Annotated in this window: 56 protein-coding genes and 1 pseudogene (2 of these 57 cut by a window edge); 24 read left to right on the plus strand and 33 right to left on the minus strand. The window is 66.5% G+C overall.

Annotated features, from left to right (window positions below):
* The 5 genes in view from ACQY78_RS20995 to ACQY78_RS21015 are tightly spaced (at most 48 nt apart) and all read left to right on the plus strand, a layout consistent with a single transcriptional unit that may run on beyond the window.
* Positions 1-614: the 3' portion of a chromate resistance protein ChrB domain-containing protein gene (locus ACQY78_RS20995; RefSeq protein WP_428678270.1), read on the plus strand. Its footprint begins 217 nt before the window's first position; the window shows 614 of its 831 coding nt (coding positions 218-831); its start codon lies beyond the left edge, outside the window; its stop codon occupies positions 612-614.
* Positions 611-1975, plus strand: a complete 1365-nt coding sequence (gene chrA / locus ACQY78_RS21000) for a chromate efflux transporter (RefSeq protein ID WP_428678272.1) — start codon at positions 611-613, stop codon at positions 1973-1975. Before ACQY78_RS20995 ends, chrA begins: the two co-directional genes overlap by 4 nt.
* 7 nt (positions 1976-1982) lie before the next feature.
* The gene (locus tag ACQY78_RS21005) at positions 1983-2228 is read left to right on the plus strand and encodes a DUF3297 family protein (protein ID WP_428678274.1); all 246 of its coding nucleotides are present in this window, start codon (positions 1983-1985) and stop codon (positions 2226-2228) included.
* 8 nt (positions 2229-2236) lie between these two features.
* The gene (locus tag ACQY78_RS21010) at positions 2237-3235 is read left to right on the plus strand and encodes a TAXI family TRAP transporter solute-binding subunit (protein ID WP_428678276.1); all 999 of its coding nucleotides are present in this window, start codon (positions 2237-2239) and stop codon (positions 3233-3235) included.
* Between the two features lie 48 nt (positions 3236-3283).
* Positions 3284-3505, plus strand: coding sequence for a hypothetical protein (locus ACQY78_RS21015; protein ID WP_428678277.1), 222 nt, complete (start codon positions 3284-3286; stop codon positions 3503-3505).
* Between the two features lie 6 nt (positions 3506-3511).
* On the opposite strand, the gene ACQY78_RS21020 is transcribed toward ACQY78_RS21015, so the two are convergent.
* The 4 genes from ACQY78_RS21020 to ACQY78_RS21035 all read right to left on the minus strand — a co-directional run bounded on the left by ACQY78_RS21020 (position 3512) and on the right by ACQY78_RS21035 (position 7132).
* The gene (locus tag ACQY78_RS21020) at positions 3512-4486 is read right to left on the minus strand and encodes a Bug family tripartite tricarboxylate transporter substrate binding protein (RefSeq protein ID WP_428678279.1); all 975 of its coding nucleotides are present in this window, start codon (positions 4484-4486) and stop codon (positions 3512-3514) included.
* 206 nt (positions 4487-4692) lie between these two features.
* On the minus strand, positions 4693-5067 hold the full coding sequence (locus tag ACQY78_RS21025; protein ID WP_428678281.1) for a copper-binding protein: 375 nt from the start codon (positions 5065-5067) through the stop codon (positions 4693-4695).
* Between the two features lie 118 nt (positions 5068-5185).
* Positions 5186-6160: a Bug family tripartite tricarboxylate transporter substrate binding protein gene (locus ACQY78_RS21030; protein WP_428678283.1), complete on the minus strand. Its 975-nt coding sequence runs from the start codon at positions 6158-6160 to the stop codon at positions 5186-5188.
* Positions 6161-6214: 54 nt separating this feature from the next.
* A complete protein-coding gene (locus tag ACQY78_RS21035) occupies positions 6215-7132 on the minus strand; it encodes a TauD/TfdA dioxygenase family protein (RefSeq protein ID WP_428678284.1) in 918 nt (305 codons plus the stop codon).
* A gap of 91 nt (positions 7133-7223) precedes the next feature.
* On the opposite strand from ACQY78_RS21035, the gene ACQY78_RS21040 reads away from it, so the two are divergent.
* Positions 7224-7952, plus strand: coding sequence for a GntR family transcriptional regulator (locus ACQY78_RS21040; protein WP_428678286.1), 729 nt, complete (start codon positions 7224-7226; stop codon positions 7950-7952).
* Positions 7953-7973: 21 nt separating this feature from the next.
* On the opposite strand, the gene ACQY78_RS21045 is transcribed toward ACQY78_RS21040, so the two are convergent.
* A complete protein-coding gene (locus tag ACQY78_RS21045) occupies positions 7974-9503 on the minus strand; it encodes a cyclic nucleotide-binding domain-containing protein (protein ID WP_428686454.1) in 1530 nt (509 codons plus the stop codon).
* Between the two features lie 281 nt (positions 9504-9784).
* Entirely contained in the window at positions 9785-10117 is a 333-nt protein-coding gene (locus tag ACQY78_RS21050; RefSeq protein WP_428686456.1) for a 4a-hydroxytetrahydrobiopterin dehydratase, read from the minus strand.
* 35 nt (positions 10118-10152) lie between these two features.
* Here ACQY78_RS21050 and ACQY78_RS21055 point away from each other — a divergent pair, with 35 nt between their 5' ends.
* Positions 10153-11691: an ABC transporter substrate-binding protein gene (locus ACQY78_RS21055; protein ID WP_428678287.1), complete on the plus strand. Its 1539-nt coding sequence runs from the start codon at positions 10153-10155 to the stop codon at positions 11689-11691.
* A gap of 99 nt (positions 11692-11790) precedes the next feature.
* Here ACQY78_RS21055 and ACQY78_RS21060 read toward each other — a convergent pair whose 3' ends face one another.
* Genes ACQY78_RS21060 through ACQY78_RS21075 form a run of 4 tightly spaced genes read right to left on the minus strand, consistent with a single transcriptional unit; the run spans position 11791 to position 15477 of the window.
* Positions 11791-12753 carry an ABC transporter ATP-binding protein gene (locus ACQY78_RS21060; protein WP_428678288.1) on the minus strand — a complete coding sequence of 321 codons (963 nt, stop codon included), beginning with the start codon at positions 12751-12753 and terminating at the stop codon, positions 11791-11793.
* Positions 12750-13703 carry an ABC transporter ATP-binding protein gene (locus ACQY78_RS21065; RefSeq protein ID WP_428678290.1) on the minus strand — a complete coding sequence of 318 codons (954 nt, stop codon included), beginning with the start codon at positions 13701-13703 and terminating at the stop codon, positions 12750-12752. Before ACQY78_RS21065 ends, ACQY78_RS21060 begins: the two co-directional genes overlap by 4 nt.
* Complete coding sequence (locus ACQY78_RS21070; RefSeq protein ID WP_428678291.1) at positions 13700-14566, minus strand: ABC transporter permease; 867 nt, start codon at positions 14564-14566, stop codon at positions 13700-13702. The genes ACQY78_RS21065 and ACQY78_RS21070 overlap by 4 nt, the downstream gene beginning before the upstream one ends.
* The gene (locus ACQY78_RS21075) at positions 14563-15477 is read right to left on the minus strand and encodes an ABC transporter permease (RefSeq protein ID WP_425069660.1); all 915 of its coding nucleotides are present in this window, start codon (positions 15475-15477) and stop codon (positions 14563-14565) included. The genes ACQY78_RS21070 and ACQY78_RS21075 overlap by 4 nt, the downstream gene beginning before the upstream one ends.
* 130 nt (positions 15478-15607) lie before the next feature.
* Between ACQY78_RS21075 and ACQY78_RS21080 the strand changes: the two genes are divergently transcribed.
* The gene (locus ACQY78_RS21080; RefSeq protein WP_425069661.1) at positions 15608-16051 is read left to right on the plus strand and encodes a metallopeptidase family protein; all 444 of its coding nucleotides are present in this window, start codon (positions 15608-15610) and stop codon (positions 16049-16051) included.
* Positions 16052-16075: 24 nt separating this feature from the next.
* Here the strand turns inward: ACQY78_RS21080 and ACQY78_RS21085 are convergent, their stop codons facing one another.
* From ACQY78_RS21085 to ACQY78_RS21100, 4 genes are read right to left on the minus strand one after another with little or no spacing between them, the layout of a single operon-like run.
* Positions 16076-16789: a superoxide dismutase gene (locus ACQY78_RS21085; protein WP_428678293.1), complete on the minus strand. Its 714-nt coding sequence runs from the start codon at positions 16787-16789 to the stop codon at positions 16076-16078.
* Positions 16790-16824: 35 nt separating this feature from the next.
* A complete protein-coding gene (locus ACQY78_RS21090) occupies positions 16825-18237 on the minus strand; it encodes a DUF1254 domain-containing protein (RefSeq protein ID WP_428678295.1) in 1413 nt (470 codons plus the stop codon).
* Positions 18234-18776, minus strand: coding sequence for a mismatch-specific DNA-glycosylase (locus ACQY78_RS21095; protein ID WP_428678296.1), 543 nt, complete (start codon positions 18774-18776; stop codon positions 18234-18236). The genes ACQY78_RS21090 and ACQY78_RS21095 overlap by 4 nt, the downstream gene beginning before the upstream one ends.
* On the minus strand, positions 18751-19725 hold the full coding sequence (locus ACQY78_RS21100) for a Bug family tripartite tricarboxylate transporter substrate binding protein (RefSeq protein WP_428678297.1): 975 nt from the start codon (positions 19723-19725) through the stop codon (positions 18751-18753). Before ACQY78_RS21100 ends, ACQY78_RS21095 begins: the two co-directional genes overlap by 26 nt.
* Positions 19726-19879: 154 nt before the next feature.
* On the opposite strand from ACQY78_RS21100, the gene ACQY78_RS21105 reads away from it, so the two are divergent.
* Genes ACQY78_RS21105 through ACQY78_RS21115 form a run of 3 tightly spaced genes read left to right on the plus strand, consistent with a single transcriptional unit; the run spans position 19880 to position 23285 of the window.
* Positions 19880-21040 carry an acyl-CoA dehydrogenase family protein gene (locus ACQY78_RS21105; protein WP_428678299.1) on the plus strand — a complete coding sequence of 387 codons (1161 nt, stop codon included), beginning with the start codon at positions 19880-19882 and terminating at the stop codon, positions 21038-21040.
* Positions 21037-22182 carry a CaiB/BaiF CoA transferase family protein gene (locus tag ACQY78_RS21110; protein WP_428678301.1) on the plus strand — a complete coding sequence of 382 codons (1146 nt, stop codon included), beginning with the start codon at positions 21037-21039 and terminating at the stop codon, positions 22180-22182. Before ACQY78_RS21105 ends, ACQY78_RS21110 begins: the two co-directional genes overlap by 4 nt.
* Positions 22179-23285 (plus strand): CaiB/BaiF CoA transferase family protein, encoded by a 1107-nt coding sequence (locus ACQY78_RS21115; protein ID WP_428678303.1) that lies wholly within the window; start codon positions 22179-22181, stop codon positions 23283-23285. Before ACQY78_RS21110 ends, ACQY78_RS21115 begins: the two co-directional genes overlap by 4 nt.
* Before the next feature lie 38 nt (positions 23286-23323).
* Here ACQY78_RS21115 and ACQY78_RS21120 read toward each other — a convergent pair whose 3' ends face one another.
* The 4 genes and pseudogenes from ACQY78_RS21120 to ACQY78_RS21135 all read right to left on the minus strand — a co-directional run bounded on the left by ACQY78_RS21120 (position 23324) and on the right by ACQY78_RS21135 (position 26317).
* Positions 23324-23503 carry a hypothetical protein gene (locus ACQY78_RS21120; protein ID WP_428686547.1) on the minus strand — a complete coding sequence of 60 codons (180 nt, stop codon included), beginning with the start codon at positions 23501-23503 and terminating at the stop codon, positions 23324-23326.
* A gap of 68 nt (positions 23504-23571) precedes the next feature.
* Positions 23572-23637, minus strand: a pseudogene (locus tag ACQY78_RS21125) (hypothetical protein); the annotation flags it as partial.
* Between the two features lie 110 nt (positions 23638-23747).
* On the minus strand, positions 23748-25556 hold the full coding sequence (locus tag ACQY78_RS21130; protein WP_428678305.1) for an acyl-CoA dehydrogenase family protein: 1809 nt from the start codon (positions 25554-25556) through the stop codon (positions 23748-23750).
* Between the two features lie 26 nt (positions 25557-25582).
* Complete coding sequence (locus ACQY78_RS21135) at positions 25583-26317, minus strand: NAD-dependent deacylase (RefSeq protein WP_428678307.1); 735 nt, start codon at positions 26315-26317, stop codon at positions 25583-25585.
* A gap of 35 nt (positions 26318-26352) precedes the next feature.
* On the opposite strand from ACQY78_RS21135, the gene ACQY78_RS21140 reads away from it, so the two are divergent.
* Positions 26353-26838 carry a low molecular weight protein-tyrosine-phosphatase gene (locus ACQY78_RS21140; protein ID WP_428678309.1) on the plus strand — a complete coding sequence of 162 codons (486 nt, stop codon included), beginning with the start codon at positions 26353-26355 and terminating at the stop codon, positions 26836-26838.
* On the opposite strand, the gene ACQY78_RS21145 is transcribed toward ACQY78_RS21140, so the two are convergent.
* Positions 26822-28972 (minus strand): N,N-dimethylformamidase beta subunit family domain-containing protein, encoded by a 2151-nt coding sequence (locus tag ACQY78_RS21145; RefSeq protein ID WP_428678310.1) that lies wholly within the window; start codon positions 28970-28972, stop codon positions 26822-26824. The genes ACQY78_RS21140 and ACQY78_RS21145 overlap by 17 nt on opposite strands.
* Positions 28973-29026: 54 nt before the next feature.
* Here ACQY78_RS21145 and ACQY78_RS21150 point away from each other — a divergent pair, with 54 nt between their 5' ends.
* Together ACQY78_RS21150 and ACQY78_RS21155 are read left to right on the plus strand one after the other, a co-directional pair.
* Positions 29027-30040, plus strand: coding sequence for a Bug family tripartite tricarboxylate transporter substrate binding protein (locus ACQY78_RS21150; RefSeq protein WP_428678311.1), 1014 nt, complete (start codon positions 29027-29029; stop codon positions 30038-30040).
* Complete coding sequence (locus ACQY78_RS21155) at positions 30037-31080, plus strand: phosphotriesterase family protein (RefSeq protein ID WP_428678313.1); 1044 nt, start codon at positions 30037-30039, stop codon at positions 31078-31080. The genes ACQY78_RS21150 and ACQY78_RS21155 overlap by 4 nt, the downstream gene beginning before the upstream one ends.
* 135 nt (positions 31081-31215) lie before the next feature.
* Here the strand turns inward: ACQY78_RS21155 and thpR are convergent, their stop codons facing one another.
* Positions 31216-31761: an RNA 2',3'-cyclic phosphodiesterase gene (gene thpR, locus ACQY78_RS21160; protein ID WP_425069675.1), complete on the minus strand. Its 546-nt coding sequence runs from the start codon at positions 31759-31761 to the stop codon at positions 31216-31218.
* A complete protein-coding gene (locus tag ACQY78_RS21165) occupies positions 31727-32446 on the minus strand; it encodes an arylesterase (RefSeq protein WP_428678314.1) in 720 nt (239 codons plus the stop codon). Before ACQY78_RS21165 ends, thpR begins: the two co-directional genes overlap by 35 nt.
* Positions 32447-32533: 87 nt before the next feature.
* Here ACQY78_RS21165 and ACQY78_RS21170 point away from each other — a divergent pair, with 87 nt between their 5' ends.
* The gene (locus ACQY78_RS21170) at positions 32534-33193 is read left to right on the plus strand and encodes an ABC transporter ATP-binding protein (protein ID WP_422036614.1); all 660 of its coding nucleotides are present in this window, start codon (positions 32534-32536) and stop codon (positions 33191-33193) included.
* Positions 33194-33203: 10 nt separating this feature from the next.
* On the plus strand, positions 33204-35723 hold the full coding sequence (locus tag ACQY78_RS21175; protein WP_428678316.1) for an ABC transporter permease: 2520 nt from the start codon (positions 33204-33206) through the stop codon (positions 35721-35723).
* 45 nt (positions 35724-35768) lie between these two features.
* On the opposite strand, the gene ACQY78_RS21180 is transcribed toward ACQY78_RS21175, so the two are convergent.
* From ACQY78_RS21180 to ACQY78_RS21215, 8 genes are all read right to left on the minus strand, one after another.
* Positions 35769-36224 (minus strand): YbhB/YbcL family Raf kinase inhibitor-like protein, encoded by a 456-nt coding sequence (locus ACQY78_RS21180; protein WP_428678319.1) that lies wholly within the window; start codon positions 36222-36224, stop codon positions 35769-35771.
* 36 nt (positions 36225-36260) lie between these two features.
* Positions 36261-36845, minus strand: a complete 585-nt coding sequence (locus ACQY78_RS21185; protein WP_428678321.1) for an amino acid synthesis family protein — start codon at positions 36843-36845, stop codon at positions 36261-36263.
* 109 nt (positions 36846-36954) lie between these two features.
* Positions 36955-38271 carry an FAD-dependent oxidoreductase gene (locus ACQY78_RS21190; protein ID WP_428678324.1) on the minus strand — a complete coding sequence of 439 codons (1317 nt, stop codon included), beginning with the start codon at positions 38269-38271 and terminating at the stop codon, positions 36955-36957.
* Positions 38157-39014, minus strand: a complete 858-nt coding sequence (locus ACQY78_RS21195) for an ABC transporter substrate-binding protein (RefSeq protein ID WP_428678326.1) — start codon at positions 39012-39014, stop codon at positions 38157-38159. The genes ACQY78_RS21190 and ACQY78_RS21195 overlap by 115 nt, the downstream gene beginning before the upstream one ends.
* A gap of 111 nt (positions 39015-39125) precedes the next feature.
* A complete protein-coding gene (locus ACQY78_RS21200) occupies positions 39126-39902 on the minus strand; it encodes an ABC transporter ATP-binding protein (RefSeq protein WP_428678329.1) in 777 nt (258 codons plus the stop codon).
* Between the two features lie 10 nt (positions 39903-39912).
* Complete coding sequence (locus ACQY78_RS21205) at positions 39913-40704, minus strand: ABC transporter permease (protein WP_428678332.1); 792 nt, start codon at positions 40702-40704, stop codon at positions 39913-39915.
* Positions 40694-41554 (minus strand): ABC transporter permease, encoded by an 861-nt coding sequence (locus ACQY78_RS21210; protein WP_428678334.1) that lies wholly within the window; start codon positions 41552-41554, stop codon positions 40694-40696. Before ACQY78_RS21210 ends, ACQY78_RS21205 begins: the two co-directional genes overlap by 11 nt.
* Before the next feature lie 24 nt (positions 41555-41578).
* Complete coding sequence (locus ACQY78_RS21215) at positions 41579-42487, minus strand: alpha/beta fold hydrolase (protein ID WP_428678336.1); 909 nt, start codon at positions 42485-42487, stop codon at positions 41579-41581.
* A 258-nt stretch (positions 42488-42745) separates the two neighbouring features.
* On the opposite strand from ACQY78_RS21215, the gene ACQY78_RS21220 reads away from it, so the two are divergent.
* The 3 genes from ACQY78_RS21220 to ACQY78_RS21230 all read left to right on the plus strand — a co-directional run bounded on the left by ACQY78_RS21220 (position 42746) and on the right by ACQY78_RS21230 (position 45046).
* The gene (locus ACQY78_RS21220) at positions 42746-43423 is read left to right on the plus strand and encodes a GntR family transcriptional regulator (protein ID WP_428678339.1); all 678 of its coding nucleotides are present in this window, start codon (positions 42746-42748) and stop codon (positions 43421-43423) included.
* A gap of 244 nt (positions 43424-43667) precedes the next feature.
* On the plus strand, positions 43668-44417 hold the full coding sequence (locus ACQY78_RS21225) for a Bax inhibitor-1/YccA family protein (protein WP_428678342.1): 750 nt from the start codon (positions 43668-43670) through the stop codon (positions 44415-44417).
* A 71-nt stretch (positions 44418-44488) separates the two neighbouring features.
* A complete protein-coding gene (locus tag ACQY78_RS21230; RefSeq protein ID WP_428678344.1) occupies positions 44489-45046 on the plus strand; it encodes a winged helix-turn-helix transcriptional regulator in 558 nt (185 codons plus the stop codon).
* Positions 45047-45185: 139 nt separating this feature from the next.
* On the opposite strand, the gene ACQY78_RS21235 is transcribed toward ACQY78_RS21230, so the two are convergent.
* On the minus strand, positions 45186-45374 hold the full coding sequence (locus tag ACQY78_RS21235; protein ID WP_428678347.1) for a DUF4169 family protein: 189 nt from the start codon (positions 45372-45374) through the stop codon (positions 45186-45188).
* Between the two features lie 67 nt (positions 45375-45441).
* On the opposite strand from ACQY78_RS21235, the gene ACQY78_RS21240 reads away from it, so the two are divergent.
* Both ACQY78_RS21240 and ACQY78_RS21245 read left to right on the plus strand, forming a co-directional pair.
* Complete coding sequence (locus tag ACQY78_RS21240; protein ID WP_428678349.1) at positions 45442-48645, plus strand: AsmA family protein; 3204 nt, start codon at positions 45442-45444, stop codon at positions 48643-48645.
* 8 nt (positions 48646-48653) lie between these two features.
* Entirely contained in the window at positions 48654-49484 is an 831-nt protein-coding gene (locus tag ACQY78_RS21245) for a nitroreductase family protein (protein ID WP_428678352.1), read from the plus strand.
* Here the strand turns inward: ACQY78_RS21245 and ACQY78_RS21250 are convergent.
* A complete protein-coding gene (locus ACQY78_RS21250) occupies positions 49471-49695 on the minus strand; it encodes a ribbon-helix-helix domain-containing protein (protein ID WP_428678355.1) in 225 nt (74 codons plus the stop codon). The genes ACQY78_RS21245 and ACQY78_RS21250 overlap by 14 nt on opposite strands.
* A gap of 114 nt (positions 49696-49809) precedes the next feature.
* Here ACQY78_RS21250 and typA point away from each other — a divergent pair, with 114 nt between their 5' ends.
* Both typA and ACQY78_RS21260 read left to right on the plus strand, forming a co-directional pair.
* Positions 49810-51639, plus strand: coding sequence for a translational GTPase TypA (gene typA, locus ACQY78_RS21255; protein WP_428678357.1), 1830 nt, complete (start codon positions 49810-49812; stop codon positions 51637-51639).
* Between the two features lie 10 nt (positions 51640-51649).
* Positions 51650-52075 (plus strand): DUF6481 family protein, encoded by a 426-nt coding sequence (locus ACQY78_RS21260; protein WP_428678359.1) that lies wholly within the window; start codon positions 51650-51652, stop codon positions 52073-52075.
* A gap of 21 nt (positions 52076-52096) precedes the next feature.
* Here ACQY78_RS21260 and ACQY78_RS21265 read toward each other — a convergent pair whose 3' ends face one another.
* Positions 52097-52777, minus strand: a complete 681-nt coding sequence (locus ACQY78_RS21265) for a VOC family protein (protein WP_428678362.1) — start codon at positions 52775-52777, stop codon at positions 52097-52099.
* Positions 52778-52911: 134 nt separating this feature from the next.
* On the opposite strand from ACQY78_RS21265, the gene ACQY78_RS21270 reads away from it, so the two are divergent.
* A complete protein-coding gene (locus ACQY78_RS21270) occupies positions 52912-53382 on the plus strand; it encodes a hypothetical protein (protein ID WP_428678365.1) in 471 nt (156 codons plus the stop codon).
* A gap of 21 nt (positions 53383-53403) precedes the next feature.
* Here ACQY78_RS21270 and ACQY78_RS21275 read toward each other — a convergent pair whose 3' ends face one another.
* On the minus strand, positions 53404-54986 hold the 3' portion of the coding sequence (locus ACQY78_RS21275) for a fumarate hydratase (RefSeq protein WP_428678368.1). The gene runs 34 nt beyond the window's last position; only the last 1583 of its 1617 coding nucleotides appear in the window; the start codon falls outside the window, past its right edge — the gene reads right to left on this strand; its stop codon occupies positions 53404-53406.

Raw genomic sequence — 54986 nt, forward strand, 5'->3', positions numbered from 1 at the left:
TGAAACTCAGCCAGGGCGTCGCCGCGTGGTTGCGCCACGAGGGCGTACCGGCCGACGTGCTCGAGGGCGGACTCCTCGCCTGGCAGGCGGCCCGGCTGCCGACCGTGCCGGTCGACCGCCTACCGCGGCGCGACGCCGGCGGCCGCACCGTCTGGGTGACCCGCAGCCGTCCCAAGGTCGACCGGATCGCCTGCCCGTGGCTGATCCGGCGCTTCATCGATACGCAGGCGGTCTTCCTCTTCGTCGCTCCCTCCGAGGTGCTCGACGTCGCCGACCGGTTCGGCGCCACCCCGTTCGATGTCGATCACAAGGACGTGCACTGGAGTCATCGCGGCGAACGCTGCACGTTCGATCTCATGATCGAGGAGTTCGGCCTCGAGACCGCGCCGCTGAAGCGGCTGGCCACGATCGTGCGGGGGGCTGACACCGGACGACCCGAACTCGCCCCCGAATCGGCGGGCCTGCTCGCGGCCTCGCTCGGCCTGTCCCGCATGTATGCCGACGACCTCGCTCAGCTCGAGGCAGGGCTTGCCCTCTACGACGCCTTCTATCGCTGGTGCCGCGATGCCGTCGACGAGGGCCACGACTGGCCGCCAGCCGCGAGAAAATCATGAAGCCCACGCCCTTCCATGGCGTTCCGCTCTCCGAGGCCGTGAAGGTCTGGCTGCGGGTCGCCGCCCTGTCGTTCGGCGGTCCGGCGGGCCAGATCGCGGTGATGCATCGCATCATCGTCGACGAGAAGAAATGGATCGGCGAGCAGCGCTTCCTGCAGGCGCTGAACTACTGCACCCTGCTGCCCGGCCCCGAGGCGCAGCAGCTCGCGACCTATATCGGCTGGCTGATGCACCGCACCGCGGGCGGGCTGATCGCCGGCACGCTGTTCGTCCTGCCGGGTCTGCTCGCCATCATGGCGCTGTCCTGGGTCTATGTGCTGCTGGGCAAGGTCACCCTGGTCCAGGGTCTGTTCTTCGGTCTGAAGGCCGCCGTGCTGGTGATCGTGGCCGAGGCGGTGCTGAGGGTCGGCGGGCGGGCTCTGCGCAACAACGCGATGCGCCTGCTGGCGGTCGCGTCCTTCGTCGCCATCTTCTTCTATGGCGTACCGTTTCCGCTGATCGTCGTCGCGGCGGGGTTGATCGGCTTCACGGCCACCAAGCTCGGCCGGACGGACTTCCAGGCCGGTGGCCACGGCGCCGGTGGCCGCCCCGGCTTGAGCGATGCGGAGTCGCTCCTGGGCGAGGACACGCCCGCGCATGCGAGGCCCAACCTGGTCTGGTCGCTGTCGATCGGCGCGCTCTTTCTCGCGCTCTGGCTGGTGCCGGTGGCGCTGCTGTGGGTCGTGCGCGGGCCCGACGATGTGTTCACCCAGATCTCGGTCTTCTTCAGCAAGATGGCCGTGGTTACCTTCGGCGGCGCCTATGCCGTGCTCGCCTATGTCGCGCAGGAGGCGGTCGACAAATACGGCTGGGTGACGGCCGGCGAGATGCTGGACGGGCTCGGTCTCGCGGAATCGACGCCGGGCCCGCTGATCATGGTGACGCAGTTCGTGGGCTTCCTCGGTGCGTGGCGCGATCACGGGGGCCTCAATCCGCTCCTCGCGGGGACCCTGGGCGGTCTGCTCACGACCTGGGTGACCTTCACGCCCTGCTTCCTCTGGATCTTCGTCGGTGCGCCCTATGTCGAGGCGCTGCGCTCGAACAAGGCTTTGTCGGGAGCGCTGGCGGCCATCACCGCGGCGGTGGTGGGCGTCATCCTCAATCTGGCGGTCTGGTTCGGGCTGCAGGTCCTGTTCGGCGAGTTGCGACCGGTCCAGCTGCTCGGCGCCACTGTCGACCTGCCGGTGCTGGCATCGGCCAACATCGCGGCCGTGGCGCTGGCGGTCGCCTGTGCCGTTGCTGTATTCCGCTTCCGCTTCGGGATGATCCCGGTCCTGCTGGCCAGTTCGATGGCCGGCATCGTCTACTCATTGATGTTATAGGAAATCCATGACCGACACGCTCCCCGACCGACTGTCCACCAACCCGAAGAGCCCGCACTATGACGAGGCGCTGCTCCAGCGCGGCATCGGGATCCGCTTCGATGGCCAGGAGAAGACCAACGTCGAGGAGTATTGCGTGAGCGAGGGCTGGATCCGCGTCGCCGTCGGCAAGACGGTGGATCGCAAGGGCAATCCGCTGACCATCAAGCTCAAGGGCGCGGTCGAGCCGTTCTTCGAGCCAAAGAAGTCCTAGGAGACTGAATGGGACTGCCGCCCGCGCATGGAGACGCACCGAAATCGCGCCCGCGCCGGCGTGACGTCCTGGGAGTGGCAGCCTCCGTCGGCAGTCTGCTGCTCGCGCCCGGACCGGCCCGAGCGCAGCCCGTGAAAGTCCGTCTCGGTACGGCGACGCCGGGCGGCGGCTTCCCGGTCTATGGCGCGGCCTTCGTCGAGTTCGTGCGCCGCTTCGATCCCGCGCTCGAGATCGAGGCGATCAATACCAGGGGCAGCACCGAGAACGTGCCCCTGCTCGAGGCCGGCACGCTCGACATCGCGCTGGTCCAGGGCGAGGTCGTGCACGAGGTGCTGCAGGGTGTGGGCCGCGCGCCGGCCGATCTTCGGGTGCTGACGGCCATGTATCCCACCGCCGGCATGTTCGTCGTGCGGGCCGACTCTCCCTATCGCACCATCGCCGACCTCAAGGGCAAGCCGGTTGCCTGGGGCGCCGGCGGCTCGGGGCTGGTGATCCTCGGCCGATACGCGATGGACGGTCTCGGCCTCGATGCCGCCCGGGATTTCCAGCCGATCTATCTCGAACGCGCCGGCGACGGTCCGGCGATGGTGCTTGACGGGCGTGCCGCTGCTCTGTGGGGTGGCGGCAACGGCTGGCCGGGCTTCGTTGCCATGGCCAACAGCAAGGAGGGCGCACGCTTCATCGCGCCCGATGGCGGCGAGATCCAGCGCATCCTGGCCAAATATACCTTCCTGAAGCCGGTGACGCAGGCGGCCGGCAGCTTTGTCGGCCAGCCCGCGGCGATCCCTTCGGTCGGCTCCTGGAGTTTCGTGCTGGCGCGGCCCGGCCTCGACGAGACGGTCGCCTACCGCACAGTCAAGGCGCTCTACGCCGTTCAGCAGGCCGGCAATCCGCCCCCGCAACTCGCCGAAACGACGGCCGCCAATACGGTCGCGGTCGTGCCCGGGCGCGAAAAACTGCACCCCGGCGTCGTGCGCTTCTACCGGGAGATCGGGCTTCTCACGTAACCAACGCCGTGCTGCCGCGTTTCACCTCCGGAAACGAAGGAGCAGGCGATGGACAAGTCCAAGGACAAGATCGAGGGCGAAGGCAGCTACACTGCCACCGCCGATTACAACAAGCGCACCGCCGAATTCCTGAAGAAGGGCAAGGTCGACGGGGCCGCGCACGAGGCCGCAAAGGCGCTCGATTCCGACGAAGCCGCCTCTCTCAAGGCTGCCGAGGCCAAGGGAAAGGCGGGCGATCCCAAGGGCCAGGGCGCGGCCAAGACGAAGTAGGTCCTTCTACTCCGGCTTCAGCAATCCCTTCTTCGCGAGTTCGCCGATCCCGGCGTCTTCGGTCTTCAGAAAGGCCTCGAAGGCAGCCGGCGTCGACGGACGCGCGGTCGCGCCCAGGTCGACGAACTTCTGTTTGATCGCCGGCTCGTCGAGCGCCGCGACGGCAGCCGCATTGAGTGCTGCGACGATCGCCGCAGGCGTTTCCTTTTTGACGAAGAGACCCAGCGTTGTGCCACCGTCGAACGGCATACAGCCGGTTTCGGCCAGGGTCGGCACGTTGGGCAGTTCCGGCGCGCGCTTCTCGCCGACGACGACCAGGGCGCGCAGCTTGCCCGACTGGATGTGCGGCAGCGAGCTGCTCAGCTGGTCGCAGTAACTGTCGATCTGGCCGGCGAGCGCGTCGTTCAGCCCGACGCCCGAGCCGCGATAAGGCACGATCGCGAAGCTCACCTTCTCGTTCTCCTGGATGCGCAGGATATCCGTGTGGTTCGGTGTCCCGTTGCCGGCATGACCCATGCTGATCGTGCCTGGCTTGGCCTTGGCGGCGGCCAGCAGCGACTGCCAATCCGTGAAGCGGCTGTTGGCCGGCACCACGACGATCATGGGGACCGTGCTCAACATGCTGACCGGTGCGAAGGACGGAACCATCGACGGCTTGCCTGCCATCAGCGGGGAAACATAGAGCGTCCCGAAGGCGGCGATCACCATCGTGTACCCGTCCGCCGGCGCCTGCAGCACCAGCTCCTGACCAACGACTCCGCCGGCGCCGGGCCGGTTGTCGATCAGCACCGGCTGTCCCAGTTTTCGCGACATGCCTTCGCCGGCCAAGCGCGCCGTCACGTCGGCATTGCCGCCTGCCGCGAAGGGGACGATGAAGCGAAGGGGCTTGGTCGGAAAGGACTGGGCCCGTGTGCCGAAACCGGTGGCCAAGGCTGTTGTCGCCGCCAATCCGCCGAGCAGGAATTTCCGTCTCTGAGCCACGATGCATTTCCCCCTTTATCGATTGGGGGAAGCATCCGCCCCGGCTCCGCGTCCGGCCACTGAATTCGCCGAGACCTTTCGCGTCCCGAAAAGTGAACCAGCCGCACGGCCCTGCCGACCAGCCTGCCTGCAAGCTGGCCGGCGTCGAGGCGATGGACAAACCGAGCAATGGCGAACTGCTTCGCCATGCTCGAGCGCTTGGTGGCCTAGTTGCTGTTCTCCAGATGCGTCACGACATAGCTTCGGCCATCGCGTTCGAGCTCGAAGCGGACGCGGTCGCCTGCGCTCAATCCTTTGAGGGCCGTGGGATCCTCGACGCTGAAGACCCTCACGCCGCCTTCGGGCAGGAGGGGAAGCGGGCGATAATCGAGGGTGATCTTGCCTGCCGCGGGGTCGATCGCGACGACGCGGCCGCTCGCGCGCTGGCCATCGTTCGTCGGCGCTTCGACCGAACAGTTCTCGAGATCGTGATCGTGCTCGCTATACGCGTCGTAGATGCTTGGCAGGCCCGCAGCGCAAGCGGACTGGGCACCGATAGGGGCAAACGCAACTGCGGCCACGGCCGCAGCAAGCGTGAACATACTCTTAGACATTTGGGCTGACTTCCGATGGTGAACCTTATTCAGGTCCCTCCATCTGGGAAGGCGCCGTCCAAATTCCAGTGGTTACAGGACAGTGACGGTCGATTGTCACATCCCCTCACTCAGGTTTGATGTTGCCCTCGCGGATCACCTTGCCCCAGCGGTCGCGGTCGTTGCTCACGAGGGCGACGACGTCCTGCGGCGGCCCGGCCAGGGGCTCCGCACCGAGCGTCGCCAGGCGCTCCGCGGTGGCGGGCGCCGCGAGCACCTTGTTCACCGCCTCGTTGAGACGCTTCACGACGGGCTCCGGGATGCCCGCCGGTCCGAGGACGACGAACCAGCCCTCGATCTCGGCCGCGGCGAGGTTCAGTTCGCGCAACGTCGGCAGATCGGGCACGAGCGTGCTGCGCCTGGGTCCTGTCACGGCAAGTGCGCGCATCTCGCCCCGCTGCACGTAGGGCAGCATCACCGCGACATTGTCGAACATGGTCTGGATACGACCGGCCAGGATGTCGGCACGCACCGCACCGCTGCCGCGATAGGGCACGTGCAGGATCTCGACCCCGGCGGTGCGTTGCAGGATCTCGCCGGCCAGGTGCTGCGCGGTACCCATGCCCGTGGACGCATAGGCGACCCCGTTCGGCTTGGCCTTTGCCAGCGCGATCAGCTCCGCCACGGTCTTCACGCCCAGATCCGGATGCACGACGAGCAGATAGGGGGTGCGCGCCACCGTGGCGACCGGCGTGAAGTCCTTGATCGGATCGAAGGAGAGGTTGGGATAGAGCGCGCCCAGGGTTGCATGCGAGCTGGGGGCGAACAGCAGCGTGTAGCCGTCGGGGGGCGACTTCACGATCATCTCCGACGCGATGATGCCGCTCGCGCCGCCCTTGTTCTCGACCAGGACGTTCTGGCCGAGCTCGGTGGTCAGGCCCTGCGCCAGCAGGCGCGCGATGACGTCGGTCGCGCCGCCCGGTGGGAAACCCACGACCAGCCGAATGGACTTGTCGGGAAAGGCCGGGGTCTGCGCGGCGGCAGGCATGGCGAGGCCGAGGAGGCTGCCGGCAAGCAGCCCCAGTAACGTCGAGCGCAACATTTTCAATCCTCCCGAAACGTCTTCTTGTCTTGTGGCGAGCCTTTGCGGCTCGCTTCAGGAAACCGCGGCGACCGCCTGCAACATCGATTCGCGATCGGAGCCTGCGGCGTTGTCGGCGAAGCGTCCCGTCTCGATCTCGCCTTCGAGCGAGCAGCGGAACATCACGCGCGGTTTGGTCTGGTCGAAGTCGCCCAGCGCCACGTGGCAGCTGCAGCGATTGTCCCACATCACCACGTCGCCCAGGCTCCAGCGGTGGCGGTAGACGAATTCCGGCGAGGTCGCGTGCGTGTTCAACATCGCCAGCAGGCTCTGGCTCTCCTCGTCGGACATGCCGAGGAAGCGGCGGATGCGCTGGTTCACCAGCAGCGACTTGCGGGCGGTCTCGGGATGCGTGCGCACCACCGGATGGATGACCGGCGGGTTGCGCCGCTTCATCTCGGCGACGTCGGCGGGATCGCGCTGCTCGATGCCGCGGATCATCGACACGTCGTGCAACGCCTCGAGATTTTCGATCAGGCCGCGGATCGGCGGCGTCAGCGTCTCGAGCGCGAGATAGAGGTTGGACCACATCGTGTCGCCGCCGACCGGCGGCTTTTCCTTGCAATGCAGGACCGCGCCCTTGGCGGGACGGGACGTGTAGCTGAGGTCGGTGTGCCAGTTGCGGCCGGAATTGTAGGTGCCTGACTTCTTGCCCCCGACCATCTTGTTGGTCAGGACCAGGATCTCGCGATGATCCGGATGCAGCGTCGACGGCGCCTGCGACTCGTGAGCGTCGAGCACGCCGAACCGGCGCGAGAATTCGATCTGCTGCTCCGGCGTCAGATCCTGTTCCGGGAAGACGAGCACGATGTGCTCCAGCCAGGCCTCGTGGATCCGGCTGTGGTCTTCGTTGCTGAGGGGCTTGCGAAGATCGACGCCGGTGACCTGGGCGCCGGCCGCAAAGCCCAGCGGCCTGATGTTGATTGCACTCATATTGTTTTCTCCCGAGGCCCAACTCTATCCAGCAGAGTGATTATCGGTCAATATACTGTTTATTGTCAGACAAGATTACGGATCGTCGATCATGGACGCCAGCCCCGCCGCAATGCCTCCGCTGGTCGAAACCCCGCTGGGACGGCTCGTGAAGTCGCTGCCGGAACGACTTGCCGAGCGCATCCTCGAGGACGTGATGACGGGACGGCTGCGGCCGGGCGAGCGGCTGAAGGAGGAACTGCTCGCCGAAACCCATGCGGTGAGCCGCGCCACCGTGCGCGAGGCGCTGATCGCCCTGGCGCGGCAAGGCTATGTCGTGCGCATCCCGCGCTCCGGCGCCCGGATCGCCGAATTCTCGCGCAACGATCTCGACGATCTGTTCGAGCTTCGCGCGGCCCTGCTGGCGATGGCGGCCGGTCGCTACACGCGACAGGCCGGCCCGGCGGAACGGGCGGCGATCGAGGCCGAGATCGCGAGGCTCGAGGCCATGGCCGCAAGCCCCGACATGTCACCGCAGGACTTCGCGACCCAGTCCATCCGGATTCAGACCCTGCTGATCGAGCGGTGCGGCAACAATCACCTGCCCGACATGTACAAGCGGCTGGCGGGCATGGGCATGTGGCAGCTCATCCGCGGCCAGGCGAGCAGCTTCCTCACCCTGGCGGGGCGCCGGGAATCGGCGGCGGACTGGCGCCGCCTCGCCGACTGCGTCGCGAGAAAGGATGACGCGAGCGCCGAGCATGCGGCCAGACTTCTGCTGGAGCATTCCGCCGCTCGCGTCCGGCTGCACTTCGACGAGATCGTCCGGGGAGGCGGCTGACGCGAGCGTCGCGGCGCGATTCTAGCCGTGCGGCACGTCGAAGAGATGGCGGATCCGGCCGACGAGGCGTGAAATGGAGGTTTCTCGGGTCTCCGCGCCGGGCTCGCCGGCCCGCATCGCGGCGCCGGCCCGTCGCGAAAGCGTCACACTGATCTCGTCGGCGATACCCGGCCGTTCCTTCATGAGCTTCGAAAGCGCCGCCTGCCCGACCTCGTAGATCACGGTGAAGGTCAGCGCCCGCACCGTCGCGGTCTCGCCGGCTCCGGTGAACAGCCCGGCCTCACCGAAATAGTCGCCCGGTGCCAGCCGGCTCTGCTCGATCTCGCGGCCGTCTTCTTCGCGCGAAAGCGCGACCACGCCCGTCCCGATGATCATCAGCACGTCGAGCCGGGTGCCTCGTGCCGCCAGGACCTCGCCTCTTTGATAGGTCTTGCGTGTGAGGGTCTCTGCAAGCGCGGTCCTTTCCGCCCCGGTGAGCGTGACGAACAGCGGCACCGCATCGACCAGCCGCTGAGCTGTGGTCTGCTGAGCCGTGGTCTGCGCTTCGAGAGGAGCAGGTGCGACCTGGTTCGCGAACACCGTGATGGCCTCGGCCGGCTCTGCAAGCGACAACCCCGCCGCCTTGGCATGGCGGTAGATCAGATCGTAGACCTCGTGGCGGGCTGCGGAAGACGCCGCATAGTCGGTGACGCGGAAAGAAAGTTCCAGCTCGATCGCCCGGGCGTCGAGCGACTTGATCTCGACCGAGGGCGAAGGCGGATTGAGGATGGAGTTGCTGCTGAGAAGGACCGTGCGCATCACGTCCGAAATGACAGAGGGCGCCATGGTGGGCGTGAAGCGCACGCGCAGCTTCACGCCGTGATTGCGGTTCGGACTGCTGAGATTGGTGAGTTGCGCCTTCGCGAGGACGCTGTTGGGAAGAACAACGAGGTCGTTCGACCCATTGAGAAGATGGGTTGCGCGCCAGTTTGTCTCCACGACGCGGCCTTCGATGTCGCCGCCCAGGTCGATCCAGTCGCCGACTTCGTAGACCTTGCTGAAGTTGAGCGCGATCCCCGAGAAGACGTCGGCCAGCGTGCTCTGGAGGGCGAGGCCCAGGATGATGGCGAAGACGCCGGACGTCGCGATCAGCGTGCCGACGGGCGCCTTGAAGACATAGGCCCCGATCGACAGCGCAGCGCTGAGATAGACCAGGCCGGCCACGAGGTCCTGGACCAGGCGCCCTTCATGCGGCAGCCGCTCGAAGACCAGGAAGACCCGGGCGCAGCCGATCAGGACCCAGGCGCCGTTGATCCACCAGATGATCTTGGCCAGCGCGGCGAAGGTCCGTTCGTAGATCGACGTCGTGTCGGGCGAGACCTCGTAGGGGACGACCTGATGCTTGTAGAGCAGGGCCGTCAGCGCCACGAAGAAGACGAGCTGAAAGGCGAGGCGACGCGCCGGATAACGGCGGAGCAGGAGGCGGGTGATCGCGGCGCCCGCCAACGCCAGGAGCCCGGTCTGGACGAACGGATTGGCCGCGAGCTCGGACAGGCTGAATTCTTCCATCAGCGGCGCCACACCGTCATGCGCGGGTGCAGCCCGTCCACGGCCCCGCGCGCATCGTCGATCCTCACAAGCACCTGGCCGGCCGCCGCGATGCTCTCGCCGTGATGGACCAGGGGGTGAGACAGCCCTCCATCGCCACTTCGTCGGAACTCACGCGTCTCAGGTCGTCGGTCATCAATCAGACGATAGCGCGGCGATCCCCGACGACGGTATTAGACTTTTGCCCAAAGCGGCTGCCACGCTCTGCATTCGACATGCAAGCGTCGGTCCATGCTGCGGTTTCGTCAGGCGACGGAGTCGATCACTTTCGCCAGCGCCACGTCCTTCTCCGACAGGCCGCCGGCATCGTGCGTGCTGAGAACGATCTCGACCTTATTGTAGACGTTGGACCATTCCGGATGGTGGTCGGCCTTCTCCGCGGCCATCGCGACGCGGGTCATGAAGCCCCAGGCTTCGTTGAAATCGGCGAACTTGAAGCTCTTCTGGAGGGCGTCGCGTCCGCGCACCTTTTTCCAGCCCTTGATCGAGGCGAGGGCCTGGGTGCGGGATTTGCCGGCGAGTTTGGCGGTCATATGTCTCTCCTCATTTGGCGTGAAGCTTGCCTCATCGCGGGGCAGCAGCCTAGGCTCGCCCCAACAAACCGGAGGCTTTCTTGAAAATCACTCGTCGTACTGCCCTGCTTTCCAGCACGGCCGCCATGCTCGGCGCGGTCGTTGCCGCGCCCGCCTCGGCGCAGAAGGCCGCCGATACGCTGCGCATCCTGTTCAACGACGCCGTGCCCAACGTCGACATGTATTTCAACAGCCAGCGCACCGGGCTGATCCTGGCGCACCAGGCCTGGGACATGCTGGTGCACCGCGATCCCGCGACCTTCGAGATCAAGCCGTCGCTCGCCACCGACTGGAAGTTCACCGACGACAATACGCTCGATCTCACGATTCGCCAGGGCGTGAAATTCCACGATGGCAGCACGCTTTCTCCCGACGACGTCGTCTACACCATCAACATGGCGATCGATCCAGCCTCTAAGGTCGCGACTCCCTCGAACTACGCCTGGATCGACAAGGCCGAGAAGACCGGCGACTGGACCGTGCGCATCAAGATGAAGCGGCCGACTCCGGCGGCGCTCGAATATCTCGCCATGGTGACGCCGATCCATCCCAAGGCCTATCGCGAGAAGGTCGGGCCCGAGGGCTTCTCGGCCAAGCCGGTCGGCGCCGGTCCCTACAAGATCGTCAAGAACGACCAGGGCAAGGAGATCTTCTTCGAGCGCTTCGACGATTACTGGAAGGGTTCGCCCAAGGGCGTGCCGGCGATCAAGAAGCTGCATGTCCGCTTCGTGCCCGATCTGGCCACTGCGGTGACGGAACTGCTGGCCCAGCGCGCCGACTGGATCTGGAACATCAATCCCGACCAGGCGAACGACATCAACAAGATGCCGTTCCTGCAGGCCGTGCGACAGGAATCGATGCGCGTCGGCTACCTCTCGATCGATGCGGCCGGCCGCACCGGCGCCGACAATCCGCTGACCAAGCTCAAGGTGCGTCAGGCCATCTGGCATGCCGTCGACCGCAAGCAGTTCGCCGAGAAGCTGGTCGGCGGCGGCAGCCGCGTGCCGCCGGCGCCATGCTTCCCGAGCCAGTTCGGCTGCGATGCCGACGCCGCCGTGAAGTACGACTACGATCCGGCCAAGGCCAAGGCACTGATGGCGGAAGCCGGCTTTCCCAACGGCTTCGATGTGGAGATGGTGAGCTACGTCCAGCCGACTTCGTGGGGCGCGGCCATCCAGAACTATCTCACCGCCGTCGGCATCCGCGTGAAGATCACACAGCTCCAGGTCGCGCCGGCCATCCAGAAGGCCCAGAAGGGCGAGGCGCCGCTCTACATGGGAAGCTGGGGCAGCTACTCGATCAACGACGTCTCGGCGATCCTGCCGGTGATGTTCGGCGCGGGCGCACTCGACAATTATTCGAAGGATCCCGAGCTTGAAAAGCTGATCGCCGAGGGCGGCGCCACTTCCAATGCCGAGGCGCGCAAGAAGGCCTATTCGGCCGCGATCAAGATTGCGACCGAGAAGGCCTATTGGCTGCCGATCAACACCTACGTGAACACCTACGCCTTCTCGAAGGGCCTGGAGTTCAAGACCTTCCCCGACGAACTGCCGCGCTTCTACTTTGCCAAGTGGAAGTGACACGCCAAAGGCGTGTCATCGCGAGCGTAGCCGAGGGATCTTGCCTGTAGCAGGCAAGGTCTCTCCACTTCGCTTCGCTCCGGTCGAGATGACAAAGACTTAAGGAACGAGCAGACACTCGACGCCGCCGCCGGGCCGAGGCCTGAGCGGCGGCGTTTCCGTCGAGCAGCGTGGTTCGGCGATCGGACAGCGCGGATGGAAGCGGCAGCCCGGCGGGATGTTGGCCGGATCGGGCATGACGTCGCCCAGGCCGACATCGGGCACGCCGAGCCCGGGCTCGGGCGTCAGCACCGAAGCCAGCAACGCCCGGGTGTAGGGATGCTCGGGCGCGTGGAACAGCGCCTCAGTCGGCTTCTTCTCGACGATGCGGCCGAGATACATGACCGCCACTTCGCTCGCGACATGCTCGACGACCGCGAGGTTGTGGCTGATGAACAGGTAGGTGAGGCCGAGGTCGCGGCGCAGTTCGGCCAGCAGGTTCAGGATCTGCGCCTGCACCGAGACGTCGAGCGCCGAGGTCGGCTCGTCGCACACGACGATACGAGGCCGCAGCACCAGGGCGCGCGCGATGGCGACCCGCTGGCGCTGGCCGCCGGACAGTTCGGACGGCAGGCGGGTGCCCATCTCGCCGGGCAGGCCGACACGTTCCAGCATCTCGTCGACGCGCCTGGCAATCTCGGCACGCGAGAAGCTGCCCTGCGCCTGCAGCGGCATTGCCACGATGTCGCGAATACGGGTCAGCGGATTGAGAGAGGAGAAGGGGTCCTGGAACACCGGCTGGATCAGCCGTGCGCGCGCCTTGCGGTCCATGTCGACGACGCGCTGGCCTTCGACCGCGATGTCGCCGGAATCGGGCGTGAGCAGGCCGAGGATGAGGCGGGCGAGGGTGGACTTGCCGCAGCCCGACTCACCCACCACGCCCAGCACGCCGCCCGGCGGCACGGCGAAGGAAACGCCGTCGACGGCCACGACTTTGCGGTCCTTGCCCAGGAGGCCGCCGGAGACACGGAAGGTCTTGCCGACCGACTTGAGTTCGATTGCAGCTTGGGTCGTCGCGTTCATGGGGCCAGCCGGCAGAGATAATCGTGACCCGGCGCCGCGGTCTGGTGCGGGACGGTATGGGCGCAGCTCGCGTCGGCGAAGCTGCAGCGATCGCGGAAGCCGCAGCCCTGGAAGCCCGGACCGATGCGCGGCACCGTGCCGGGGATCGAGCCCAGAGGCTCATCCTGGCGCTGCTTGCCGGGTACCGGCACGCAGCGCAGCAGGCCCTGCGTATAGGGATGTTTGGGATCGGCGAAGAGCTGCGCGGTGGCGGCGCTCTCGACCACTTCGCCCGCGTACATGACGGAAACCCGATGGGCGACGCGCGCCACGATGCCGAGATCGTGGGTGATCAGCAGCATGCCGAGACCGAGGTCGCGCTGGAGCTGCGCCAGCAGGCGCAGGATCTGCGCCTGTACCGTGACGTCGAGCGCGGTCGTCGGCTCGTCGGCGATCAGGAGCTGCGGCTCGCACATCAGCGCCATGGCGATCATCACGCGCTGGCGCAGGCCGCCCGAGAGTTGGTGCGGGAACTGGCCGAGGCGCAGGCCCGGTGCGGTGATGCCGACCCGGCCCAAGAGGTCGGCCGCGCGATCGGTGGCGACCCGCTGGCTCACCTTCTTGTGGCGGCGCATCACCTCGGTCATCTGCGAGCCGATCGTGTAGGCCGGGTTGAGGCTGGTCATGGGCTCCTGGAAGATCATGGCCATGGCATTGCCGCGCAGCCGCGCCATGCCCCGGTCGTCGAGCTTCAGCAGGTCGTCGCCCTGGAAGGTGAGGCGCTGCGCCGTGCGGTGCCCGCCGCGCGCCAGCAGGTTCATGATCGCGAGCGAGGTCACCGACTTGCCGCAGCCCGATTCGCCCACCAGGCAGTGGGTCTCGCCGCGCTCGACCGTGAGCGAGGCGCCGCGCACCGCCGCGGTGCCTCGGAAACCCACTTCAAGCTTTTCGACTTCGAGAAGGGCGCTCATGTGCGGGACCTCGTGGCGAAGGCGTCGCGCAGCCCGTCGCCCAGCAGGTTGATTCCGAGCACGAGCACGAACAGCGCCACGCCGGGGATCACGATCACCCAGGGGCTGAAGAACATGTAGTCCTTGGCCTCGGCAATCATCAGGCCCCATGAGGGGAGCGGCGGCGGCACGCCGAGGCCGAGGAACGAGAGCGTGGCCTCGAGCAGGATGGCGAGCGCGATTTCGAGCGTCGCCACGACGACGAGGTGGCTGGCGATGTTGGGCAGCACCTCGCGCGACAGAACGCGGAAGCGCGAGCAGCCGGCGCACCAGGCGGCGGCGACGAAGTCGAGATTGCGCACCTGCATCGAGGTCGAGCGCGCGACCACGGCGAAGCGATCCCACAGCAGCAGGCCGAGGGTGAGCACCAGCAGCGTCATCGAGGTGCCGAGCAGGCCGACGACCGCGAGCGCCACCAGGACGACGGGGATCGAGAGGCGTGTCGTGATGGCGAATAGCACGGCGTCGTCGATGCGGCCGCCGAAGAAGCCGCCCAGCACGCCGATCGTGATGCCGATCAGGCCCGACACGATCGTGACGGTGACGCCGATCAGCATCGAGATGCGGCAGCCCCAGATCAGGCGGGAGAGATAGTCGCGGCCGAGCTGGTCGGTGCCGAGGATGAAGTCCGGATTGTGCCCCTCCATCCAGAAGGGCACCAGGAGGCGACGGTCGAGGTCCTGCGCGAACGGATCGTGCGGCACGATCAGCGGCGCGAAGATCGCGCAGAACAGGGCAAGGCCCACGATGACCGCGCCGACCCACGTGCCGGCGCTCTTCCAGCCCCGACGCGGGCCGGCATTGATCGAAACGGCGGTGCTCATGCGCGCAGCCGCGGATCGAGGACGGCGTTCATCAGGTCGGAAACCATCGTCAGGGCCACGTAGATGACGGCGAGGACCAGCACGACGGCCTGCACCACCGGGAAGTCGTTCTTGGCGATGCTCTCCCAGGCCAGGAAGCCGACGCCGTGCAGGGCGAAGACCTGCTCGATGACGATCGAGCCGCCCAGCATGAAGCCCAGCTGCACGGCGGCGATCGCGACGACCGGAATGGCGGCGTTGCGCAGCGCGTGCTTCAGCAGGATGGAGGCACGCGACAGGCCCTTGGCGCGGGCGGTGCGAATGTAATCGCTGCCCATCGCCTGGATCATGCCGGCGCGGGTGAGGCGCGTGAGCGCGGGAATGGCCGAGAAGGCGAGCACGATGCCCGGCATGACGAAATTTTCCCACGAACCGGTGCCCGAGATCGGCAGCCAGCCCAGCGTGAGGCCGAAGAGGATCATCAGCAGCAGGCCGAGCCAGAAGGAGGGCATCGCCTGACCGATCAAGGCGACCATCTGCACGGCGCGATCGAAGCCGGTATTTTCGCGCACCGCGGCCAGGATGCCCATCGGCAGCGACACCAGCAGCGCGATGGAGAGGCCGGTCAGGCCCAGGGTCAGCGTCACCGGCATGCGCTCGGCGATCAACGTCGAAACGCGCGTCTGGAAGAAGTAGCTGTTGCCCAGGTCGCCGGTCGCGGCGCGGCCCACCCAGTCGAAGAACTGGCTGAGGACCGGCCGGTCGAGCCCATAGGCCTTGCGCACGGCCTCGATGTCGGCCGCGGTGGCGTTGGGGCCGGCGATCGAGATGGCGAGATCGCCCGATAGCCGCGTGAGGATGAAGGCGAGGGTCATGACCGTCGCCGCCACGAGGAGTGCCACGATGAGGCGGCGTAAGAGGAACTGAAGCATGTGAGGGCGAGTTTAATGCGGATCGATGGGGAAGGCGATCATGCGAATACCGCGCCAAACCTCGGGGAGGTGCCCGAACGGTCACGACGCGGTGCTTGGCGAAGGCGCGCGGGTCCTATAAGGGGGAGTCATGCCGGTCTTCAACAATCCACGGCGTACGCCCGGTTTCGGCATTGCGCCCACTCTCGAGGACTTCGAAGCGATCTCAGCCGAGGCGCTGGCGACGATTCCCGAGGAGTTCCGTCGGCACGTCGGGAACGTGCGCATCCAGATCGACGACTTCCCGTCCGATGAGGTCGAGAAGCAGATGGATCTCGAGACCCCGTTCGACCTGCTCGGTCTGTATCAGGGCGTGTCGATGATGGAGCGCGGCGCCGGCCATGTCGCCAACGACATCGATCGCATCTTTCTCTATCGCCGCCCCATCCTCGATTATTGGTGCGAATCGGGCGAGGACCTGCCGCATATCGTGCGCCATGTGCTGATCCACGAGATCGGCCATCATTTCGGCCTGAGCGACGACGACATGGAAGCGATCGAAGCCAAGGCCGAGGAAGAATCGCAGCGCGCCTAGACGGGCGCGGCGAAGGTCGTTGGCTCAGACCCGCATCGCCTCGCGATAGAGGCGCTCTGCATTGGTCCACTTGATCGCCTCAATGAAGGCTTCGATGTATTTCGCCGTGTCGGTGCCGTAGTCGGCGCCATAGGCGTGCTCGTACATGTCCATCGCGAGCAACGGCACTCCGGCGGCGGGTGCCATCGAATCGTTCTCGGCGCGACAGTTGAACAGCCGCTTGTCGCGCGGCGCATAGGCCAGGATCACCCAGCCGCTTCCCGCGGCGAGCGACTTGCCGGTGAGGACGAATTCCGCCTTCCAGCGATCGAGGCTGCCGAAATCGCGCGACAGGGCCTGGGCCAGAAGACCCGCGGGCTGGGTCGGGGCTTCGCCCAGGCCGTCGAAATAAATCTCGTGCAGGAGCGTCGAGTTCTGTGCCGCCTGCTCGTCCTGCTTCAGTTTGCCGAGCTTCTCCGGTGTCACGTCGGCGAAGTCGATCTTCGAGAGTTTCTCGCCGATCGCGTTCAGCTTCTTCACCTCTTCGGCGTACACGGTGTCGTGGTGTTTGCGCAGCAGGTCGCCCGAGAGGCCCTTCACCTTGTCAGGGTTGATGATCAGTGGCTTGGGGGTGACTTTCGGCACGGGAATGGCAGTTGCTATCTGCGGGGCCATCTGCTGGGCGCGTGCGCCAAAGGTAAGGGCACCAGCCAGCAGGCCGGCGCCCGCGGCCAGGGAGCGGCGGGAGATGTCGGTCATGGGGGCTCCTCGCTTGTTCGCTGGAGCAACGCGTTTCAGGGAGAGGAGTTGCGGCGCACGGGCGGCACGCGATAGGTGCCTTCCACCATGGCCTCGTCGGGTTCGTAGGCGCGCAGCACGAGGCGCATTGGTCCTGCCGGGGCCGGCAGCCAGTTGGTGGCATATTCGCCCTGCGGCCGGTCCTGCTGGATGTAGATCGTGAGCGATCCATCGGCGCTGCGCACCAGTCCGGGCGTGAGGTCGCCGATCGCATAGCGGTCGATCGGATTGTCGACGAAGAAGGCACGTCCGTCCGGCGTCACTTCGTAGGCAGAGAGCGACCAGAAGGCGCGCGCGGGCGGCAGGGCGTCGGCCGGGAAGGCGAGCGTGTAGCGCCGGGCCCCCGAGAGGGGCTGCCGCTCCGCATCGACAGCGCAGCTCACATAGACGGCTTCAGCCGGCGTCAGCGCTCCGAGCGCCGCCAGCGCGGTGGCCGCGCGATAGAGATGGTCGTCACCAAAATTGCCGAGGTGTTTTTGGCCGTAGGTCCAGCCGTCGATCGTGCGGCCGCGTCCGGCGGCGGCGCGGATGTCGGCATGGCCCTGGGCGATGCCCGCGAGGATGGCACGACGTTCGGCCTCGTTGAAGGCGCGCCGGTCGAACTTGCGCCCCGGCTTCAGCTTCAGCGGCGCCAGCATCTCGAACAGCGGCCGGTCGCGCTCGGACAACGGGCTCTCGGCAAGCGCGCGCATGCCGATGTCGAACAGATCGAGCGGATCGGCGGGATCGGCGGCGGGCCAGTCGGCTGTGGGCTCGAGGGGCGCCTGTGTACGGAAGCGCATCAACTCGCCGGCTTCGAGGATACGCCGCTCGTTGCGCATGTCGGGGGTCTCGAGCAGCACGCGGTTCTGGATGATGCGGACACGGTCGAGTTCCGCGGGACTGTCGACCAGGATGCGTCCCAGCAGCCACACCGAATTGGTCGGGGCGCGAACCAGCGTCACGTCGGCCGGCGCGTCGCCCGCCCAGGACGGCCCGACGATCATGTGGGTCGCCAGCCCGTCGGCCTTCAGGCCATGACTGACGACGAGGAAATTGTCGGTGAACAGGTCGAGGAAGGCGTAGCTGTAATAGAGGTCGCCGACCGGTGGCACGGTGAGGAACAGCGGCTCCAGCGTGAGGTCGAGCCAGGCCGAGGAATAGAGCGTGTCGGCGTTCGGTGTGGTGACGTCGCGTGTGCGCGCATCGGCGAGTGCCGGCATGTGGCGGAAGCGGTTGAGCCGCTGGCGGTGCGGGTTGGTCTCGTCGACCGTCGCGCGCCAGCGCGCGCGATACATCTCGTAGACCGGGAACAGATAGATCGTGGCGCGCCGGGCAAGCTCGCGCAGCGTTGCCGGCGGATCCTGCGCGCGCGCCGCTGCCGGCAGGCCGACCAGCCCGGCCAGTGCGGCGCGACGGCCGATCCTCATGCGGCGCCCTGGCGCAATTGTCGCCGTTCGGCGACGAAGGCAGCGGCCTCTTTCCACGGGGCCAAGGTCCAGAACGAGCGCGCCCGGCCCGAGGGCGAGGCCAGCACGAAGGCCACCGCGCCTTCGAGCAGCTCCGCGTGCCGGCCATAGGCGGGCGCTTTCACACCCAGCGCCAGCGCGGCGGCGTGCTTGGAGGTGAAGGCGATGGCGGCGGGACGGAAGCGCCGCAGCTTGGCGTGCAGCGAGCCCGCATCCATCGCCTCGGGTGTCAGCTCGTGGTCCGAGCCGACCTCGGTCTTGTTGAGGTCGGTCAGTCCGAGGCCCAGCGCCAGCAGCTCGGGGTAGCGCTGCGGCGCCAGCCGCTCCGGCGTCAGGCCGACCGCCTGCAGGGTCGGCCAGAAGGCATTGCCGGGATTGGCGTAGTAGGCACGCGCCTTGAACGAGGCCGGGCTCGGCGCGGTGCCGCAGAACACCAGGTCGAGACCCGGCGCCAGCAGGTCCGGGATGAGAGGGCTACTCTGCCTTGATGCCCGCGGCACGGATGACCTCGCCCCAACGTTTGATCTCGGTCTGTATATAGGCGTCGATCTCGGGGACTGTCATGATGCCGGGCTCGAAGCCGCCGGCCTTCATGCTCTCCAGGACGTCCGGCGATTTCAGCGCCTTCTCCGTCGCGTTGCGAAGCTTGTCCTTGATCCGGGCCGGCGTGCCGGTCGGCACCGCCCAGATCGACCAGGAGGTGACGACGAGATCCGGCGACACGACCTCGGCGAAGGTCGGCGTGTTGGGCGTGACCGGCGAGCGCTTGGCGCCGCTCGAGGCCATCGGCTTCAGCTTGCCGGCGCTGACCTGGCTCATCAGCGAATCGATGTTGGAGATGACCATCGGCACATGGCCGGCGAGCACGTCGGCCGCCGCCGCGGCGGCGCCGCGATAGCTGATGAAGGTGATGTCGGCGCCGGTCTTCTGTTTGAACAGCTCCATGGTCAGCGTCGGCGAGGTGCCGAGACCGGACGAGCCGAAGGAATACTTGCCGGGGTCCTTCTTCGCCGCCGCGATCAGCTTGGGCAGCGTGTCGTGCTCGAAGTTCGGGTTGCAGCAGAGAAGGTTCGGCTGCGTACCGATCCACGCCACCGTCTCGAGGTCGGTGACGGCGTTGTAGGCCGGCTTGCGATAGAGATGCGGGACGAGCGCGTGGCTGCCGATATTGCCCAGCAGCACCGAATAGCCGTCGGGCGGCGACTTGGCGACATTGTCGGCGGCGATCGAGCCGCCGGCGCCAGTGCGGTTCTCGACCACGAAGGTCTGTCCGAGCTCGTCACCGAGCTTGGCGGCGAGGCGGCGGGCAATATTGTCCTGCGAACCGCCGGCGGTGAAGGGGCACACGATGCGGACGCTGCGGCTGGGCCAGTCTTCGCCCTGGGCGAGGGCGAAGGTCGGGATGAAGGGCAGCGTCGCCAGGCCGGCCGTGAAGTGACGTCTCCTCATGTCTTTCTTCCTTTGATTCGGAATGTCTTGGCCGCGGATGATGCACGAGCTGTGACGCGCCGCCTAGGGCGGTCCCTTGCCTGGATTTCGTCCTGAGGTTCCGCGGCCTTGTCCGCCTTCTGCCGTCGGGCATGATGGCGGCCGGGAGGACAAAATGAATACGATCGACAAGGCCGACGAAGCCCAGCTTCTCGCCACCATCGACCGCTGGATCGAGCGCGAGGTGGCGCCGCGCGTCAAGGAATTCGACCATGCCGACAGGTGGCCGGCGGAGATCGTCGAGCAGATGAAGGAGCTCGGCCTGTTCGGCGCCACGATCAGCCCGGAATACGGTGGCCTCGGCCTGCCGGCCACGACCTACGCCGAGATCGTGATGCGCGTCTCGTCGGTGTGGATGGCCATCACCGGCATCTTCAATTCCCACCTGATGCTGGCACTGGCCGTCGAGAAGTTCGGCACGCCGCGCCAGAAGGAACGCTGGCTGCCGAAATTCGCCTCGGGCGAGATCCGCGGCGGACTGGCGCTCACCGAGCCGGATGCCGGCACCGACCTGCAATCGATCCGCATGGTCGCGAAGCGCGACGGCAATGATGGCTATGTCATCAACGGCACCAAGACCTGGATCTCCAACGGCATCGAGGGCCATTGCTTCGCCATGCTGGTGAAGACCGATCCCGAGGCCAACCCGCGCCACACCGGCATGAGCCTGTTCATCACGCCCAAGGGTCCGGGCTTCACGGTCGGCCGCAAGCTCGAGAAGCTCGGCTACAAGTCGATCGATTCGGGTGAGCTGGTGTTCGAGGATTACAGGATCCCGGCCGATCACCTGATCGGCGAGGTCGAGGGGCAGGGCTTCGCGCAGGTCGCGGGCGGGCTCGAACTGGGTCGTATCAACGTCGCATCGCGCGGCGTCGGCATCGCCGAGGGCGCGCTCAGGCTGGCGACGAGCTACTCCCAGATGCGCAGGACCTTCGGCAAGCCGATCTGCGAGCACCAGGCGATCCAGCTCAAGCTCGGTGAGATGGCGACGCGCGCCCGCGCCGCCCGCCTGCTGACTCTCGATGCCGCCGCCATCTTCGATCGCGGCGAACGCTGCGACATGGAAGCCGGCATGGCGAAATACTTCGCGTCCGAGGCGGCGCTGGAGAACAGCATCGAGTCGATGCGCATTCACGGCGCCTACGGCTACTCGAAGGAATACGACATCGAGCGGCTCTACCGCGACGCGCCGCTGACCTGCATCGGCGAGGGCACCAACGAGATGCAGCGCATCATCATCGCGCGGCAGCTGATCAAGCGGAACCCGATCTCGTGAGCGGCAAGCCGCTCGAAGGCATTCGCGTTCTCACCCTCGAACAGTTCGGCGCCGGCCCCTATGGCACGATGTTCCTGGCCGAACTCGGCGCCGAGGTGATCAAGGTCGAGGCGCCCGACGGCGGCGATCCCTCGCGGCAGGTCGGGCCGTACAAGCTCGGTGAGAACGACAGCGAGTATTTCCAGGCCTGGAACCTCGGCAAGAAGAGCGTGACTCTCGACATGAAGTCGGAGGAGGGACGGCGGCAGTTCGAGGCGCTGGTGAAGGGCTCCGACTGCGTCGTGAACAACATGCGCGGCACCCAGCCCGCGAAGCTCGGCATCGACTATGCCAGTCTGAAACACCTGAAGCCCGCGATCGTCTGCCTGCACATCTCCGCCTACGGGAGGGACAATGATCGCAAGGATTGGCCCGGCTACGATTTCCTGATGCAGGCCGAGGCCGGGTTGATGGAACTGACGGGCGAGCCCGATGGGCCACCGACGCGGGTCGGCGTTTCGATGATCGACAGCATGAGCGGTCTCACCGGCATCGTCGGTCTCTTGAGTTGCCTGCTGCGTGCCCGCACCACGGGACAGGGCTGCGACGTCGACACCTGCCTCTACGACGTCGCCATGCACCAGCTCACCTATCCCGGCCTCTGGTATCTGAACGAGGGCGATGTCTCGCCACGCGTGCCGCGCAGCGCGCATCTTTCGCTGGCGCCGGTCCAGACCTTCCCGACGAAGGACGGCTGGATCTACGTCATGTGCATGACTCAGAAATTCTGGCTGGCGCTCTGCGAGGTGATGGGCCGTGGTGATCTCGTGGCCGATCCGCGTTTCCCCGATCCCAACACGCGGGCGAAGAACCGCGCGACGCTTTCCGCCGAACTGGACGTGACCTTCCGCACGCGCACGACGGAAGAGTGGCTGGCCGCGATGAACGGGCTGCTCCCTGCGGCGCCCGTCTATCGTCTCGATCAGGCGCTCGACAGTTCTTTTGCGCGCGAAACGGGCATGGTCTCGTCCGTGCCGCATCCGCTGAAGGGCGACCTGCGCATCCTCGCCAATCCCCTGCGCATCGACGGCGAGCGGCTGGCGCAGTCCGCCTGTTCGCCGCTGGGCGCCGACAACGAAGAACTGCTGGGCAAGTCGTCATGAAACTTCAGGGCATCAAGGTCGTCGATCTCTCCTGGTTCCTGCCGGGCCCCTATCTCACCACCTCGCTGGCCGATCACGGCGCCGAGGTGATCAAGGTCGAGCCGCCGGGCGAGGGTGATCCCGGCCGCCACATCCTGCCGCCGGATGAACGCACCTCGGTGTTCTTCCGCAACATGGGTCGCGGCAAGAAGAGCGTCGTGCTCGACCTCAAGAGCGAGCAGGGCCGCGCCGATCTGTTCCGGCTCGCCTGCGAGGCCGACGTGTTGGTCGAATCGTTCCGGCCCGGCGTCGCCGCGCGCTTCGGCATCGGCTACGAGACGGTCGCCGCCAAGAACCCCGGCATCGTCTATTGCTCGATCAGCGCCTTCGGCCAGGACGGCGCCTATCCCGGTCGCGCCGCGCACGATCTCGCGCTGGAGGCGATGACCGGCGTGCTGAGCCTGACCCTGGGCGACGATGGACGGCCGGCGATCCCCGGCATTCCGGTCGCCGATCTGGTGAGCGGTCTTCATGGCCTCGCGGGCGTGCTGATGGCGCTGCTGCGCCGCAAGGACACCGGCCGCGGCGACTATATCGACGTCTCGATGCACGAATCGCTGATGGCCTCGTGTGCGAACGTCGTCGGCACGACCTTCTCCGAGAACAAGGCACCCGACGTGAAGCAGCAGCGCACGACCGGCGGCTCGGCCTTCTACCGCGTCTACGACACATCCGACGGCCGCCAGCTCGTGATCGCGGGCCAGGAGATGAAGTTCATCAGGAACCTGCTGGGCGCGCTCGGCAAACCGGAGATGGCGCCGTTGTGCGAATGGCCCGGCGCCCACCAGAAGCCGGTGATGAATTTCCTCGCCGACACCTTCAAGTCGAAGCCGCTCGCCCACTGGATGGAATATCTGGCAAGGCTCGACATCTGCTACGGCCCGGTGAACACGCTCCCCGAAGCCATCGCCGACGCCAACCTGCAGAAACGCGGCTTCATGGTGACGGATGACCAAGGCCGCCTCCACTTCGGCCCCGTCGTCCGCTTCAAGGACGAACCCTCGAGCCCGGTCTATCGCGAGCCGCTGCTGGGTGAGCATAATGACGAGGTGCTGAAGCGCTAGATAAAGGTCCCTCGCTACGCTCGGAATGACCACAATTGTCATCCCGAGCGTAGCGAGGGACCTTTGCTAACGCCCGCATCAAGCAAGTCCGCCCAAGTCGGATTCGCTGCCTCGACCAGCGCATCCTTCTTTGAGCGCCGCCAACCCTTGATCTGCTTTTCCCGCGCGATCGCGTCTTCGACCTGCTGATATTCCTCGGCATAGACCAACGTATGCACGCGATACTGTCGCTCAACGCGCCGCCCGACCCAGCGCGATGTTCGGCGACGCGCTTCTCCAGGTCATTCGTGACGCCGACATACATCACGTTCCGCTTCACGTTCGTGAGAATGTAGACGTAGTACGTGAACATCGGTCGCCAAACGTCCCTCGCTGCGCTCGGGATGACAATTATGGGTTGCTAACGCACACAATCCATTGAGAAAAAGTTGTCATCCCGAGCGCAGCGAGAAACCTTTATCTTCAGGCCGCCACCAGCGCCACGGCCTTCGCCAGCGGCACCGGGGCATCGTCGAGGAGGAGGTTGATGGCTTCCTCCTCCCAGCCCTGCTCGCCGAGCGACAGCGGGTCCTGCGGGGCCAACCGGTGTTCGATGACGAGGCGTGACAGGAGCAGGCGGCGGGCGTCACCGCCTTGGGCGCCGAGGGTCGCGCCTTCCCAGGCCAAGAGAGCGGCCGTCGTCGCGTGATAGAGGGCGCCGGCGGCGAGGCGGGAGCGCTTTTCGTGCTTGGGATCTGCGGCCACCGCTTCGACGAAGCGTTCGACCCGGTCGAGCGTGGCGCCGAGCAGGCCCTTGTACTGGCCGGGCAGGGCGTCACTCGGCTCGTACTTGGCCTTGAGGGCGGCGGAGAGCGTCTTGTGACCGCCCGACTTGCCGACGGCGCGCTGCACCACGTCGAGCGCGTTGATGTTGGACGTGCCTTCCCACAGGGTGCCGACCTGCGCATCGCGCACCAGCCGCGCCGTCACCCATTCCTCAATGTAGCCCAGCCCGCCCTTGACCTCGAGCGCGGCACTGGCGACCGGGATGTTGTCGCGGCAGGCGCGGAACTTGTAGACCGGCGTCAGGATGCGCAGCAGGTTCGCGGCGTCCTTGTCGCCCTTGTCCGCACGGCCCATCGCGTCGGCAGAGAAGGCGAACATCGACAGCGCCTGCTCGGTCGGCAGCATGATCTTCATGAGCTGGCGGCGCAGCAGCGGATACGCGGCGATGGCGCGTCCGAAGGCGCGGCGGCCGCGGGCGGCGGCCAGCGCCTCGTTGAGGCAGCGGCGCATCATCGAGGCGGCGCGCACGCCGTGGCTCAGCCGCGACAGGTTCACCTGCTCCATCATCTGCTTGAAGCCGCGGTTCACGTCGCCCACGAGATAGGCGGTGGCGCCGTCGAGGATGATCTCGCCCGAGGCCATCGAGCGCGTGCCGAGCTTGTCCTTGAGACGCACGATCCGGTAGCTGTTGCGGCTGCCATCCTCGAGCCGGCGCGGCAGGGCGAACAGGCCGAGGCCAGAGGTGCCCTGTTTTGCTGGTTGGCCCGCCGCACCGCGCGGCCGCGCCAGCATCACCGCGACATCGGCGTCGGCATGGCTGCAGAACCACTTTTGCCCATAGAGCTTCCAGCGCTCGACCCCGTCGGGGCCGACGCCCACCCGCTCGGCCTCGGTTTCCAGCGCGCCGACGTCGGAGCCGCCGGCCTTCTCGGTCATGAACTGCGTGCCCTTCAGCATCGTTGCCGGATCCTGGCTGAGCAGCCGGTCGAGCAGCAGCTTCTTCAGCTCGGGCGAGCCGTAGCGCTTGATGATGAAGTTCGAGGTGTCCGACACCGAGACCGGGCACATCAGGCCGAACTCACCCTGAACGAACAGATAGGTGATGGCGTACTTGACCAGCGGATGCGCGGGTTCCGCGAGGCCGAGCACGCCGGCGCGATGGCTCATCGCGTGCATGCCGAATTCCTCGAAGGCGATCTTCTCCATCTCGCGATAGGCGGGATGGTAGTCGATCCAGTCCTCGTCTCGGCCGAAGCGGTCGCGCGGCTGCAGCACCGGCGGATGCTTGTCGGCGACCATCGCCAGTTCGTCGAGCCGGCCGCCGGCCAGCCCGCCCAGGCGCTCGAAATGCGGCGTCACCTGGCGCAGCAGGCCGGGCTCCATGTAGAGCCGCATCAGGTCCTGGAACTGCCGGTCGATCGAAAAGAAATTCTGGCCGTGCGCGTCGGTGGCGATGTGGTGGGCGCCGTGCGGCCCTTCGTTCAATCCGTGAGTCATGTCGGGCATGGTTTCCTCCGTCTGGTCGTTTCTTATTATCGCCAGCCCTGCGTCAGCACGCGCGTCACATAGGGCGGCACGGTCTCGGTGGCGGGGCCATAGATGTGTTCGTGGAACAGGCTCTTGTTGTCGGTCGGTTCGAGATTGAGCTCGACCGTGCGGGCGCGCGGCGCGTGGCGGCGCACATGCAGGACGAAGCCGGCGGCGGGATAGACTTCGCCCGACGTGCCGATCGCGAGGAAGAGGCCGCAGCGCTCCAGCACTTCGTAGATTTCCTCGAGGTGTATCGGCATCTCGCCGAACCACACGATGTTGGGGCGCAGCTCGCCCACGGAATTGCAGTGAGGGCAGATCGAAGCGGGCGTCAGGTCGTAGTCGGAGGAGAACACCGTCTTGCATTCCATGCAGCGGATCTCGCCGTCGCGGCCGTGCATGTGGATCACCCGCTTCGAGCCTGCCTGCTCGTGCAGCAGGTCGATATTTTGCGTGATGATCGTCACCTCGCCGTCATACTCGCGCTCGAGCCGCGCCAGCGCCTTGTGCGCCTCGTTCGGGCCGATGCCGGCTGCCCGGAACAGGCTGCGTGTATCGTTATAGAAGTCGAGCACCTTCTTCTTGTCGCGGTGCCAGGCTTCCAGGGTCGCGACCTCCTCGAGGTTGACCCTGTTCCACAGCCCGTCGGCGTCACGGAACGTGTCGATGCCGCTTTCCTTGGAAATGCCGGCGCCGGTCAGCACGGCGATGCCGGGCGGGAAGAAATCCTGATGCATGCCGCCAATCTAGCGCCGTGCTAGTGTCCGCGGCCATGACCATTGGAGTTCTGTTCGTCTGCACCGCGAACCTGTGCCGCTCGCCGATGGCCGAGGGCGCGTTCCGGTCTTTGGCTGCGAAAGCGGGCCTTGCCGAGGCGTTCGAGATCGACTCGGCCGGCACCGGCGCCAGCCATGTCGGCCAGCCGCCAACCCAGCTCGCCGTCGAGGCGGCGGCCGCGCGCGGTTACGACATTTCCGGCCTCCGGGCCCGCCAGGTGACGGGCGAGGACATCCGGCGCTTCGACTACGTGCTGGCGATGACTCGCACCCATCTCGTCGAGCTGCGCTGGCTGGCGCAGCGCGAGCTGGCCGACAGGCCGCAGCTCCTGATGAGCTACGCGCCGCCGATCGGCGTCCTCGACATTGTCGATCCGTTCGGCGGCACCCCCGACGATTATGAGCGTGCCCTTGGGCTGATCGAGGCCGCGGCGCGCGGCCTTGTCGCCCGGCTCGCGCCCGAGGTCAGAAAGGCCATTTGAGGCCGAGCTCGCCGAACCGGTTCACCACGTTGAAAGTGAGCCGCGACACGTCGTTGTCGAACTTGTTGTGGGGCAGGCTGCCGCAATAGGTGATCGAGCCCACGGAGAACACCGCGCCGCCTTTCGGCTTCTCGATATAGGTCATGTCGGCGCGGATGAGCTGCTCCAGCGTCTGGCCGGGGATCGTCGTCGTGAAGCCCAGCCGTTCCTCGTGGACCACGACGAAGTTCCGGCGGTCGTGTCCTTCCGACGAGGCCAGAATCACGGCGTTGAGCGGGCTTCCCAGCCGGTGGTCGAGCCGGTCGAGTTCGAAACCCGCCGCGCCGCCGCCCGAGAAGCCGTAGCCGCCGAACAGCTCGTCCTTCACGCCCTCGAACACCCAGGCATGGGTATTGTCGCGCGCCGTCGGCGCTTGCCGGTAGGAATCGCCCACGAAGGTGCCCTGGCTCGAGAAGCCGATGCCGCAGAGGAGATTCGGCGGCCGGTCCGAGCGCCGCCACAGGCCGCCATAGGCGCCGTCGAACGCGTGGTAATACTCGCCCGGCTCGGCCGCCCAGGTGCGGATGCCCCCTTCGGTCCGCCGCACCTCGATGGCGCCGGGCACCTTGGGCGACAGCGCGACCCGCCAGTAGAAGCCGTTGCCGCCGAGATACATCAGCCGGCCGCCGTTCTCGGTATAGGCCTGCAGCGCGTCGAGCGTGCCCTCGGTGTGGTACTCCGGGTGCGAGCCGGTCAGCACGACCTTGTAGGAGGCGAGCAACTCTACGCCCTTCTCGTCGAGATCGTGGTCGGTGATCACATCGAACGCCACGCCCATGCGATCGAGCCAGCCGGTGAGATGGGTGTCGGCGGGTAGGTGGCGCAGGCCTGAGCCCGCCTCGTCGTTGAAACTGAGAAAGTTCGGCCGCCAGGTCAGCAGCGGACGCAGCCGCGAGGAATAGGCCACGCCCGAACCGTCGCGATGATGGTTGTAGGTCGACAGGCCGTAATCGCCGTGCTCGTCGGGATTGTTCGGATAGGCCTTCCAGTCGGCGACGCGCTTGCGGAAGGCGTCGTCGAACATGCCGCGCGAGAAGTTGGAATAGACCTGATAGGTAAAGGTCGAGGCGAGGTAGCAGACCTTGGCCTGCGGCTTGCCGACCTGCGGCCGCACGAAGAACGGGATGATGTCGCGATGGGTCCCGCAGGTGAGCTGCATGCCGTAGATGCCGCTCTTCATTTCCTTCGGGATCGTGAAGGTGAAATCGTCGAGCCAGGCGCAATCGTGCAGGTCGTCGTCGTGGAAATGGATGGCGGCGTAGTGATGCGGCGCACAACGCCAGTCACGCTCGGCACCGGTCCAGGCCGAGCCCTTCATGGCGCGCGTCGGCAGGTTGACCAGCTTTCCGTGCAGGCCGTTCGGACCCGTATCCTCGATTTCCATCGTGTCCATGCGGCGCGTGAAATCCCAGGCCGCGAAGCCCTGGATGCGCGGCGCCTCGATCTTGCCGTTGAAGCAGCGCTGCGCCGGCCGGTCCGTCGCGGCCTCTGCGCCGATCATCACGGCCGCCGCTGCGTCCAGCGCCGGGGCGGAGGCCCGGCCGCTTGCCTCGCCTTCGTCGTCGGTGCCGAAGGCGCGCGCCAGCGGCTGCTGGCCGACGCGCAGGATGCCGGTCTCGGGATCGGCGCTCGCCCAGACGCGATACCAGATGCGCGCGCGCAGCTTCTTGCCCACCACGACGCGCTGCGTGCCGGTCTCCAGCGCCATGCCGTCCGGCGTCAGTACCAGCGCGAAGCCTGCACCGGTGGCCGCATCCCGGCGCGAGATCACGGTCTGCGGTCCGTCCTCGGGCAGGGTCGGCCAGATCAGCGCCTCGACCTGGAGCGCGCCGGGCAATCCGAGATCCTTCGCGCCCTCGACCAGGCCGTAGGACCCGGGCCAGGCGTGCTGGACACGCGACGCGAACCGGCCGTCGAACAACTCGGACAGATCCTCGAACTTGGGCGGTGGTCCGCCGGGATTGGGATCGCCGCGCACGATGCGGACCAGCATCGCGTGGTAAGGATTCGGTCCCGCGCTGGAGACCTTGAAGCTGATTTTTTCGCCGCTCCGTACCGAGATGCGGTCCGAGTAGCCGATCAACGCTGCGGTCACATTTAACTCCCAATTGGCGGTCGATATAGTCGCCTGAAATCAGGGAGCTTCGCCATGACCAATAAGACAATCGCCAAGACAATTGGGCGCCGCAGTCTCATCGCGGGCGCCGTCGCCGTTCCGCTCGCCGCCCCGATGCTGGCCCGCCACGGCTGGGCGCAATCGACCTACCCCAACAAGCAGATTCGCATGGTCGTGCCTTTCGCGCCGGCCGGCACGACCGACCTGCTGGGCCGCATCGCCGCGGCGCATCTCCAGGAAGTCTGGGGCCAGACCGTCGTGGTCGACAACAAGAGCGGCGCCGGCGGCAACGTGGGCGCGGAGATCGTCGCCAAGTCGCCGGCCGACGGCTACACGCTGCTGCTGGGCACGGTCGGCACCGCCGTCACCAACCAGTTCCTCTACAAGAGCATGCCCTACGACAGCGTGAAGAGCTTCGCGCCGGTCGCGCTGTTCGGCGAGGTCGCCAACGTGCTCGCGGTGCATCCCGACGTGCCGGTGAAGACGGCCAAGGAATATGTCGAATATTGCAAGAAGCAGGGCCCCAATAAGGTGAGCTTCGGCTCGCCGGCGGTCGGCGGCACCGGCCATCTGGCGATGGAGTATTTCCAGTCGCTGGCCGGCTTCAAGGTCGAGCATGTCGTCTATCGCGGCAGCTCGCTGGTGCTGAAGGACCTGCTGGCCGGCCACATTCCCAGCACGATGGACAACCTGCCGCCCTACCTGCCGCACATCCAGTCGGGCGCGCTGCGGGCGCTGGGCGTCAGCTCGGGCAAGCGCTGGTTCTCGCTGCCGGACACGCCAACCATCGCCGAGCAGGGCTTCGCCGGCTTCGATGCGGCGCCGTGGTGGTACGTCTCGGCACCGGCCGGCACGCCGCCCGAGATCGTGAAGAAGCTGTCGGACGAGCTGGTGAAGGCGTCCAAGCAGCCCGACGTCATCAAGAAGATCCGCGACGCCGGCGCCGCCGAGCTGGGCGGCTCGTCGGAAGACCTCGCGAAGCACATGCAGAGCGAATACGTTAAGTGGAAGAAGGTCGTCGAGGCCGCCAAGCTGGAGCCGCAATGAGCCGTCCTGAGTTGAAGGGAAAGATCCAGACCGTTCTCGGGCCGATCGAGCCCGAGAAGCTGGGGCGCACGCTGATGCACGAGCACGTGCTCTGTGACATCCGACCGCCCGGCACACGCTCCGACAACGATCTCGGCCCCGAGATCACCCTGGAGAACGTCTGGCAGATCAACTACGGCCGCGGCCTCAAGCGCGCCGGCCGCAAGTACATGCTCGACCTCGAGGACATCGCCACGCGCGAAGTGGCGATGATGAAGCACGAGGGCGGCGACGCCATCGTCGAACTGTCCTGCGGCGGCCTCTCGCCCGATCCGAACGGGCTGCGCCGCATCGCAGCCGGCACCGGCGTCCATCTGGTGATGGGCTGCGGCTACTACGTGAACGACTATCAGGACCCGAAGAATCACGGCCGCACGGTCGACGACTTCGCCGCCGAGATGATCGGCCAGATCCACGACGGCGCCTGGGGCACCGACGTCTGCGCCGGCATGATCGGCGAGATCGGCTGCCAGGCGCCGTGGACCGACACCGAGAAGCGCGTGATGCAGGGCGCATTCATCGCCGCCACCGAGACCGGTGCGTCGATCAACGTCCATCCCGGCCGCGATCCCGACCAGCCGCAGGAGATCGCCGACTTCGCCAGGGAAGCGGGCTTCGCGACCGAGCGCATCGTCATCAGCCACATCGACCGCACCATCTTCGACGAGCCGCGGTTGTTGAAGCTGGCCGAGTCGGGCGTGACGGTGGAGTTCGACTTGTTCGGCCAGGAATCGAGCTATTACGGCCTCTCCGACATCGACATGCCGAACGACGCGACGCGGCTCAAGCTGATCCGCGCGCTGATCGATGCCGGTCATCTGGAGCGTGTCGTGATCAGCCACGACATCTGCTACCGCACCCGGCTCGCGAGCTTCGGCGGCCACGGCTACGGCCATATCTTCCGTAACGTCGTGCCGATGATGCAGAAGCGCGGCTACAGCGAGGCCGAGATCGACGCCATCCTGGTGGGCAATCCGCGGCGGCTCCTGACGTTCGTGTGACGAACGGCGCCAATTGTCATCGCGGGCGGGGTGACCCCCGCCCTGGAGCGCAGCGAAGGATCTCCCACAAGCCAGGGAGTCCCCTGATCGTTCCGTGAGGTCCTTCGCTGCGCTCAGGACGACCGATAACCAGAGCTAGAACGTCAGCGGATACTCCGCTTCCGCCGTGTAGATCGGGCCGCCGCGGCCGAGGCGGCTCGAATAGAGCGTGAAGTGTTCGGCGATCCACGGTTCCAGGCGGAACGTGCCGTGGCTCGCCATGAACTGCGCGATGTGATGGCCGGTCTCGCCGCCCGCGGGGAAGCGCGCCAGGGTGACATGCGGCCGGTAATTGCGGCGGTCGACCTCGATGCCGCAGTTGCGCGCGACGGTCGTCACCTTCTGCTGCAGCCAGTCGAGGCGCTCGCTGCGCTCGACCAGGGCGACCAGCGCCCGGGGCTGCTTGCCGCTGCTGAACTGGTCGACGCCGGCGATCGCCACCGAAAACGGCGGGCCGGCGATGTCGCCCAGCTCCTCCTCGAAGTCGCGCATCGTGCCGCCCTGGACCTCGCCCGCGAAGCACAGCGTGACATGCAGGTTCTCGGCCGGCACCCAGTGGGCGTCGGGGACTCCCGATTGCAGCGCCGAGAGTTCCTCGGCGATCTCGTCAGGGACGGGCAGGGCGACGAACAGACGCGGCATCGTCGAGATTCTTCGTAACGAAGGGGAGGATACGCTCGACAATGATGTCGACGCCCTTGGCGTTGGGATGGATGCCGTCGGGCTGGTTGAGGGCGGGATCCTGCGCCACGCCGTCGAGGAAGAACGGATAGAGCGGCACGCCGTGCTTGTCGGCGAGCCTCTTGTAGAGGCCGTCGAACTGCTTGACGTATTCCGGCCCGTAGTTGCGGGGCGCCATCATGCCGACCAGCCAGACGGTCGTGCCCGCCTGTTTCAATTTGTCGACGATGGCATCGAGATTCTTCTCGGTGCTGGCCGGATCGAGGGCGCGCAGCATGTCGTTGCCGCCCAGCTCGACCATCACGATGTCGGGCTTGTCGGCCAGCATCCAGTCGATGCGCTCGAGACCGCCCATCGTAGTGTCGCCCGAGACGCCGTGATTTATGACGGTGACGTTGCGGCCCTTGTCCTTCAGCGCCGCCTGCAGGCGGTTGGGAAAGGCCTGGGCCGGGGCGAGGCCGTAGCCCGCGGCCAGGCTATCGCCCAGGATCGCGAGCTTCACCGGTTCGGCCCCGGTTTGCCCGGTTTGTGCATGGGCCGTCGCGGGCGCGGTGACGGCCGCAAGGCACAGGATCAGCGCCACGAATGCCGCGATCCGTGAATTGACCGTCGCCGTAAAACCACCATATCGACTTTGCAGTTTCATTCCTTGCCTGTCCCAGGAGCCCGCTTGGCCGAGCCGCTTCCCATCGCACACTTTCCGATCGTTCGCCTGACCGACGTGCATCTCGACATGGCGAGCGATGCCGGCACGGTCAATATCCTGCGCGGCGTCACTCTCGACATCGCGGCTGGCGAGATTGCGGCGGTGGTGGGGCCTTCGGGTGCCGGCAAGTCGAGCCTGATGATGGTGGCGGGCGGGCTGGAGCGCGCGACGTCGGGCCGGGTCGAGGTCGCGGGCAACGATCTCGGACCCATGGGCGACGACGACCGGGCGCGGCTGCGCCGCGACCATATCGGCATCGTTTTCCAGGGATTCCATCTCATCCCGACCATGACGGCGCACGAGAACGTGGCGCTGCCGCTCGAATTCGCCGGCCGCTCCGATGCGTTCGAGCTTGCCGAGGCGGCGCTGAAGCGCGTCGGGCTCGGCCATCGCATCGGCCACTATCCCGCGCAGCTATCCGGCGGCGAGCAGCAGCGCGTGGCCGTCGCCCGCGCCTTCGTCGGCCGGCCGAAGCTGATGCTTGCCGATGAGCCGACCGGCAATCTCGACGGCGCCACCGGCAAGCAGGTGATGGATCTCCTGTTCGAAGTCGCGCGCACCGACAACACGACCCTGATCCTGATCACGCACGACATGGGACTTGCCGAGCGCTGCGACCGCGTGCTGCGCATTGCCGACGGGCTGCTGGTGGCGGACGATCGCCTGCGCGCGCTCGCGGCGCAGTGACGGCATTTCCATGAACCTCGCCTTCCGCCTCGCCCGCCGCGAGATGCGCAGCGGCCTCGGCGGTTTCCGCCTGTTCATCGCCTGCCTGGCGCTGGGGGTCGGCGCCATCGCGGCGATCCTGTCGTTCAGCCGCGCCGTCGAGGAAGGGCTGCGCGCCGATGCCCGCGAGATCCTGGGCGGCGACGTCGCGATCTCGCTGCTCTATCGCGAGGCGACGCCCGAGCAGATCGCCTTCATGCGCGAGCAGGGCGAGTTCGTGCGCTGGCTCGACAGCCGCGCCATGGCGCGACCGACCAAGTCCGACGGACGGCCCACGCTGGTGCAGCTGAAGGCCGTCGAACCGGCCTATCCGCTCTATGGCAAGCTGGAGATGGCCGATGGCGGCACGCTGGCCAACGCCATGGGCAAGCGCGACGGCATCTGGGGCGCGGCGCTCGAGGAGTCCGCGCTGCGCCGCATGAACATGGCGCCGGGCGACATGCTGCGGATCGGCGACGTGGCGGTCGAGGTGCGCGGCATCATCGCGCGCGAGCCCGACCGTGGCCTGAACGCCTTCGCGAGCCTGGGGCCTCGGTTGATGATCCCGCTCGACGCGGCCCTGGAATCCGGTCTCGTTCAGCCGGGCAGCCTGCTCAACTGGGAATATCGCCTGCGCCTGCCGCCCGGCCGGTCGGATCGCGCGGTCATCGAGGCGCTGAAGGCCCGCTTTCCCGATGCTGGCTGGCGGGTGAGGGGCCTCGACGATGCCGGCGGCGGCATACGCTTCTGGCTCGACCGGCTGACGCAATTCATCGGCCTGATCGGCCTCGCCTCGCTGCTCGTGGGCGGCGTCGGTGTGGGCAACGCCGTCTCGAGCTTTCTTGCCGCACGGCTGCGCACCATCGCGACCCTGAAGTGCCTGGGCGCGCCGGAGCGGCTGGTCTTCACCACCTATTTCATCCAGCTCGCCGCGCTGGCGGCGCTGGGCGTCGGCATCGGCCTTGTGATCGGCGCGGCACTGCCGTTCCTGGCCCAGTCGGCGATCGCCGACGTGCTGCCGGTCCGGGCGCGGGTCGCGCTCTATGCCGGCCCCCTGGCGACGGCCGCGGGCTTCGGCCTGCTGGTCTCGCTCCTATTCGCGCTGGTGCCGCTGATGCGCGCCCGCAGCGTCTCGGCGGCGACGCTGATGCGCGGCGCCGTGGTCCAGCAGAGCGGCCGGCTGGCCTGGCGCGACGCGCTGGTGCTGGGCGCCGCGGCGGTCGCGCTGGCGGCCTTCACGATCTTCACCGCCGACAGCCGCCGCATCGCGGCCTATTTCGTGCTGGGCTCGGTCGGCGCCTTCATCGCCTTTCCTCTGCTGGCGCGGCTGCTGATGTTCGGCGCCGCCCGGATCGGCAAGCCCAGGTTCGCCGCGCTCCGGCTGGCGCTCGCCAACCTGCACCGGCCCGGCGCGCCCACGCCCATCGTCATGCTGTCGCTGGGGCTCGGCCTCACCGTGCTGGTGGCGACGGCCCTGATCGAGGGCAATCTTCGCGAGCAGCTCACGCGGCGTATCCCCGGCGATGCCCCGGCCTTCTTCTTCGTCGACATCCAGTCGAGCCAGATGCCGGCCTTCGAGAAGGCGATCGCCGCCATTCCCGGTGCCGGACCGCTCGACAAGGTCCCGTCGCTGCGCGGGCGCATCGTCAAGATCGGCGGCAAGCCGGTGAGCGAGGTCGCCGTACCCTCCGATGCGCGCTGGGCGGTCGAGGGCGATCGCGGGGTGACCTATTCGGCGACCCCGCCCGAGGGCTCGCGCATCGTCGCCGGCGAATGGTGGCCGGCCGACTATCGCGGGCCGCAGCTCATCTCGTTCGACGAAAACCTCGCCAACCAGTTCGGCCTGGGGCTGGGCGACACCATCACGGTGAACATCCTGGGCCGCGACATCGAGGCGAAGATCGCCTCGCTGCGCCGCATCGAATGGACGACGCTCGCCATCAATTTCGTGTTCGTCTACTCGCCCGGCACGCTCGACAAGGCGCCGCACACCTTCCTCGCCACGGTGAAGGCGACGCTGGAGGCGGAGGACGCGATCTTCAAGGCCGTTACCGACCAGTTTCCCAACGTCACCGTCGTGCGCATCCGCGACGCCATCGAGACGGCGGCCGGCGTGCTGGGCAATATCGGGCTCGCCAGCCGGGTGATCGGCTTCCTCAGCATCCTGGCCGGTGTGCTGGTGCTGGCGGGCGCCATGCTCGCCACCCAGCGCCGACGTGTCCACGAGGCGGTGGTCATGAAGGTGCTGGGCGCGACACGGGCCCGCATCGCCGGGACCTTCGCCTGGGAATTCGCCTTCCTGGGCCTCGCCACCGCGATGGCGTCGGTGGGCGTGGGGACCTTGGCCGCCTATCTGGTGGTGCGGCGGCTCATGAACCTCGAATGGACGTTCCTGCCGATGGTGGCGGTGGCCGTCGCCGTTGGCGCCATGACGCTCACCCTGGCCTTCGGACTCGCGGGAACTCTGGCGGCCTTGAGGCAAAGGCCCCTTGCCTTGCTGCGCAATGAGTGAGACCGGGGCTTCCCGTTCTCACTCCTGGACGCAGCGCCTTCGCGGCTAGTTCTCGTAGATGCCGACCACGCGGTTCTGCTCGATGATGTTGCCGTTGTAGCGATCGAGGAACTGTTCGCGGCTGGGCGTGCCTTCCACTTTCGTGTCGAGCGCATAGACCCAGAAGTAGTAGTGGTGAGGTCCGTGGCCGGCCGGCGGCTGTGGCCCATAATAGCCCGGTTGACCTGCGCCGTTCGGGCCGACGCAGAACTTGCTTTGTGAATCGTCGAGGTCGGTCGTGCCCGGCGGCACACCGTACAGCGTCCAATGCGTGAAGCCGTGCGCGAGCGGTGCATCGGGATCGTGGCAGATGATCGCGAGTTCGACCGCTTCCTTTGGTGTGCCGCTGATCCTCAGGCGGGGAATGACATTCCCCTTGTTTCCGGCATGCTCATCCTTCATCCGCCCGAGGGGTGCGAAGTCGAGGCTTTCGATCTTCAAGTCCTTGATGTTCAAAGGCATCCAATTCTCCCGCCGCAATATCCAGAGTCCGACCGGCTACTTCGCGAGTTCGTCGATGGTCTTGCCGCCGACCCGTGCATGGACACGTCCTCCGGACGCGACGCCGACGCAGATCAACAGCTCGTCCGGGCGCGGCCCGTCGGGGACCGCGATCGAGATCGCGTCATAGTGAGAGCGGATGTACAGCTCGTCCTTGTGCGCCAGGGGAATGTCTATGGCCGTACCGGCGACACCGACCTTGGAGGCGGACGAAATCCAGGCGAGTCCGCCGCCAACCGCGGCGCGCAGGGCATCGCCGAAGACGGTGGTCACACAGGCCACGACATGCTCCTGCTCGCCGGCCGTGCCGGCAATGCCACCCTTGCCGTAGCTGTGGACGGGACGGCCGCCAAGCAAGGCCCGCGCGCGTTGACCCAGCGCCTTGCCGAGCGCGGCGCTTGGCGCGATCAGTCGCGACAGGTCCTCGGCGTAGCCGCCGGCAAACGGATTGCGTATGACCACGGCGACCGCCGCCTTGACCAACGCGTCCCGCGGCTTGCCTCCGTCGTGTTCGATTTCCTGTACGAAGCTGTGCCAGCAGCGGACTTCGTAGGCGGCCCGCAACTCGTTATCGACGTTCATTATCCTGCAATCTCCAAGAGGCGACGCGGTGCGGCCGAAGGCACGGCACCGTCGTCTGGCGCGTCATGCGCACAATGAAGGAATCAGCCGGCTGTGAAGTTGGCCTGTCTCACCAGGAGAACACGCGGCGCGTCGGATCGTAGCGTGCCGCTTCGAGCGCCGCGGGCGTGAACTGGTTGCCCTTCGACAAGGACCGGTTCGCCGCGTATTCGCCCGACAGGGCCTGGCAGCGATCGGTGATAGGGCGAATGCGCTTCTCCCAGGAGACAAGGGCCTCCTGAACATCGGGGATTTCCTCGAGTTCCTTGGCGAGGCTGTATGCGTTCACCATCGCGCATCCTGCACCTTGGGCCAGTGCCGGACACATTGCGTGCGCCGCATCGCCCACCAGGGCAACCTTGCCGCGGACCCATTCCGACAGCTTTCTCGTTTCGTAGCGATCATACCGGGCGGTCTTGAGCTTGGCGGCCTCGGCGAGAACCGGTTCCAGGAATGGAAACATCTCGACCCAGGTGTCGAAGTGAACCGGCACCCGCGAGCCTTCCGGATCGGCAGCTGGCGCCATCAGGCCGAGATACAGTTCGTTCTCGTTGCAGGGGGAATAGAGGATGCGCAGCACGCGCGGCCAGAAATTCCACATGTCGATGGTATTGTCCCACTCGCCGTGGCCGAGCTCCTTCTTCATGCGCGGCACGAGAACCCGGATCAGTCCGTCGGTCGAAACCCAGCGGTCCTGCTCGAAGCCGATCGAATCGCGAACCTTCGAGCCGACGCCGTCGGCGCCCACCACGAGATCCGCTTCCAGCACTTCACCGGAGGCCAGTGTGATCTTGCCCGACGGATCGGCCGCAACGACTTCCGAGTTCGTGCGAATCTCGACCCCGGCCTCGCGGGCTCGTTTGGCCAGACCATTGTGGAGATGCTGGCGGGTCATGATGCGCCAGGGCACCCCGTTGAAGGTCTCGCGCGAGACGGTCAGGTTGTGGCGGCGGGTTTCATAGGTGGGAGGGGTGTGAGAGCCCGTCAGAATGTCTTCGAGCGCGCCGACGCCTTCCAGGACGCGCAATCCATTCTGCCACAGATAGATGCCCGCGCCGAAGGCTCGCAGCTCGGGGCCTCGCTCATGCAGGCGCACGCTCCAGCCGCGTTGCGCAAGCGCGGTCGCCGCCGTCAGGCCCGCGAAGCCCGCCCCGGCGATTTCCGCATGCAGCGCCTTGCCGCCATATTTGTTGATATTCGCCATTTGAACCACCGTACGTTTGAACGAAAAGTGCGGCCCCGCCGGGAGGACGGCGAGCGCCGCTGCGTCGCCTACTTGTCCTGCCAGACCAGCGTCTTGAGATCGGCAGTCGAATTGACGATGCCTTCCTTCTTGGCCGCATCGACCCAGAACTGCATCGCTTCCGGCGACATATCCTTCTGCCACCGGCCCAGCCCCATCTTCTCGATTACGGCGGGCGGGACCTTCGTATTGGCGGCGATGGTCTGACGAACGACCGCCGGGTCCTTGAAGTCGTCGAGGGCGCGGTTGATCGCGCGCAGGAAGCGCCGGACGACATCCTTGTTCTTGTCGACGTAGGGCTGCATCGCGACGATGCCGCTGAATACGACCGGCGATTTCACATCGGTGAAATAGTACCCGAGAACCGTCGCGCCCTGCGACTTGCCGAGTGTAATGAAGGGCTCGGTCACACCGGCTGCCGCGATAGTGTTGTTGCGCAGCGCCGGCAGCATGTCGGGGAAGGGCACTTCACGGAACGTCACCGACTTGGGATCGACGCCGTTCTTGCGCAGCCACTCGCGCATCATGGTCCAGTCGGTGTTGTAGCTGAGGTTAGTCGCGACGGCTTTGCCCTTCAAATCGGCCGGAGATTTGATCGACGGATCCGTCGTCAGCACCGCATGGACCGGATCGTCTGACGCCTGCGCGAAATTGAATGAAACGTAGGTTATGGGAATGCCAGCATTGCGGGCATTCAGGACGCCGAGCGCGTCCGAGATACCGAACTGGAGCGAGCCCGACTGCAGGGCGGGAATGATCTGCCCGCCGCCCGCCATCGGCGTGAGTTCGACTTCGAGATTCTCCGCCTTGAAGTAGCCGGCGTCGCGCGCGCGCCAGAGATACGAATAGACGCCGACCGGAATGTATCCGACCTTGAGCTTGGTCACGGCGTCTTGCGCCTGAGCCTGTCGAACCAAACCGAAACTCGACAATCCAAATGCAACGCCAAGCGCGATCGCAGCCCCAATCATTCTGAACTTCATGTCACACCTTCCTGTTCAATCTTCCCGAGACGACTTTTGCACCTGCTGCCGCACGAGCGTGTAGACGCGGTGGCGCAGGCGTAGAAATTCCGGTGTTTCCTTGGTCGCGAGTTGATCGCGGGGGCGCGGCAGATCGATTGCGATCTCTTCGACCACGCGCGCCGGCCGCGTCGACAGCACCACGACCTTGTCCGCCATGAAGACGGCCTCGTCGATGTCATGGGTTACCAGCAGCGCCGAAAGCGACATGGTCCTACAGATCTCCATGACCATGTCCTGAAGGTCGATCCGGGTCTGCGCGTCGACCGAAGCGAATGGCTCGTCGAGCAGCAGGAGATTCGGGGAGACGACGATCGAGCGCGCCAGGGCGCATCTCTGCTGCATGCCCCCCGACACCTGCCAGGGATAGAGATCCGCGGCATGCTCGAGATTGACGGCCCGCAGCGCCTCGTCGATTCGCTTGTCATCCGCGCTGGAGCCGCGCAGCCCGAAGGCGACGTTCTTTCGGACCGAGAGCCACGGGAACAGGCTGCGGTTATAGTCCTGGAAGACGATCGACATCCAAGGTGGTGGATTGTCGAAATGACGACCGCGGTGGAGCACGCTGCCCGTGTCGGGCTGCATCAACGAGGCGATGCAGCGCAAGAGGGTAGTCTTGCCGCAACCCGATGGGCCGACCACCGCGACGAACTGCCCGGGTTCCTGACGGAAGGTCAGGCCGTTCAGGATCGGCGTTGCTCCGGCGGGGAAAGCCTTGGTTACCTTGTCGACCGCCAGGATCGGCTCGTTCATCGCGCCACTATCATCCACGACCCGTCTCCGTCAGTCCGCGCCAGCCGCGATGCCAGGACAGCACGCGCTTCTCGACCGCGAGCAGTGCGAGCGTGAGACCCAGCCCCACGGTGCCGATGGTCAGCACGCCGGCGTATACGTTGGCAGTTTGAAACAGGCGCTGGTTGCGCAGGATGTAGAAACCCAGCCCGTCATCCGCGGCGATGAGCTCGGAGATGACCATCATGACCAGCGCGATGCTGAGCGCGACGCGGATGCCCGAGAAGATGGACGGGAGCGACGCCGGAAGCACCACGCGCCCTAGGCGCTCCGCGGTCGAGAGCCCGACGGCGCGCGCGACGTCCAGCAGGGTCGGTTCGACGCGCCGCGCGCCATCCGTTGCCGCAATCAGCACCGGAAACACCGATCCAAATGCGATGACGAAAACGCGCATCTGATCGGTCGCACCGAACAGGATCAGGGATGCCGGGAGGATGGCGACGGCCGGTATATAGCGGAGATATTCGATCGTCGGACGGACCCAGGGGTCGAGCGAGCGGAGTGAGCCCAGCACGATCCCGATCACACCCCCCATCAGGATGGCGATGGTGAATCCCAGTCCGAGTCGACGAAGGCTCGGCAGCAGCGCGCTGTGGAGCAGGTCGCCATGCCAGAGCTGGAAGTAGCCCTGGGCAATCCGCTCGATCGGCGGCAAATAGACGGCGGGATAGGTCAGCGCCGCCCATTGCCACACGGCGATCAGAGCGAGGATCGTCGCGGCCTGCCAGGCCAGAGGCGTGATGTACCTGCCCCTAGCGGTCACGGTTCTCGGTGCTCCAGGGCATTGTCGCGCGCTCGACGGTAACGAACAGGGTATTGACCAGATAGCCGAGCACACCGGTCACGAAGATCGAGGCCCACATTCCGGTGACAAGGCCGCTCAGGCGGACGTTTTCGATGTAGGATCCGATGCCCGGCTGGCCGGTCAGCATTTCGACCGTGATCGCGACCACGAGCGCAATCGCCGACGCGGTGCGAAGACCGGTCGCGAAAGACGGCAACATCGCCGGCAGGACGATCCGAAAGATCCGCGCGGTGCGCCCGATATGAAGCACGCGACCGGTTTCCACGAACCGCGGATCGACGTCTTCGACGCCGGCTTTGGTGCTGAACAGAATGGGCCAGATGCTCGCGAAGGCGATCATGAAGAGCTGCATCTGCAGTCCGACGCCGAGGACCAGCAGCGCCACGGGAATGAGTGCGACGGAAGGGATCGGGCGCACGAATTCCAGCAGCGGGCGGGTTGCGATTTCAAGGCGCGGTAGCAAGGCGAGCGCGATTCCCGCACCCGCTCCGGCGACGGCTGCAACGGCAAGGCCCGGTGCCCACGATCCGATCGTCGCCAGGACGGCATGGGCCAACCCGCCACTCCAGAGGTCGACCGCAGCGGTCTCGACGATGGATGCCGCCGACGGAAGATCGCGGCGATCGACGAAGCCCAGCGCACGCACGGCTTCCCAGCTCGCGATCATTGCCGCGATGCCGGCGGCGCCTTTGCCCAGTTTGACGGCGCCCGCCCGGATTTTCTTCATTCGGAGGGGCAGGCCCGTGGACGCCCGCCCGGGTGATCCTCGACGCATCATGCTCACGGGAGCCAGGTCCATGCTCTGCATGATGCCTCGCAAGCGATTTGCGCTTCAGTGGCTGGAAGTGAAGTCACGAATGGCCTTCGTCATGACCTCCGGCGCTTCTTCATTGACGTAGTGGTCGACGTTGTCGACCACCAGCACCGGCAGATCCGGCCGCAACTCGCGTGTCTTCTCGAGTGCGGTCGCGGAGACGAGCTTGCTCAGCGCGCCCCGTACGATGAGCGTGGGGCGCGAAACCGACGTGAACGCCGGCACCAGATTCTCGCGGAGACCTTCTGCTGTCTGCGCCATGGCCGGCGCCGACGCGAGCGGCCGGAAGCCGCCATCGACCTTCTGATAGGCCGATGCTGCGCGCAGGGACACCGCTTCCGGCGGCATCAAGGGGTATCGGTTCTGGAGATACTCTTCGATCTCCTCTTGCGACGCGAATAGACGATCGCCGCCATTTACGCGCGTCGAGAGTTGATCCAGCACCTCGGATTCGATGTAGGGCGTGAAGTCGATGGCCACCACGGCGCGAACGAGATCGGGGGCCATCACCGCGGCCTCAACGGCGTTACGTGCGCCGAGCGAATGGCCGATGATGAAGGCCGGCCCCGCGTTCAGGACCTTAATGAGGGCGACGACATCGGCGGCGAGATCCTTTGCGCCGTAGCCCGTCTCCGGTTTGTCGCTGAGGCCATGCCCGCGCTGATCGACGGAGATGCAGCGCAACGTGTCCTTCAAGGCGAGAAGTTGAGGATCCCAGACCGCGGAGTTCGACGTGATGCCGTGCAGGAAGATCGCAACCGGGCCATTCCCGATCTCGCGGACGTTCAACGTGATCCTACCCGTGTCGATCCGATGCATGTGAATTGAATCAGCCATTGGCACCACACTCAAAACTTCTGGCTCTGCGGCGATGGCGGCAGGATCCGCCATCACGCGACGACCTTTTCTCTGTGCGTAGCCAATCACTCGCTAAATCGTCTGTCAATAAGATTGACAGACAATCTTACATTCAGCATGGATATGACCGTTGCGACGCCAACTGAATGCGGCCGTGCCTGAAGTTTGTGCAACGATTGGGCCAGCCACAGGTGACGGCGCGCGGCTTGCGTTGGGAAATGCGTTTGGGCAGGTGGTTATGGTGCCATTTGGTAAGGTCGCTCGGTCCGGGACCTGGACTTGCGGAACAATTGCCGGTTCAAACGCTCCGACATTCGGGGTTCAAGCATGACAGCAACAATCGACCTTCGGGTAAGCCGCAAGAGCGTCCAGCAAGAGACCGTGGAAAAGCTCCGAGGAGCCATACTATCGGGCGTCTTCACGCCGGGTATCCGGCTCGTCGAAGCTGATCTGTGCAACTCGCTCGGGGTCAGCAGGCCGTTGCTGCGCGAAGCGCTTCGTAGCCTGCAAGCCGAGCGTCTGATCGATATTGTGCCGAACCGCGGCCCACAGGTATCGCGCCTGTCATGGCGTGAAGCGGAGGAAATTTACGAAGTGCGAGAACTTCTCGAGGGCGAGGCGGCCGCGCGCTGCGCAGGCATGATCGCGAACGACGACCTCGAGGACCTGGCTGCGAACCTCGAAGCCTTCCGCCGCGCTTCGCGAAGCAGCGAAACCGCCGGCGAACAGATCAGCACCACGAGCGGCTTCTTCGCCATCATCCTTCGCAACTGTGGCAACAAGATCATCGAAGAGACGCTCACGGGGCTTCAGGCGCGCGTGAATTTCCTGCGCGCACGGTCGATGTCCCTGCCCGGCCGCGCCAAGCAGAGCTATGTCGAGATGAGTGCGATTTGTGCCGCGATCACGGCGCGCGACACGCGGCAGGCAAGGAAGGCGGCGCAGGAACACGTCATCAACGCGCGGAATGCCGCCAAGCAGGCATTCGAGGCTGCACGGGATTGAGCGCCTCCCGCCGTTGACCTCGGTGGCGCGGTCTGGGAGTGCTCCGCCGTCGACGCTCCCGGCCGCCGCCTTTGGGGCAGGGGCTCTTGCCTTTTTGCGCAATGAGTGAACTAATTGTTCTCCGGAACGGGTCCAAATTGGAATCCCGTCGCGCTACTTGGCTATTGATTCAGTCGATCTGTAACCCCAGATTATCTGTCGAAGGGGCTCGGCAAACGAGGCCCCCTTGGAGGCTTGAAACCAAATGGTAAATCCGAACTTCGGCACCTTCAATCGCGCCGGCACCGTTGCCGACCAGGCGTCGTTTGATGTCGGTCTGCGCGCCCACATGGTGCGTGTGTACAACTACATGGCTTCGGGGCTCGCCCTGTCGGGCATCGTGGCCTTCGGTCTGTTCAGCTCCCCGGAACTCGCCGGCCTGTTCTTCCAGGTCCAGGCGGGTCGCGTCGTTGGCCTGAACGTGCTGGGCTGGGTCGCGATCTTCGCTCCGCTCGGCCTGCTGCTTCTGACCTCGTTCCGCGCCGCTCAGATGAGCACCACTGCGGTACAGGCGGTCTACTGGGCGGTCACGGCTTTGATGGGCGTCAGCCTGTCGCTGCTGCTGTTCCGCTACACCGGCGCCAGCGTCGCGCGCACCTTCTTCGTAACGGCCGCCGCCTTCGGCGCGCTCAGCCTCTACGGCTACACGACGAAGCGCGACCTGACGGCGATGGGCAAGTTCCTGTTCATGGGCGTGATCGGCCTCATCCTGGCCGGCCTCGTCAACATGATCTGGCCGTCGGGCACGATGAGCTTCATCATCTCCGCAGCCGGCGTGCTGATCTTCTCGGGCCTGATCGCCTACGACACCCAGAAGATCAAGGAACAGTATTCCGAGGCCTGGGGCACGGACATGATCGAGAAGGTCGCCGTGTTCGGCGCTCTGAGCCTCTACCTGGACTTCGTGAACCTGTTCCAGTTCCTGATGAGCTTCATGGGCCAGTCGCGCGACTAGCCGACGGAACCATCGAGACAGTCCAAGGGCGCCCGGGTCGAAAGACCCGGGCGTTCTGCTTTTGAGGGAGCGTGTTCGTCGCGCAAGATTGCGCCGTGCGCCTGCCGCCCTATACTTTGCGAATGCGGCGCACCTCCTACGAACAGATGAACTGCTCGATCGCATCGGCGCTCGATGTCGTCGGCGAGCCGTGGACGCTGCTGATCGTGCGCGACGCGTTCTACGGCGTGCGCCGCTTCGACGACTTCCAGGAGAATCTCGGCATCGCGCGCAACGTGCTGACCGCGCGGCTGAAGAAGCTCGTGGAGGCCGGGATCTTCCGCAAGACCGCCTATCGCCAGCGTCCGCTGCGCCACGAATACCGCCTGACCGAAAAGGGAGCGGCGCTGTTCACCGTGATCGTCGGGTTGAAGCAGTGGGGCGACCGCTTTGGCCCGGCCGCCCGCGGCGGCAAGCCGATGGACCTGGTGGATCGTGCCGACAATCGCGCGCTCGAGCCCGTGCTGATCGACGCCGAGAGCGGGCGCCGTCTCGAACTCACCAACGTGCGCGCGGTGGCGGGGCCAGGCGCCGACGAGAACACCCGCACTTTCTTCGAACGGCTGGCGATCAATCGGCCGGCGCGTTAGGGCCGAGCAAAGCTCGGCCCGCCAAGCGGCAGGACATTGCTTGCAATGTCCGGGAGCGCCGAAGAACGAACGACCACAACGTGACCCCTTCGTCGGCGATTACGCCGCCACCTCCCCATTCGAATGGGGAGGAGGGTAATTAGTCCTTCTTCTCCGGCTCGAGGCGCTTGCCGTCGATCAGACGCGCGGCGCGCTCCGCGGCGTCTTTGTCGGCGTCCTTCTCCACGCGCGTGCGGCCGAAGCGACGGCGGTTCGCGTCGGCTTCCGTCTCGCGTTCGCGTTTCGCCTTGTCCTTGCGGGCGCGTCGCAGGTTGACGATCTCGGCCATGGATTTCTCTATGCCGCGCTCGGCACCGATGCGCTAGTCTCGCCGCGCCGGACCGGGGAGCCCAGCCATGACACCGACCACCCGCAAGCGTCTCCTGATCGGCGGCGGCGGCATCGTCGCCCTGCTGATCGTGGCCCTCGTGGCCTTGCCCGCCCTGATCAACGTCAATTCCTACAAGCCGCTGATCGTCTCGCAGGTGAAGACGGCGACCGGGCGCGATCTGGTGATCGACGGGCCGATCTCGCTGTCGCTGCTGCCCACGCCGACCGTGACGGTGACCGGCGTGAAGTTCTTCAACGTCGCCGGCTCCAAGAACGCCAACATGGTCGAGGTGAAGTCGGTCACCGTGAAGCCTTCGCTGCTGGCCCTGCTGGTCGGCAGCATCGAGGTCAGCGAGGTGACGCTGGTCGAACCCAAGATCGTGCTGGAGATCAATGCCGAGGGTAAGCCGAACTGGGAGTTTGCGCCGTCGGTCGCGGAAGCCAAACCCGCCGCGGCCAAACCCAGCTCGCCGCGGCCGCTGTCGCTCGGCCGGCTCACCATCGACAACGGCACGCTGATCTTCAGCGATTCGAAGGCAGGCGTATCGGTGGTCGCCGAGAAGGCGAACTTCACGGCTTCGGTCGGCTCGATCGACGGTCCCTATTCGCTGGCGGGCGACGCCTCGGTCAACGGCACGCCGCTCAGGCTCGACCTCGCGGTCGGCGCGCGCGGCAGCAACGGCCACACGGCCGACCTCTCCCTGCAGGCGGGCGGCGGCAAGCTCGGCTTCAAGGGCACGCTGAGCGAGTTGGGCGTGGCCGCGAAGATTTCCGGCGTGGCCTCCGCTTCGGCCGAGCAGCTCACGACCTTCGTCGGCACCCTGGTCAAACTCGCCGGTCAGCCCGAGCCCATCCTGCCGGCGATTCTTGCCGGCAAGTTCAGCTTCGACGGCGGCATCGACGTTTCGCAGACGGCGTTTGCCGCACGGGATTTCAAGATCGCCCTGGGCCAGGACAGCGGCTCGGGATCGCTTTCGGTCGCGCTGAAGCCCACGCTCGCCGTCGAGGGCAAGCTTGCCGTGCCCAAGCTCGACCTCGACCGGTGGCTGGCCGCGATCCAGCCCGCGTCTGGCTCAACGCCCTCTGCTCCCGCTGCGGCGCCCGCGAGCGCACCCGCTGCGACGTCGCAGAGCTACCTCGGGGATCTCACGGCCAAGGTCGCCTTCGAGGTCGGCGAGGTGATCTATAACAAGCAGCCGGTCCGCAACGTCGTGCTGGAGATCGATGCCAAGGCTGGCGCCGTGGCGGTGCCGAAGCTCACCGCCACGCTGCCCGGCGACATGGTCCTGCAGGCGCAGTCGACCCTGACGGGCGATGCCGCGCGGCCCGGCGTCACCGGGCAGTTCAGCCTGGTCGGGCCGAAGCTGCGCGAAACCCTGTCCTGGCTCGCCGTCGACCTGTCGTCGGTGCCGCCCTCCAAGCTGCAGAAGCTGAGCCTGCGCGGCCGCATGTCCTCGACCGGCGGCAACGTGCAGGTGAGCGATGCCGTCTTCGAGCTCGACGATCTCAAGGGCAGCGGCGGCGTGACGGTCACCTTCACCGTCCCGCTGTCGATCGTGACCAGCGTCAGTCTCGACACGCTCGACCTCGATTCCTTCCTGGTCCCGGTCGCGGCGCGGCAGAAGCCTGCTGCTGCCTCCGGTGCGTCCGCCCCGCCTTCGGCGCTTGCCGTGGCCGGCCCCTCGGTTGGCCTCAAGGCCAAGGTGGCCAGGCTCATCTACAACAAGGAGACGATCCAGGGTGTCGATGTCGACGTGGCGCTGCAGGGCAGCACGCTGCGGCTGAACGACATCAAGGTCTCGAACCTGGGAGGCGGCCGTCTCGCAGTGCGCGGCACCGTCGCCAATTATTCGGCACCACAGCCGCGGGCCGACATCGCCTTCAATTTCGAGGCGCCCGACATGAGCCGCGTGCTCAAGGTCGCCGGCACCACGGCGCCGGCCGATCTCGGCGCGGTGAGCGCGAGCGGCGGCGTCGCGGGCACGGCCGAGCAGCTCACGCTGCGTGATCTCAACGTCAACGTCCTGGGCCAGAGCGTGAAGGCGAACGGCACCCTGGCGCTGCCCGGCGCCTCCAAGGGCTTGCCGCAGTTGGCCGCCTACAAGGGCAACCTGGTGCTCAACGGCCAGGCGCTCGACGGCTCGATCGATGCCCGCCTGTCCGGCCGCACCACGATCAATGCCGACCTGCGCGCCGGCGTGCTCGATCTCGACCGGATCGGCGGCAGCGGGGGAGCGCCGGCGCGACCGGCTGCGCGAGGCCAGGCGGCCGGCAAGCCGATCGACACGGCGGCCTTGCGCAGCATCGACGGCTCGCTGAAGCTGGTGGCCGGCACCCTGGTCAGTTCGCCGCTGCGCATCGGCAACGCCGACCTTTCGGCTTCGCTGAAGGACGGCATCCTCACGGTGCAGCACTTCAAGGGCTCGCTCTATGGCGGTTCGCTGGCGCTCGCAGGGACGGTCAACGCCACCCAGCCGGCGCTCTCCCTCGACTTCAAGGGAGACGCCAACGGAATCATCCTGGGCGAGATGCTGCGCAGCACCTCCGGCTCGAACCAGTTCGGCGGCGCCATCAAGGTCACGATCGACGGCAAGCTGAACGCCAACGGCATCACCCTGCGCGGCAGCGGCACGACCTCCAACCAGATCAGGGCTTCGATGGCAGGCGGCGCGCAGCTCGGCGGGCACATCTTCGTCGGCGCCGACAAGGCGCTGCAGATGCTGGGCTCGGTGGCGGCCGGTGCGGCCAGCACGGTGATCGACCAGACCCTGGGTAACGTGCTGGGCGCCGTCGGCCAGCGCGGGATGTCGCCCACCAGCATGCTGAACGCGATCTCGCTGGTGTTGAATCGCTTCGTCAACCACGACAGCCCGATCTCGGGCCATGTCGACATCGCGGGTGGCGTGCTGACCGACAAGGGGCTGGCGGTGCAAGGCAATCGCGCGACGGCACGGATCTCCACGCGCACCAATCTCGGCGCCTCGACCACCGACACGACGGTCAATTTCTACATCGCCGAGGACGGGTCGGCGCCCTACCTGATCACGACGGCACGGGGCGCGATGTCCTCGCCGTCGCTCGGCGTCTCGCGCGGCAGTGCCAAGGACCCGCCGGGCATGGCCAGCACCCTGCCGGGCGCGCAGCAGCTGCAGCAGCTGGAGCAGATCCTGCCGGGGCAGCCGCGCTCGCTGATCCCCAACATTCCGATCCCCAATATTTTCGGCCGTTAGGAGTTCCCGTGCTTGATCGTTTGAAGTCCGTGCTCAAGGCGCGGTTCGGTTCCGCGCCCCCTCTGTCGGAGGCGCCGAAGGGCGTCGATGTCCTGGCCGAGATGGCGAACCGCCGCGTCGTGCGGCGCTATTCCGACAAGCCGCTCGATCCGGCGCTGCTGGACACGCTCTGCGCCGTGGCGCTGTCGGCGCCGTCCAAGAGCGACCTGCAGCAGGCCGACATCGTGATCGTCACCGACAAGGAACAGCGCGAGAAGCTCCAGGCCCTGATCCCGGAGAATCCGTGGGCCGCCGCCGGCCCGGCGCTGCTGGTGTTCTGCGGCAACAACCGCCGCCACCGGCTGCTGTTCGATTGGCGCGGCCGGCCCTTCGTGAACGACCATCTCGACCCGTTCTTCAATGCTGCCGTCGATGCCGGCATCGTGCTGGCGACCTTCATCGCCGCCGCCGACCGGGTTGGGCTCGGGACCTGCCCGATCAGCCAGATCCGCAACCAGGCGGCCCGGGTTTCCGAGGTGCTGGGCCTGCCGCCGCACGTCTTTCCGGTGGCCGGCCTCGGTGTCGGCTGGCCGTCCTTCGAGGGCGTGATGAGCCCGCGGCTGGGGCTCGACGTGTCGATTCATCGCGATCGCTACGACGAGACGGGCCTCCAGGGGAAGGTCGAGGCCTACGACCGGCGGCGCAACGAGACCCAGCCCTACAAAACCCAGCGCTTCGTAGAGAAATTTGGCGAGGACCCGGCCTATGGCTGGTCCGAGGACAAGGCCCGGCAATATTCGGTTCCGGAGCGTGCCGATTTCGGCGCATTCGTGCGCGCCAAGGGCTTCAATCTCGACTGATCGTGCTTTGCCTCAACTCGTGGAGTACATAGAGCCGCAGGGCGCTCGACAGGTTGGTGAGCTCCTGTGCCCGGCCGCGGTCGATCTCCGCGACCAGAGCGTTGAGCGACAGGCCGCGCGCCTGGGAGAGGGCTGAAAGCTCGCTCCAGAAGGCATCTTCCAGCGAGATGCTGGTGCGGTGGCCGTCGATGGTGACCGAGCGTTTACGCATGACGGGACTGTGGCAGCGGGCCCCGGCAGCGGCAACACGCCTCCTCAACCTGCCTTGCCGCCGTCACAGAGCGTGCGTATAAGCGCGCCCAACCAACCCTCCGGACAAATCATTATGGAAATCCGTAACGTCGCGATCATCGCGCACGTCGACCATGGCAAGACCACACTGGTCGATTGCCTGCTGAAGCAGAGCGGCACGTTCCGCGAGAACCAGCAGGTGGCCGAGCGCGCCATGGATTCGAACGACCTCGAACGCGAACGGGGTATCACCATCCTGGCCAAGGCGACTTCGGTCGAATGGCATGGCACGCGTATCAACATCGTCGACACGCCCGGCCACGCCGATTTCGGCGGCGAGGTCGAGCGCATCCTGTCGATGGTCGACGGTGTCGTGCTGCTGGTCGACGCTGCCGAAGGGCCGCTGCCGCAGACCAAGTTCGTGCTCGGCAAGGCGCTGCGCCTCGGCCTGAAGCCGATCGTGCTGATCAACAAGGTCGACCGCTCGGACGCCCGCGCCCACGAAGTGCACGACGAGGTGTTCGATCTCTTCTCGGCGCTCGAGGCTTCCGACGAGCAGCTCGACTTCCCGACGCTCTTCGCCTCGGCCCGCCAGGGCTGGGCCGCGACCTCGCTCGAGGCCGAGCACACGGACATGAACCCGCTGTTCGAGCTGCTGGTGAACCACGTGCCGGCGCCGAAGGTCGATCCCGATCCGGCGTTCCGCATGCTGGTGACGACGCTCGAGGCCGACAACTTCCTGGGCCGCATCCTGACAGGCCGTATCCTGTCGGGTTCGATCAAGCCCAACTCGATGGTCAAGGCGCTGAGCCGCGACGGCACGGAACTCGAGCAGACCCGTATCACGCGTATCCTGGCCTTCCGCGGCCTCGAGCGTGTGGCGCTCGAGTCGGCAGAGGCCGGCGACATCGTGGCCATTGCCGGCATGAAGGTCGCCACCGTGGCCGACACGATCGGTGATCTGACGATCTCCGAGCCGATACACTCTCAGCCGATCGATCCGCCGACTCTCGCCATGACTTTCATGGTCAACGACTCGCCGCTCGCCGGCACCGAAGGCGACAAGGTCACGACCCGCATGATCCGCGCGCGCCTGATGCGCGAGGCGGAAGGCAACGTCGCGATCCGCGTCAGCGACACCGAGAACGCCGATTCCTACGAAGTCGCCGGTCGCGGCGAATTGCAGCTCGGCGTGCTGATCGAGACGATGCGCCGCGAGGGCTTCGAACTCGCCGTCGGCCGTCCGCGCGTGCTGTTCCAGACCGATCCGGTCACCGGCCAGCGCCAGGAGCCGATCGAGGAAGTCGTGATCGACGTCGACGACGCCTATACCGGTGCCGTCGTCGAGCAGATCTCGCTGCGCAAGGGCGAGCTGCAGGACATGCGCCCGTCGGGCGCCGGCAAGACCCGCCTGGTGTTCTACGCCCCGTCGCGCGGCCTGATCGGCTATCACGGTGAGTTTCTGACCGACACGCGCGGCACCGGCGTGATGAACCGCCTGTTCCACGAATACGGCGCCTATCGCGGCCCGATCGCCGGCCGTCGCAACGGTGCGCTGATCGCCAATGCCGCGGGCAACGCGGTGATGTACGCGATGTGGAACCTCGAGGATCGCGGCCCGATGTTCATCGAGCCCGGCGTGCCCGTTTACATGGGCATGGTGATCGGCGAGCACAGCCGCGGCAACGACCTCGAAGTGAACGTCCTCAAGGGCAAGCAGCTCACCAACATCCGTGCCGCCGGCAAGGACGAGGCCGTCCGCCTCACGCCGCCGCGCAAGATGTCGCTCGAGCAGGCAATCGCCTATATTGAGGAAGATGAACTGGTCGAGATCACCCCGAAATCGATCCGGCTGCGCAAGCGTTACCTCAATGCCGAGGACCGCAAGCGCGCCAAGAAGCAGGCCGCTGCGGCGGCGGAGTAAAGACTAGGACATGAGCGGCAGGAACGTGGATTTCGGCGATCGCCTTGCGACCGCCGCGGCGGCCAAGCAGGCCTTGCTCGAGAAGGCCAAGGCCAAGGCCAACGATCCGGAACTGATCAAGAAGCAGGCCGAGCGCGCCGCCATCGCGGCCGCCCGCGAGGCGCGCGAGGCCGAGCGCCGGGAAGCCAAGCGGCTGGAAGACGCGCGCATCGCTGCAGAACTGGCGGCGGCAAAGGAAGCGGCCGACGCGGCCGCTGCAAAGGCAGCCGCAGAGGCTGCAGCAGCGGCAGCAGAAGCCGCTGCGGCGGCCGAAGCCGCGGAGGCCGAGCGTGCCGCCCGACGGGCCGCTGCCAAGCCAGTGCTGACCGAGGCCGAGCAGAAGGCCGCTCGCGACGCCCGCTACGCCGCCCGCAAGGCCCGCAAGGGCAAGCGCTAAGGCTCCAAGCCGGCGGGGCGCCTAGAGCGTCCCGCCCGTCAACGAAGCGCGCTGGCTGATCTCGATGTGGTTGCCGTCGGGATCGCAGACGAACGCATAGCGCACCGTCTCACCCAGCACGCGCGGCTCGCCCCCCGAGGCGCCGCCGCGCTCCAGAATGCCGGCATACTCGGCCAGGCAATCCCACACCTGCACCGTCATGTAACGATAGCCGGGGCCGCGCCACTGGCCGACCGCGCTCTCGACTTTTCCGCGCTCGGCCACCACGACAAGCGAGTCGCCGCAGCGATAGCGGCCCTCGCCCGCGCGCTCGAACTGCATGGCGTGCGTCCAGAAGCGGTCGTGGGCGGCGGGATCGTTGACTCGTAGCAGGATGGCGACGCCGTCGACACCGGCCGGGCCCTTGGGCACCAGGGTCACCTTGTTGCCGTCCGGATCGGCCAGAGGCTGCGGCGCCGCCAGCCCCTCGCGCGCGATCTCGAGGCCGATGATGCCGGAGGGCGGTGCGTCGGGCAGGGGCCCGCGCGCATGATTCATCTTCAGGATCGAGCCGTTCATGTGGTGGCGGTGCTGCTGCATACCGCCGCCGAGCTTGCCCATGTGATCGTAGGGCAGACCGACCGTCTGCTGCCAGAAGGCGAGTTGTTCGTCGCGCTTGTTCGAGAACAGGCCGATGTCGAGATGCTGCTTGGCGAGGTTCATGGCGGGAAGTGTAGCGCAGGCCGGAAAACAATTCTTACAAACCCTGCCGCGACTCCGCTGCACCGTGATCCTAGAAGGACGGCGGATGGGGGGCCGGCTGCCGGGGCAGCCGGCACATTGTGGGAAGGGCTACGATGATTCGCGCCATGATCGGCACGCTTGCCGTGCTGGCCGGTTTTGCCGTCGTCGAGCGTTCGGTCGACGCCAGAACCGGCCCGGCCGGATCGTGCACGCCTGTCGACGTCCATTCGCTCCTGCCGCCGGGCGACATGCTCGCGCTGAGGTCGGGGCCGACGCTGCTCTCGCCCGCGATCGGGGCGCTTCGGGGGGACGCTGCGCTCATCCTGTCCGGCGGCCAGAGCGGCTGGGCGCACGTCGCGGTCGCGGACGCTCCACAACTCGATGGCTGGGTGCCGGCGGACCAGCTCTGGGTCGATGTCGTGCCGGGCCGCGCGCTCTACAGCCTGCCGGGGCCGATGGGCAGCCAGCTGGCGATGTCCGAAGGCGACGCGGAGAGCTTCCGCGTCCTCGGGTGCCACGGCACCTGGCTGCGCGTCATCAACGCCCGCACCGGCGGCGTGTGGATCGACAAGACACGGTCTTGAGAGGGACCTTTACGTCGAACCTCAGATCTTCAGGTCGCTGAAGAAGTCGTTGCCCTTGTCGTCGGTGATGATGAAGGCCGGGAAGTTCTCAACCTGGATGCGCCAGATCGCTTCCATGCCGAGCTCCGGATACTCCAGCACCTCGACCTTCTTGATGACGTCCTGGGCCAGGATGGCGGCCGGGCCGCCGATCGAGCCGAGATAGAAGCCCTTGTGCTTGCGGCAGGCGTCGACGACCTGCTTGCTGCGGTTGCCCTTGGCCAGCATGACCATCGAGCCGCCATTGGCCTGGAAGAGGTCGACATAGGAATCCATGCGGCCGGCCGTGGTCGGGCCGAACGAGCCCGAGGCCATGCCGGTCGGCGTCTTGGCGGGGCCGGCGTAATAGACTGGGAACTGCTTGAAATAGTCCGGCAGACCCTCGCCGCGATCGAGACGCTCCTTGAGCTTGGCGTGCGCGGAGTCGCGCGCCACGATCAGCGTGCCGCTGAGGTTCACGCGGGTCTTCACCGGATGCTTCGTCAGCACCGACAGCGTGTGGGCCATGCCCTTGTTCAGATCGACCGAGACGACGTCGCCCGAGAGCTGCGCCGGCTCGATCTCGGGCAGGAACTGCGCCGGATTGTGTTCGAGCTGTTCGAGGAAGACGCCGTCCTTCGTGATCTTGCCGACGGCCTGGCGGTCGGCCGAGCAGGAGACGCCGATGCCGATCGGCACCGAGGCGCCGTGTCGGGCGATGCGGATCACGCGCACGTCGTGGCAGAAATACTTGCCGCCGAACTGCGCGCCGATGCCCATCTGGCGCGTGAGCTCCAGCACCTTCTGCTCCATCTCGCGATCGCGGATGGCCACGCCCTTGTTGTTGCCCTCGCTGGGCAGGTCGTCGAGGTAGCGCGTCGAGGCGAGCTTCACCGTCTTGAGGTTCATCTCCGCGGAGGTGCCGCCAACCACGATGGCCAGATGATAGGGCGGGCAGGCGGCGGTGCCGAGCGTGCGGATCTGGGTGTCGAGGAACTTGAGCAGCGAGGCCTCGTTCAGCACGGCCGGCGTCTGCTGGTGCAGGTAGGTCTTGTTGGCCGAGCCGCCGCCCTTGGCGACGAACAGGAACTTGTAGGCGTCGCCGTCGGTCGCATAGATGTCGATCTGCGCCGGCAGGTTCGTGCCGGTCTGCACTTCCTTGAACATCGACAGCGGCGAGACCTGCGAATAGCGCAGGTTGGTCTCGGTGTAGGTCTTGTAGACGCCCTTGGCGATCGCTTCCTCGTCGCCGCCGCCGGTCCACACCGCCTGGCCCTTCTTGGCCATGACGATGGCGGTGCCGGTGTCCTGGCACATCGGCAGCACGCCGCCGGCCGAGATGTTGGCGTTCTTCAGCAGTTCGAGCGCCACGTAGCGGTCGTTGGCCGAGGCCTCGCCGTCGTCGAGGATGTTGCGCAGCTGCTGGAGGTGGCCCGGGCGCAGCAGGTGGGAAATGTCGTGGAAGGCCGCGGCTGTCAGGGTGGTCAGGGCCTCGGGCGCGACGGTGAGGACGTCGCGGCCGTTGAACCTGGTGGTGCCGACGAAGTCAGAGGTGAGCTTGCGGTAGGGCGTCGTGTCCTCGTGGC

This window comes from Reyranella sp. (genome assembly GCF_965279625.1).
Taxonomy (GTDB): domain Bacteria; phylum Pseudomonadota; class Alphaproteobacteria; order Reyranellales; family Reyranellaceae; genus Reyranella.

Coding starts and splice junctions, on each gene's coding strand:
- chrA (WP_428678272.1), top strand. CDS start 611: ATGAAGCCCACGCCCTTCCATGGCGTTCCGCTCTCCGAGGCCGTGAAG.
- ACQY78_RS21005 (WP_428678274.1), top strand. CDS start 1,983: ATGACCGACACGCTCCCCGACCGACTGTCCACCAACCCGAAGAGCCCG.
- ACQY78_RS21010 (WP_428678276.1), top strand. CDS start 2,237: ATGGGACTGCCGCCCGCGCATGGAGACGCACCGAAATCGCGCCCGCGC.
- ACQY78_RS21015 (WP_428678277.1), top strand. CDS start 3,284: ATGGACAAGTCCAAGGACAAGATCGAGGGCGAAGGCAGCTACACTGCC.
- ACQY78_RS21025 (WP_428678281.1), bottom strand. CDS start 5,067: ATGTTCACGCTTGCTGCGGCCGTGGCCGCAGTTGCGTTTGCCCCTATC.
- ACQY78_RS21030 (WP_428678283.1), bottom strand. CDS start 6,160: ATGTTGCGCTCGACGTTACTGGGGCTGCTTGCCGGCAGCCTCCTCGGC.
- ACQY78_RS21035 (WP_428678284.1), bottom strand. CDS start 7,132: ATGAGTGCAATCAACATCAGGCCGCTGGGCTTTGCGGCCGGCGCCCAG.
- ACQY78_RS21040 (WP_428678286.1), top strand. CDS start 7,224: ATGGACGCCAGCCCCGCCGCAATGCCTCCGCTGGTCGAAACCCCGCTG.
- ACQY78_RS21060 (WP_428678288.1), bottom strand. CDS start 12,753: ATGAACGCGACGACCCAAGCTGCAATCGAACTCAAGTCGGTCGGCAAG.
- ACQY78_RS21065 (WP_428678290.1), bottom strand. CDS start 13,703: ATGAGCGCCCTTCTCGAAGTCGAAAAGCTTGAAGTGGGTTTCCGAGGC.
- ACQY78_RS21070 (WP_428678291.1), bottom strand. CDS start 14,566: ATGAGCACCGCCGTTTCGATCAATGCCGGCCCGCGTCGGGGCTGGAAG.
- ACQY78_RS21075 (WP_425069660.1), bottom strand. CDS start 15,477: ATGCTTCAGTTCCTCTTACGCCGCCTCATCGTGGCACTCCTCGTGGCG.
- ACQY78_RS21080 (WP_425069661.1), top strand. CDS start 15,608: ATGCCGGTCTTCAACAATCCACGGCGTACGCCCGGTTTCGGCATTGCG.
- ACQY78_RS21085 (WP_428678293.1), bottom strand. CDS start 16,789: ATGACCGACATCTCCCGCCGCTCCCTGGCCGCGGGCGCCGGCCTGCTG.
- ACQY78_RS21090 (WP_428678295.1), bottom strand. CDS start 18,237: ATGAGGATCGGCCGTCGCGCCGCACTGGCCGGGCTGGTCGGCCTGCCG.
- ACQY78_RS21100 (WP_428678297.1), bottom strand. CDS start 19,725: ATGAGGAGACGTCACTTCACGGCCGGCCTGGCGACGCTGCCCTTCATC.
- ACQY78_RS21105 (WP_428678299.1), top strand. CDS start 19,880: ATGAATACGATCGACAAGGCCGACGAAGCCCAGCTTCTCGCCACCATC.
- ACQY78_RS21115 (WP_428678303.1), top strand. CDS start 22,179: ATGAAACTTCAGGGCATCAAGGTCGTCGATCTCTCCTGGTTCCTGCCG.
- ACQY78_RS21130 (WP_428678305.1), bottom strand. CDS start 25,556: ATGCCCGACATGACTCACGGATTGAACGAAGGGCCGCACGGCGCCCAC.
- ACQY78_RS21135 (WP_428678307.1), bottom strand. CDS start 26,317: ATGCATCAGGATTTCTTCCCGCCCGGCATCGCCGTGCTGACCGGCGCC.
- ACQY78_RS21140 (WP_428678309.1), top strand. CDS start 26,353: ATGACCATTGGAGTTCTGTTCGTCTGCACCGCGAACCTGTGCCGCTCG.
- ACQY78_RS21150 (WP_428678311.1), top strand. CDS start 29,027: ATGACCAATAAGACAATCGCCAAGACAATTGGGCGCCGCAGTCTCATC.
- ACQY78_RS21155 (WP_428678313.1), top strand. CDS start 30,037: ATGAGCCGTCCTGAGTTGAAGGGAAAGATCCAGACCGTTCTCGGGCCG.
- thpR (WP_425069675.1), bottom strand. CDS start 31,761: ATGCCGCGTCTGTTCGTCGCCCTGCCCGTCCCTGACGAGATCGCCGAG.
- ACQY78_RS21165 (WP_428678314.1), bottom strand. CDS start 32,446: ATGAAACTGCAAAGTCGATATGGTGGTTTTACGGCGACGGTCAATTCA.
- ACQY78_RS21170 (WP_422036614.1), top strand. CDS start 32,534: ATGGCGAGCGATGCCGGCACGGTCAATATCCTGCGCGGCGTCACTCTC.
- ACQY78_RS21175 (WP_428678316.1), top strand. CDS start 33,204: ATGAACCTCGCCTTCCGCCTCGCCCGCCGCGAGATGCGCAGCGGCCTC.
- ACQY78_RS21180 (WP_428678319.1), bottom strand. CDS start 36,224: ATGCCTTTGAACATCAAGGACTTGAAGATCGAAAGCCTCGACTTCGCA.
- ACQY78_RS21185 (WP_428678321.1), bottom strand. CDS start 36,845: ATGAACGTCGATAACGAGTTGCGGGCCGCCTACGAAGTCCGCTGCTGG.
- ACQY78_RS21200 (WP_428678329.1), bottom strand. CDS start 39,902: ATGAACGAGCCGATCCTGGCGGTCGACAAGGTAACCAAGGCTTTCCCC.
- ACQY78_RS21210 (WP_428678334.1), bottom strand. CDS start 41,554: ATGCAGAGCATGGACCTGGCTCCCGTGAGCATGATGCGTCGAGGATCA.
- ACQY78_RS21220 (WP_428678339.1), top strand. CDS start 42,746: ATGACAGCAACAATCGACCTTCGGGTAAGCCGCAAGAGCGTCCAGCAA.
- ACQY78_RS21225 (WP_428678342.1), top strand. CDS start 43,668: ATGGTAAATCCGAACTTCGGCACCTTCAATCGCGCCGGCACCGTTGCC.
- ACQY78_RS21235 (WP_428678347.1), bottom strand. CDS start 45,374: ATGGCCGAGATCGTCAACCTGCGACGCGCCCGCAAGGACAAGGCGAAA.
- ACQY78_RS21240 (WP_428678349.1), top strand. CDS start 45,442: ATGACACCGACCACCCGCAAGCGTCTCCTGATCGGCGGCGGCGGCATC.
- ACQY78_RS21250 (WP_428678355.1), bottom strand. CDS start 49,695: ATGCGTAAACGCTCGGTCACCATCGACGGCCACCGCACCAGCATCTCG.
- typA (WP_428678357.1), top strand. CDS start 49,810: ATGGAAATCCGTAACGTCGCGATCATCGCGCACGTCGACCATGGCAAG.
- ACQY78_RS21260 (WP_428678359.1), top strand. CDS start 51,650: ATGAGCGGCAGGAACGTGGATTTCGGCGATCGCCTTGCGACCGCCGCG.
- ACQY78_RS21265 (WP_428678362.1), bottom strand. CDS start 52,777: ATGAACCTCGCCAAGCAGCATCTCGACATCGGCCTGTTCTCGAACAAG.
- ACQY78_RS21270 (WP_428678365.1), top strand. CDS start 52,912: ATGATTCGCGCCATGATCGGCACGCTTGCCGTGCTGGCCGGTTTTGCC.